Genomic DNA, 55,704 nt, shown 5'->3' on the forward strand with positions numbered 1-55,704 from the left:
CGGGGAAGGGTCACATGGGTCAAATCTCAATGGAAATTATGGGCCTGCCTGGGTCACTTCTGGGTGGAAATCAACACTCCTTGCGCTTCACGCGCAGCATCTGCGCCAGCCTGCGGCCTTCCCCGATGCTGACGAGATAGAAGCCGGTCGGCTCGCCTTTGCCGTTCGATTCCGGCTCCACCACCAGATTTTGCAGGATGCCCTTGGCGGCGATGCTCGCCGCCTTCGCCCCGATAGACGCCTCGCTGTGCGGGGTCTTGCGGGCATTGTTCGGGTGCTTCTTGAGCTTGTTGAGCGGAATGAAGACGGTCGTGCCGTGTTCAACGGTCGGGGCGGTGTCGGCGGTCGTGGTCATGGTCTTGATCCTTTGGCTTGGGTTGAAGCGCAGCGCTGCGCTGCAACCCTGCCCGTCGGCGAGACCGGGGGGTGCAAGGTGCAAGGGCGACCGGGACGGAGGGGGATCACCCGGCCTGCACAAGCGGATCGAAGCTCTTGGCGAGAGTGAGAAACACGCATCCGCGCAGAAGGCTGGGGAGACCGTCCCGGTCGAGCACCAGCGATCCCTTGCGCCGCGCCAGGGGGCAGAGCCCCCAAGCAACCGGCCCGGCCAGAGCGGAGCGGCGGCCGGGCGCATAAATTGGATCAGGCGATGGGATATCGAAAACTAAAGCATCTTGATCGTGATCGCCGCATTCATGCAAGCTCAGATAGATTCACGCTTTTGTTTCGCTATACTTAGCGACAAGAAGAGTTGGCTTGGGGATAGGCGATTGCGCCTAGATGGTGGGCAAAGAGAATGCAGGTTGTCTATCTGGGGCGTTCGAGCCGACACACCAACCCACCGCCGCAGGTCGAAGGCGACGTTATAGAGCTGTTGACGAACAACTGGGACGACTATGGCTTCAAAACGAGCTTCCCGGTCACCTGTCGACTGAACGGCGAGGTGGTCGAACTGCCAGGCCTTCGGCTGTTGGTAGCTGAGGCGCACACGTCCAGCACCGCCTTGGACAAGATCCGAGACGAGGGCTGGGACGGCGTTTTCCCTATACCAGATGCTGACTATGTGTCTGTGCCCGGCGAGATCACCTTCTATGAGCAGATAGAAGGGGCGCTTGGCATCGAGGCCGCGATCGAGGTGGCGAAGGTGCTCCGGGACGCGAGCTATCTCGTCCATGTCGCAGACGACGCCGACGCCAAGGCCCTTGTGAACAGCGAGGGCTTTCGTAACTCGCTGCAGCGCGAGCGCGCCAGCATGCAGGCCTTCATAGATGGATGGAGGGTGTTCGAGCGGCAGGCGATCGCGGTGCTCGATCTTGGTTTTCAGTTCGAGAATGTGTTCGGCAACGCCACCACACTAAAGTTGAAGTTTCAGCCCCGGACCCGGCTCCCACATGATGTCAATGTCCTGATCGGACCAAATGGCTACGGCAAATCGCAGTTGCTGCATCAGATGGTGCAGGACTGGATTTCGCCTTCGGATGAGGACGAGCGCGGTTTCGTCGAGAAGCCTAACCTCAGCCAGCTTGTCGTGGTCTCGTATAGTCCGTTCGAGCGCTTTCCGGTCGATCTCGCAGGTCGCAAACTGCAGGATAAAGCGGCCTATCGCTATTTCGGCTTACGTGGTTGCACGACCCCGAGCGATACCAGCAAGCGCAGCCGGATCACACTGTCGCACGACTATCCAAAGAGGAACGCGGCGCAGTCCCTAGTTCAGTGCCTAGCCGACGATCGGCGCTTGCGCTCGATCCGGGATTGGTCTCGCAAGGTCGCGACGATGGAGAGGGTCCTGCGGACGGCGATGGCCTTTGATTACGCAGCGGTCGAGGTCGGTCCGCGCAAGAGGAAGGAATCCTTCTATCACGAGACCGCCCTCGTCGATCCACTCGCAATCGATATTGGTGATGGCGAAGATCGACGACGATACATCCCGATCACGCCCGATCGCGTCGAGGAACTCGACGATGAACGGTTGAGCGCGGCGCTCGAAATGGCATCCGGCGTGATCTTCTTTCTCGACGGCCAACCGATTGAGTTGAGTTCAGGCCAACGACTCTTTGCCTACATCGTCATCAACATCCTGGGCGCGATCCGCCGCAATAGCGTAATCCTGGTGGATGAGCCGGAGCTGTTTCTTCATCCGACTCTCGAGATTCAGTTCGTCGACATGCTCAAGACAATCCTGTCGCGGTTTAACTCGAAGGCGTTGCTGGCGACCCATTCGGTGGTAACGGTGCGCGAGATTCCGTCCGATTGCGTTCATGTCTTCGAAAAGACCGAGGACGATGTCCTCCTGAAACACCCCCCGTTTCAGACCTTCGGCGGCGATTTCCAGCGGATTTCGTCCTATGTCTTCGGGGACAAGGCGGTATCGAAACCGTTCGAGAGCTGGATCAGAGAGCAGCTTGAGGAACTGGGCTCGGCTGAGGCGCTGATCGCGGAACTGGGCGATGAGATCAACGAGGAGCTCATCGTTCAGATCAAAGCGACGGAGCGCGGCCAGTGGTAATGCTGCTCGACGCGCCCGCCGCCTGTAGCCTGCAAATGGTCGACGACGTGGTCGCCGAGCGGCAGGGGGGTAAAAATGCAGGTTTCTTCGCTGGCATCGCGCAGGATTGGCGCGACTGTGTCCAAGCCTATATCGATGCGGAAGGATCGCCGGCTGCTGTGCCGACCTGGCCTGACATTGCGCACAAGAAGAACAGCTTCATGAACCTGTATCTTTCGCCAATGGACGGGTCGGTCCAGGGCAAGATGCTTGCAGCGATGCGCGATCATGATCTGTCGCTCTGCCCGGCCTGCGGCGAGGCGGGCGCGCCCAATACGCTCGATCACTATCTGCCAAAGGGCCAGTATCCGCATTTCTGCGTGACGCCGCACAATCTGTTTCCAATGTGCGATGCCTGCCAGACAAACAAAAAGGAAAAGACAGGCGACGCTGCCAATCCGCGATTCTTTCTACATCCCTATTTCGACGTGTTCGCGGCGAACCAAGTGCTTGAAATCACCATCGATCCGCCATTCGAGGCTCCAACTTTCAACTTGGGTGCGGTATCCCTCCTGACTGCGCCGCAGCAGGCCCTGGTTAGCCGACACGTTAAGGAGCTCGGCATTGTTCAGCGCTATGCCCGGTTTTTTCGCAACCAGCACCAGCGCCTGCTTCGGCTCGTCCAAAACCTCCGCGAGGCGGACCTCGATGTCGAGACGAACCTCATTCTCTTTCGCAACAATGCAGCGGCGCCCACTCGAAACGCTTGGGAACATGTGTTCTACAGCGCCGTCCTCTCCAACACCGACATGCTGGATTATCTCAAGGACGGCGATTTTCCAGATTACCGCTAGATTCGGTTTCGACAGATTGAGACAAAGCTGCGGTCGATTCTCCGAGCCTCTAGCCAAAATTCAGTATTTGTTTCAAATCGAATATAGCAGCTTCATTTAGTTTTTTAAGGATAATTCTGTAGATAAAAAATATATGCTCTTTCTGGCAGGAAAATTGGCGAAGATAGGCAGCGGGGTGAATTCCAAGTGACAGAAATAGCTGTTGCTAGCGAAAGACAAACAGCCATTCGCTTGCTCTCCTGCATTCAAGCTGCGGGAGATGTAAATAATGTGAGCCACTGGGGAGGTGATGTTGTTTGCGTCCTGCACTCACAGTCGCGCCTGCAGGCACTCGATTTCTGGATGCGCAATCCCGACTATCTCGCCAACGAACTCCTAACGGAGTTCGAGACGTCCGGTGAACGCGATCTGCTGACGATCGCACAGCGTATATTCGATGATCGCGAACCCGATCTTCGGCGCTTACCGAGGCGCGTTATCGCGACGCCTTTTGCCTCGGACTTTTCGGCGACACGATGCAGCGCATCTACGCCGATGGAAGGAGCGTCTAGCGGAGGCGATCCCGCAGGTCTGGGCCAGGCCGAGGAAGCGGATGAACCATCGTTGCCCCACACGGGTCATCACGCTCATCAACAAAATTAGACGAGGTGAGGATGGGGAGGAACAGCAGCCGCGCAGCGATGCCGAGCAGGGCGTTGTTCGGCTGTTCGTCATCTCGCAGGCGATAGCCGACAAGAGCGCGGCCGAGGCCACCGTCGCTGCACGAATGGCTGAAATCACCGGCGATCCGAATTGGGCGGAGGGAGCCGACGCGATCAAGACGCTGGCGTTGGAACACCTGATGTCAGCACGCCGCTTTGGCTTTGAACCGTTCTTCGAGCCTCTCTACGGGGTCGAGCGCATCCGCACGAGCTTTCTGCAAGGGACAGGTGCGGGCATTGGCCTTTTCACCCGCGAAATATTGCCGCTAGTCGCGGCCCTGCGCGCGGGAGATCGATTTGCCGTCGCAGCAGTCGTTCGGCGCACATCGCCACTTCTCGAGCGTAAAGCGCTTGAGGCTGCCGGCGAGAAACAGGTCGACATTCTCAGCAAGGTCAAGGCTGCCTGCGATGGCCTGCTGGCCTTGGTGAACAGGGGGCAGAAACCCACTGCGCGCTCGGTCTTGCGCTATGTCGCCGAAACCAACCTCTTCACGATCCCCGAGGTGCTGGTCCCGTTTTCCGCCGCCGATGCCGTCGGCTCGGACGGCGAGATTGACGCAGCCGGTGACGCTGGCGACCAGGAAGAGGAAGTCGATGTCAAAAGCGAGTTGGGCGGTTGGCGCTTGGCACTGGAGGCGCCCTTCGACCAGATCGAGCGATATGATCGCTACGTTCGTGGCGTCTCGCAGTTCGACACGCACCAGGGGGTAAAAGGGCTGGAATTTCCGAGGGTAATGGTTGTCGTTAGCGACGATGAAGCCCGTGGCTTCATGTTCGCTTATGACAAGCTCTTCGCGACGAAGGCGAAGAGCAAGACGGATCTTGAGAATGAAGCGGCCGGGAAGGAGACGACCATCGATCGGACGCGGCGACTATTTTACGTGACCTGCAGCCGCGCCGAGCAAAACCTCGCCGTCGTTTACTACACCGCTGATCCGACGCTGGCACGCGACGCGATGATACGGCAGGAGTGGTTCGAGCCAGGCGAGATAGAACTAATCGCCTAAAGGCTTCGGCTCTGCGGCGACCCTACGGCTGGTGTTCCTTCCACTGCCGATGCTGCTCGCGCAGTGCGGCCTCGATGGCGGCAAGCCTGGCGTTGTAATCCAGTCCGTTCGGGCTTTTGCCGGCGACCTCGCCGGAGGCGATAACGAGGCGCCACGCGCCGTACTCGTGAAAGGGGTTGAGTCCGATGACGTTACCGAGTGCGACGTCGCTTGGTTCCGGCGCGCACAGCAGCTTGGCGAAGGCTGCGATCGCCGCGTTCATGTCCCAATCGGAGACGAACAGCACAAGCGCGCATAGGGCAAGCAATGCCGTTGGCGCACCTTTCCATCGATAGATTTCGGGCTGCCGCTTGCCGAAATCGATGCCGCCATTCGCGGCGACGAAGGTGCACAGTGAGATTGCGGCCTCGTAGTACGACTGGAGCTTGGTGACGTCGAACACCTCGCGCCCATGATTTTTCTGGGCAAGTTCAATCGCTTGCCGCCACGTCGCGTCCTCGAACGGTAGCAATCCGCCCTTCACCAGTTCGAACAGGTCAAGATGCTCTTCGGTGAACTGTTTTTTTGCGGCGACTTTCCAATCGAAGGCTGGCATCTCCGCTTGGGATGGGTGGAACTGCCAGCGCTGATGGTGGGGATGACGCTGAAGAGCGCGCGCCCAGGAAATCGCTTCCAGCGGCAGCGATACCGTGAAGCGGGTGGCGGATTTAAGATCGAAGAACCACTGCCGCATGTCCCTGATACGACGCTGGTCAAATATGCCTTGCTCGATACCCTTACATACCAGCAGCCGGATGGCTCTTGTTTCCGCGCTTTTTCCGATCCGAAGTCGAGGAGGCTATCTTGGGTCGAACGAGTTTCGTCGTTCCCGTGGAATTCGCAGAATGGATGGTGGGCGTCGCCACCATTCGGATCGACAAACCTGAAGTGGGCTTGTCGGAGAATCGCCTTCGACGCCCGCGACCTTCCGGAGCGAACAATGTGAGCACCGAATTTTCCGCACGATGAACATTGAATGTCGGAGCGGATCGCATCGCCAGAAGCGCTGAGAAGTTCAGCTCCGTCGCGTGATGACGTCGGCTGCTGGCCTGTCATCAAGATCGCCAGTTGATCAACATCAAGCTCGCGCGCGAACCTTACTGAGAACGCAGTTGCCGGCATTTGCTCCCACTCATCTTAAGCATTTTACGTCGGGTGAACGACCGTCAGAGAAGACCCTTACCCTTGAGATCGGCGGCGAAGGTGGCGAGCGGCATGACCAATGTGAGCGGCCGACTCTGAAGCGGCTCGGCTCCATAGCTGGCGTACCATTGAGCCGCACGTTCGCCTTTGGCGTCGATAATCAGCAGCACGCCGCCGGCCTCGGACGCGATACGCAGGCAACGAAGCGCCGCAGTTGCGAGAAGCTGACCGCCCAGGCCGAGGCCCGCGACTGTGACATCGGTTGCGATCCGGGCCAGCTTAAAGCCGGAAACCTCGTGCTGAGCCAGCCCTTTCGTCATCGACGCCGGCACGTCCTCGTGCGCCACGGCAGAGGGGGCGAGCGTGTAGAAGCCGAGCACGCGGTTGGGCGTGGCGACGTCGATCGCGCAGAAGGTTTTCGAGGCATTCTGTTCGTGGCTTTGACGCGCATAGCGTCGAAGAAAATCGTTCATCGCCGGATCGCCGCAGTCGAAGGACTGGCGATCATGCGATTTCGCGATTGCTTCCTCCTTCCAGGCCGGCAGCGTCATAGAGTATCAGGCAACGCTGCTATTGCCGTCCGCAGCTTGGCATTGGGCCTGGGGGGATTTTCCAAGAGTTCGAGCACGCGCGCATGATCGCGCGCAGACAGGCGAACGATCTCGGCCGCCTCGATGACAGCCTCGGCTTCCCGCAGGGCGGTTTGAGTGACGAAATTGGTCAGGTCGGTGTTGCGGAGCGCAGCGGCACGCACGAGTTTGGCCTTGGTTTCCGGCGAAACTCGCAGGTTCATGCGCTTATTGTCATCCACGGCTGCCTGGGGCATCTCCGTCTTCCTTGTGAGTTGTACTTGTTCAGGATGTACGCGAACTCTCCCAGATTTTCAAGATCGTGTGTCATCATGGCGTACGCGCCCGCCCTCTGAAAGGGGGCGTTGCGGGGGCTCCCCGCAGAAGGGACCGGCAGAGACCTTGGCTCGGCCGCAGGGGAAAGCTTTCCCCTCATCAGACCATTTCCTTTGTACGCTTCCCGTATCCCTCGGCTAAGATGGAAAATTGAACCGCGGGTCGGTATGATGTAGCTCTTGCGAAGACATTCGCTGTCTGTTCCGCGAGTTGGAGCAGCGGCCGTCACCGGCGATAGATGGCGAATTTTTTTGAGCCGATCAGTCGAAAAAACCCAGTGATTTCAAGAGGATATCTTTTTGACGGTGGGTACAACGGTATACGATCTCTCAAAAATATTTTTCTCTTTGTTTTTCAATTAGTTATGCCGTAAAGTAAACAATCGAGTGGGAATGACCCGCCGGCGCCACAGCGCCGCGTAATCCCGCAGCGCCCCGGCATGGTCCGGCACAAGCCGGGCGGTGGTGCGGGGCGCCGGGGCTGCGCCCAGGCACAGCAGCGCCGCCCCGACCGAGGTTCCGGTGCTCGAGGCCGCGACCTCGACGCCCTCAGGGCGCAGAACGGCCAGCATGTCCAGGTAATCGGGATTGCGGGCGAAAGGCCCCTCGACAATGGCGGGGCCGCGCGCGCCGACCAGATCCAGGCAGGTTCCCGTCATCAGCGCCAGATACCAGGACAGCGCGGCCGTCCGCTGCCCCTCCGGCGCGGGCGCGCCCAGCCATTCCATGGCGCGTCCCCGGAACGGCCCTGATCCCGGCTCGATGGCGGGCAGGATCATCAGCCCCGCCGCCAGCGCGCGGTCGCGTCCGGCCCTGTCCGGCATGGCGGTGCTTCCCGCGCGGATCAGTTCGTATTCGCGCCCCCCCATGAAGCGGGCCGAGGGCACGGGCTGGCCAAGCGCGTTCACGTTCACCAGCACGTCGCGCGCGGGATCAAGGGCGACCGGATCGCCGCCCACGGCCATTGCGACCACCCATGTCCCGGTCGAGACCACCGCGAAGGGTGCCCGGCGCCCCAGCACATAGGGATAAAGCGAGGCATTGCTGTCATGGATGCCCACCGCGACAGGCGTGCCCGCCGGAATGCCGGTCGCGGCGGCGACGGGCGCGGTCAGCCCTCCCAGCGTCTCGTCGGACCTGCGGGCGGGCGCGATGCGGCCCGCTAGGCCCAGCCTGTCCACAAGGTCCGAAAACCGGCCCTGCCAGGGATCCCACAGGTCGGTATGGCAACCCAGCGAGGTCACGTCGCTGGCCGGTTCCCCCGTCAGCCGCCAGCCCCAGTATTGCGGATAGGTCAGGACATGGGCGATGCGGTTCCGCAGCCCGGGATCGGTTGCCAGCAGCCAGTGCAGTTGCGCGCCCAGGTTCAGGCCCATCGGCAGCCGGGGCGAGCCGGTCCGCGCGAAATCCGGCCGCAGCGCGTCGTATTCGGCGGCCAGCGCGTCGGGACCGGCATGTTCATAGTCCGGCATCGGCATGGCCCGCCCTTGGGCGTCCAGCAAAACCGCCGCCGCCCCATGGGTGGTGACCGAAATCGCATCGACGCCATGCGCGGCGTGGAACGCCGCCAGGTGGTGCAGGAAGAATTGCCAATGCCCCTCCAGGTCCGCGTGCGGCCAGGGCGGGCCGGGCAGCGGGCGGTTCGGGCGGGTGGCAACGGCGATTTCGGCCAGGGTGTCGCCATCGACCAGGGCCAGCTTGGCATTGGTCTTGCCGATGTCGATCACGGCGACGCGGGTCATGGCAGATGGAACATCGGCACCAGGGGAACCGCGACGGGTTCGTTGTCGTCGCGGGTCTGCATGATGTCGGCCATGTGCGCCCACCAGCGTTGCATGACGGGATGGGCGGGCAGATCGTCCATGCCGTGATCGTCGGGGCGGGTCAGGATCCCGAACAGGGCATTGGTTTCGGGATCCAGGTGGATCGAGTAGTCCCGCACCCCGGCCTGCCTCAGAAGCGCCGCCAGTTCCGGCCAGATCGCGTCATGGCGGCGGCGGTATTCGTCGGCCATGCCGGGGTTCAGCATCATGCGGAAGGCGTATCGCTGCATCATCCTCTCCGTGCCATGGACCACAGGCGCGGCACCGCGATCACCGCGATCAGCAGCGCGCCCACGACGATGGACATCACGATTCCCGGCACGTTCAGCAGCCCCAGGCCAAATGTCACCAGCCCCATCACGATGGCCGCCAGCACCACGCCCGCGATGCTGCCCGACCCGCCCAGGATGCTGACGCCCCCCAGGACGACGATGGTCACGACCTCCAGTTCAAAGCCCGAGGCGATCGACGGCCGTGTGGATCCAAGGCGCGAGGTCAGGCAGACGGCGGCGATGCCGCTCATCAGCCCGGTCAGCAGAAACAGGACAAAGCGCACCCGGTCCACGCGGATGCCCGAAAACCGCGCGGCGACGCTGTTGTTGCCGATGGCAAAAACGGTGCGGCCGAAGCTGGTGCGGTGCAGCAGCACCCCGAAGGCCAGGGCGGCCGCCGCGAAGATCACCAGTTCCACCGTGATCACCCAAAAGACATAGCCCTGCCCGAACCAGGCGAAGCCGGGGGGGTATCCGGTGAAGGCCCCGTCGCCCAGCACGATAAAGCTGATGCCGCGGAACAGGCTCATGGTGCCGATGGTCACAACGATGGAGGGCAGGCCGAAGCGCGCCACCAGCAGCCCGTTGAAGGCCCCGCAAGCCAGGCCCGTCGCAAGCCCCAGCACCACCAGCACCGGCGTTCCCGCCCCCGCCGTCATCGCCAGCCCCATCACGGTCGAGGCCAGGGCGATGATCGCGCCCACCGACAGGTCGATCTCCCCCGCGACGATCAGCATCGCCATGGCGAAGGCGATCATGGCCTTTTCGGTGAAGTTGAAGCTGGCGTCCGAAAGGTTCCAGGGATCGAGGAAATAGGGCGAGGCGAAGGCGTTCAGGACGAAGATGCCGACGGCGACCACGGCCAGCAGCGCCTCCCAGCTTTTCAGGGCGCGGGCGGCGGGGCTGGTCAGGCGATCGGGAATCTGGCGTTCCGGGCGAAGGGCTGCTGTCATTCGGCGGCCTCGGCTTGTCTGAGGATGATGCGGCCCGGTTCCCGCCGGCTTGCGGCGTTGAAGGCGATGGCCGCCAGGATCGCCGTGCCGGAAATCGCCATCTGCCAGAAGGGCGAGATGCCCGCGACCGGCAGGGCGTTCTTGATGATGCCCAAAAACAGCGCGCCCATGACCGCGCCCGCGACTGTGCCCGACCCGCCCGCGATGGCGATGCCGCCGATCACGCAGGCGGCCACCACGTCCAGTTCGAACCCCCCGGCAATGTCCACATAGGCCACAGCATAGCGCGCGACCCACAGGTATCCGGTCAGCCCCGCCAAGGCGCCCGACAGCACAAAGGCCGCGAATTGCGTGCGACCCACCGAAATTCCGGCATAAACCGCCGCATGGGGGTTGCCGCCGACCGCGTAGAAGGCCCGGCCCAGCGGCGTGCGCGTCAGCAGCAGCGCCACCCCCGCCACGCCCGCGACGGCGATCCAGGCCATGACCGGCAGGCCCCCGATCACGGCGCGGGGAAAGGCCTTGAAGCCCTCGCTCATCTGGTGGGCGTTGATCCAGGCGCCGCCGGTCATCAGAAAGATCGCGCCGCGATAGATGGTCATGGTGCCCAGCGTCACGACGATGGAGGGGATGCCGAGTTTCCAGACCAGCAGCCCGTTCACCGCGCCAAGCCCCGCGCCAAGCGCCACTACCGCCAGCAGGATCAGCGGCAGCGGCACCCCCGCCCCGTTCATCAGCGCCGCCGCCATGCCGCAAAGCGCAAGGTTCGCCGCCACCGACAGGTCGATGCATTTCGTCAGGATCACCGCCATCTGCCCAAGCGCCAGCAGGATCAGCGGCGAGGTGTCGGTGAACACGCCCGCCAGATTGGCGGGGGCGACAAAGCCCGGAAAGCGGCTGGCGACCGCCGCCAGCAGGGCGGCGATGGCAAGCGCCAGGATCGTTTCGCGCGATTTCAGGATGCTCATGCGGCCTGTCCCCGTGGCTGGCCGATCCCGGCGGCGGCGCGGACGAGATTTTCGGGAGTCATCTGGTCGCCTTCGAATTCGGCGGCGATGCGGCCTTCGCGCATGACGATCACGCGGTCGGACATGCCCAGGACCTCGGGGATCTCGCTGCTGACCATGATCACGGCCAGCCCTTCGGCGGCCAGTTCGGACATGAAGTCGTGAACGGCGGCCTTGGACCCGATGTCTATGCCCTTGGTCGGCTCGTCCAGGATGATGACGCGCGGTCTGGTCGCCAGCCACTTGGCGATGACCACCTTCTGCTGGTTGCCGCCCGACAGCAGGCCCACGTCCTGATCCAGGCTTGCCGCGCGCAGGTCCAGGCGGCGGGTGTAGTCGCGGGCCAGCCTGAACTCCTCGGCCAGGCGCAGAAAGCCGTGCCGCCCGGTCCTGCGCAGCGACGGCAGGGTGACGTTCTGGAAGATCGGCAGGCCCTTGACGGCGCCCTGCCGTCCGCGGTCCTCGGGGACATAAACGATGCCCGCATCCACGGCCTGCGCGGTGGACCGGATCGCCAGCACGCGACCGTCGATGCGGCAGGCGCCCTTTGACGGCCTGGTGATGCCGAACAGCGCCTGCATCACCTCGCTGCGGCCCGCGCCGATCAGGCCGTAGAAGCCCAGGATCTCGCCCCGGCGCAGGGTAAAGGCGATGTCGGCGAACTCGGTCGGGTGGCAGTATCCGGCCACGGTCAGGACCGGCTCGCCGATGCGCGCGGGGCGCTTGGGATAGATCTGGTCCACCGAGCGGCCGACCATCATCTGCACAAGCTGGCCCTCGGTCACGTCGGCCATGCGGCCCTGGCCCGCGAACTGCCCGTCGCGGAACACCGTCCAGCGGTCCGCGATGCGGAAGATTTCGTCGAACTTGTGGCTGATGAACAGGATCGCCTTGCCCTGGGCCTTCATCTTTTCGACAAGCTCGTAAAGCTCGGCGATCTCCTTGTGGGACAGGGCGGCGGTGGGTTCGTCCATGATCACGACGCGGGCGTCGATGGACAGCGCGCGGGCGATGGCCACCAGGTGCTTGCTGGCGATCCCCAGATCGCGCAGGCGCGTCGCGGGGTCCAGATCGGCGCCGATGCCGCGCAGGATGGCGCGGGCACGGTCGCGCATGGCGCGGCGGTCGATCAGGCCAAGCCGGGTGCGCGGGGCATGGCCGATGAAGATGTTTTCCGCCACCGTCATGTCGTCGAACAGCACGGTTTCCTGGTGGATCGCGGTCACGCCGGCATCCCCCGCCGCCTGCGCGGTCGGAAAGCGGACCGGCTGGCCGTCCAGAAGGATCTCGCCTTCGTCGGGCTGGTAAATCCCGGTCAGAACCTTCACGACCGTGGACTTGCCCGCGCCGTTTTCCCCGATCAGCGCCGTCACCTGGCCGGGATACAGGTCCAGGACCACGCCGCCCAGGGCACGGACGCCGGGAAATGTCTTGACGATGCCGCGCAGCGACAGCACCGGGGCCGCGCCGTCCTGCGGCCGGGGATCAGCCTGCATGGGTTCTTGTCCTTGCGGGAAGCGCCGCCCCCGGCGGGGGCGGCGGGCCAATCAGAAGATCGAGCTGAACTGGTCGATGTTGCTGGCGTCATAGGTGAAGGGATCGGCCATGGCCGCCGTGTTGTTGTTGTCCAGCGTCACCTCGCCCATGCGGCCGATGGGGATGGTCGCGCCGGGTTCGGCCTTGGCTTCGCCCTTGGCCAGGTGATAGGCGATCATGGTCGCGGAATAGCCCAGGTCGATCGGGTTCCAGATCGCGAATGACTTGGAGGCGCCCGATTTCACGTGGCCCGCCATTTCCGAGGGCAGTCCCAGGCCGGTCACGTTCACCTGTCCGATCTTGCCCGCATCCGTCACCGCCTGCGCCGCCGCCACGATCCCGACCGAGGTGGGCGCGATGATCGCCTTGAGGTTCGGATAGGTCTGCATCAAGCCTTGGGCCTCGCGGTAGGACTTGTCCGCGAGGTCGTCGCCGTAAACCGTGCCCACGACCTTGACGTTGGGATAGTTGCCCGCGACCTTGTTCATCTCCTCGATCCAGGTGTTCTGGTTGGTGGATGTGGTGGTGGCCGACAGCACCGCGACCTCGCCGCCCTCGGGCAGGTGGTCGGCGGCCAGCTTGATGATGGTGTTGCCGATCAGCGGCGCGGATGAAGGATCCAGGTGCATCATCCGCCCCTCGGGCGCGACGCCGGAATCCCAGGAAATCACGGTGATGCCGCGGTCCATGGCCTTTTTCAGCGTCGGCACCAGGGCGTCGGTGTCGTTGGCCGAAACGGCGATGGCGTCCACGCGCTGCGCGATCAGGCTGTTGATCACCTCGATCTGGCCTTCGGCGGTGGTGTCGGTCGGGCCGGTATAGATGATCTCGACATCGCCCAGCTCGGCGGCGGCTTCTTCGGCGCCCTTGTGGGCGGCCTCGAAGAAGCCGATGCCGAGCGCCTTGACCACAAGGGCGATGCGGGTGGTTTCCGCCTGCGCGGTGCCCGTCATCAGCGCGCTTGCGACGGCGGCGGTCGTCAGGATGCTGCGAAGAATGCTCATGTTTCCTCCCCTTATGAGCAGATGCGCCTTATTCCTCGGCGCGTTTTCGTCGGTCCGATGCGGGTTCGACCACGATCAGCCGGATCTCGGCGGCCTCCAGCATCCGGGCCGCGCGGTCGTCGATGCCGTCGTCGGTGATGACGGTGCCGATACGGGTCAGCGGGCACAGAAGCAGGCTGGAGCGTTCGCGGAACTTGGAACTGTCGGCCAGCACCACCAGCTCGTCGGCCTGGCCGATCAGCTTCTGTTCGGCCTGGATCAGCAGCGGGTCGCCCTCCATCAGTCCCAGCGGACCCAGGCCCCGGCAGCCCATGAACATGCGGCTGGCGTAGAAGTGGTTGCTGCCGTCCTGGTCGAAGGGCGACAGGATGATGTTCTGTTCGCGATAGATCGCCCCTGCGGGCACCAGCACGGTGTTCTTGGACTGCTTCAGCAGGTGTTCGGCGATGGGAAAGCTGTTGGTGAAGACCTGAAGCCGCTTGGTCGTCAGCGGGTGGACCATCTGAAAGGTGGTCGTGCCGCCGTTGATGATGATCGCGTCGCCGTCCGCGCACAGATCCACCGCCGCCTGGGCGATGGCGCGTTTCTGCGCGATGTTGATCGTCTGCGTGACCGCGAAGGGCCGGGCGTTGATGCCAGCGAAGGCGGGGGGCGCGATGGCCTCGGCCCCGCCGCGCACCCGGCGCAGCTTCTTGGCCAGGTGAAGCTGGGCGATGTCGCGGCGCACCGTGGCCTCGGACGCGCCGGTCAGGGCGCAAAGGTCCGCCACCGTCACCACCGGGCGTTCGCCCACGGCGGACAGGATGATGCGGTGGCGTTCCGTTTCCAGCATGTGTTCCCCTCTGACCGCCAGCATCCCTTCAGTTTCGCGCATTGTCAATCATGTTTGCGCATAATCATCGTTTCTGCACCTGCATAATGATTGGTTATGATTGCTGATGATTGACTTTGGCGCATTTCGCCGCCATTCCTTTGGTCAGCACGGCGCAATCCGCCGTTCCTGGGAGGGGACCCGATGACAGACAGCCTGACCGCCAACCGCCTGGAAAGCCTGTGGGACGACGCCAAGGCTGCGTCCATGACCGAGCCGCAGAAGCTGCTCTACCGTTCGAACCTGCTGGGGTCGGACAAGCGGGTGACGAATTACGGCGGCGGCAACACAAGCGCCAAGGTGATGGAAACCGATCCGCTGACCGGCGAGGCGGTCGAGGTTCTGTGGGTCAAGGGCTCGGGCGGCGACATCGGCTCGATGGGCATGGACGGGTTCGCCACGCTCTACATGGACAGGCTGCGCGCCTTGAAGGGCAAGTATCGCGGCCTGGCGCACGAGGACGAGATGGTGGCCTATCTGCCCCATTGCACCTTCGGGCTGAACCCGCGCGCGGCCAGCATCGACACGCCGCTGCACGCCTATGTGCCGCGCAAGCACGTCGATCACGTTCATTCGGACGCGATCATCGCCATTGCGGCCTCGGCCGATTCGCGCGACCTGACGCGCCGGATCTTCGGGGACGAGATCGGCTGGCTGCCCTGGAAGAAGCCCGGCTATGAACTGGGCCTGTGGCTGGAAAGGTTCGCTGTCGAGAACCCGCAGGCCAGGGGCTGCGTGCTGGAAAGCCATGGGCTGTTCACCTGGGCCGACAACGCCAAGGACTGCTATCTGACCACGCTGGCGATCATCAACAAGGCCGCCGATTGGCTTGATCGCACGACCGGCGACAAGCCCGCCTTCGGCGGCGCGGCGCGGCCCACCCTGCCGCCCGCGCAGCGCCGCGACATCGCCGCGCGGCTGATGCCCGCGATCCGGGGGCTGATCTCGGGGGACCGCCACAAGGTCGGCCATTTCGACGACCGGCCTGCGGTGCTGGAATTCGTGGGGTCCAGGATGCTGGACACGCTGGCCCCCCTGGGCACGTCCTGCCCCGACCATTTCCTGCGCACCAAGATCCGCCCGCTGGTGGTCGATTTCGACCCGGCCGATCCCGACCTGGACGCGACGGTTGCCGGGCTGGACAAGGCCGTCGCCGATTACCGCGACGGTTACGCGGCCTATTACGACCGCTGCAAGCACCCCGACAGCCCGGCCCTGCGCGATCCGAACGCGGTGGTCTATCTGGTCCCCGGCGTCGGCATGATCACCTTCGCGGGGGACAAGGCCACGGCGCGGATCTCGGCCGAGTTCTATGTCAACGCGATCAACGTGATGCGCGGGGCGTCGGCGGTCAGCACCTATCAGGGCCTGCCGGAACAGGAAGCCTTCGACATCGAATACTGGCTGCTGGAGGAAGCCAAGCTGCAACGGATGCCCAAGCCCAAGTCGCTGGCGGGCCGGGTGGCGCTTGTCACCGGGGGCGCGGGCGGGATCGGGGCGGCCACGGCGGAACGCTTCCTGCGCGAAGGCGCCTGCGTGATGCTGGCCGACATAGACGAGGCCGCGCTGAAGACCGCCCATGACGGGCTGGCGGGCCGGTTCGGGCGCGACATGGTGCGCAGCGCGCCCATGAACGTCACCGACGAACATCAGGTCGCCCGCGTCTATGCGGACATGGCGGTCGAGTTCGGCGGCATCGACATCCTGGTGTCGAACGCGGGCATCGCCTCGTCCGCGCCGGTCGAGGACACGTCGCTGGCCTTGTGGAACAAGAACATGGACATCCTGTCCACCGGCTATTTCCTGGTCAGCCGCGAGGCGTTCCGCGCCTTCCGCGCGCAGGGCATCGGCGGGGCGGTGGTCTTTGTCGCCTCCAAGAACGGCCTTGCCGCCAGCCCCAACGCGTCGGCCTATTGCACCGCCAAGGCGGCCGAGATCCATCTGGCCCGCTGCCTGGCCCTGGAAGGGGCCGAAGGCGGCATCCGCGTCAACGTGGTCAATCCCGACGCCGTGCTGCGCGGGTCGCGCATCTGGGAAGGCGAATGGCTGGACCAGCGCGCCAGCACATACGGCACCGACAAGGAGGGGCTGGAGGAGATGTACCGCAAGCGGTCCATGCTCAAGCGGTCGGTCCTGCCCGAGGACATCGCCGAGGGCGTGTATTTCTTCGCCTCCGACCTGTCGGCGAAATCGACGGGCAACATCCTCAACGTGGACGCGGGCAACGTCCAGGCCTTCACGCGGTGATGGCCATGATCGACAGGACCATCATCGAGGCGGAAAACGCCGCCCGGCAGGCCGACCTGACCGCCGACTACGATGCCTTGGGCGCGCGGCTGGCGCGCCGGGGCCTGGACATCGAGGCGCTGACCGCCCGGGCCATGTCGTTCGGCGTGGCCGTGCCAAGCTGGGGCACCGGCACGGGCGGCACGCGCTTTGCGCGCTTTCCGGGCGGGGGCGAGCCTGCAAGCATCACCGACAAGCTGGACGACTGCGGCGTGATCCACGCGCTGACGGCGGCCACGCCGCGCGTCAGCCTGCACATCCCCTGGGACAAGGCCGACCCTGCCCTGCTGCGCGAAAAGGCCGAGGAGGTCGGGCTTGGCTTCGACGCCATGAACTCGAACACCTTCCAGGACCAGCCGGACCAGGGGCGCAGCTATAAATACGGATCGCTGTCCCATACCGACGCCGCGACCCGCCGCCAGGCCGTCGAGCACAACCTGGAATGTATCGAGATCGGCCGGGCCATTGGATCGCGCGCGCTGACGGTCTGGATCGGTGACGGCTCGAACTTTCCGGGCCAGACCTCGCTGTCGCGGCAGTTCGACCGTTATCTCGATTCGATGAAGGCGATCTATGCCGGGCTGCCGGACGATTGGCGGATCTTTTCCGAACACAAGATCTACGAACCCGCCTTTTATTCCACCGTGGTGCAGGACTGGGGCACCAGCCTGATGACCGCGCAGGAGCTTGGCCCCAAGGCGCAATGCCTGGTGGATCTGGGCCACCACGCGCCCAACGTGAATATCGAGATGATCGTGGCGCGCCTGATCCGCGCGGGCAAGCTGGGCGGCTTTCACTTCAACGACAGCAAGTATGGCGACGACGACCTGGACAGCGGCACCGTCGAGCCGTTCCGCCTGTTCCTGGTCTGGAACGAGCTGGTCGAACTGGAGGACGCCCCCGGTCTCGATCTGGCGCACATGATCGACCAAAGCCACAACGTCACCGACCCCATCGAAAGCCTGATCGTGTCCGCCGTCGAAATCCAGCGCGCTTACGTCCAGGCGTCGCTGGTGGACCGCGCGGCCCTGGCCGGTTTCCAGGCGGAAAACGACGCGCTGATGGCGGCGGCCACGCTGCGCGCGGCGTTCCGCACCGATGTCGATCCGATCCTGCAAACGGCGCGGCTGCGCGCGGGCGCGGCCATCGACCCGGTCGCGGCCTACCGCGCCTCGGGCTGGCGGGCGCGGGTCGCGGCGCGGCGCCCCCAAGCGGCGGGCGGCGGCGGCGGGATCGTCTGACCCGCGGCCTTTGACCCGGCAGCCTTTATCTTCGCCCCGTTTCAGGCGACAAGTTCCGCAACCCGCCTTTCCGAGAAGATCCCCATGACCTGCGCCTGCGGCCATCACCATCATCCCCGCCACCACCATGGCGCGCAGGGCACGCCTGTCGCGCTGAAGACGCCAATGGTCGGGCTGACCGGGCGGCTGATCTGCCAGGACGCGGGCCAGACCATGACGGCGCTGTCGCTGCTGCCCGATCATATCCGGCTCAGCCGCAAGGAACCGGGCTGCCTGCGTTTCGACCTTTGGCAGGACGAGGATCCGCTGGTCTGGCACCTGTCGGAACTGTTCGTCGATGCCGAGGCCTTCGCAGCCCATGGCGCGCGGATCGGGAACAGCGCATGGGGCCGCGAGGGGGCCGCGATCGGCCGGGATTTCCAGCGCCGCGACGTGATCCCGGTCATCCGCCGCGAAACGCGCCAGGATCTGGATGCCATCGACGCCCTGCTGCGGGACGCCTTCGGCGGCGACGACGAGGCGCGGCTGGTGCGCAGGCTGCGCGAGGATGGCGACCTGTCGCTGTCGCTGGTGGCGGACGCGGCGGGCGCCGTCCTGGGCCATGTCGCCTTGTCGCCGCTGGAGGCGGCCGCCCCCGCCCATGCGCTGGCTCCGCTGGCCGTCGCGCCCAAGGCGCAGCGGCTTGGCATCGGCGCGGCGCTTGTGCATCAGGCCGTGACCTGGGCCGACACGGCCTCGGTCGTGGTGGTGGGGGCGCCGGGCTATTACGGGCCGCTGGGGTTCAGGCCCGCCGATCTGTCCTCGCCCTATGCGGGTCTGGCGATGCAGATGATCGGCGACCTGCCCAAGGGCAGCGCCATCCGCCATGCGCCGGCCTTTATGACGCTGTAGGATCCTGGCAAGCCTTGCGCCCGGGCCGCGTCGGGTTACATCTGGGCGCAAGCACGAAAGGATCCCGCATGGCTGGACAACCGACCTTCGACGCCGCTGACCCCGCATCGGGCAGCGACCTTGGCACCCTTCCCGCATGGGATCTGACCGATCTCTACCCGGCGCCGGATTCGGCCGAACTGACCGCCGACATCGCCCTGCTGGAAACCGAGGCGCGCGACTTCGCCGCCCGTTACCGGGGCCGGCTGGCCGATCTGTCCGCACCCGAGATGCTGGCCTGCATCGAGGCTTATCAGAAGATCGACATCACCGCAGGCCGCATCATGTCCTATGCGGGGCTGCGCTATTACCAGAACACGGTGGACGCCGCGCGCGCCAAGATGATGGGTGACCTGCAAGGGCGCATCACCGACATCACCACGCCGCTGGTCTTCTTCAGCTTGGAATTCAACCGCATCCCTGATGAAACCTACGAGGCGGTCTTCGCGGCCCCCGACGGACCCGCGCGCTACAAGCCCGTGTTCGACCGGATGCGCGCGATGCGCCCGCACCAGCTCTCCGACGAACTGGAACAGTTCCTCCACGACACGTCGGTCGTGGGCGCCGCCGCCTGGAACCGCCTGTTCGACGAAACCACCGCCGCGCTGGAGTTCCAGGTCGCGGGCGAGACCCTGGGCCTAGAAGCCACGCTGAACCTGCTGACCGACCACGACCGCGCGCGGCGCGAAGCGGCGGCCCGGGCCCTGGCCGCCGTGTTCGGCAAGAACGTCAAGCTGTTCGCCCGCATCCACAACACGTTGGCCAAGGAAAAGGCCATCGAGGACAAGTGGCGCAAGATGCCCACGCCGCAGACCGGCCGCCACCTGTCGAACCACGTCGAACCCGAGGTGGTCGAGGCGCTGCGCAACGCCGTCACCGCCGCCTATCCCCGCCTGTCGCACCGTTACTACGCGCTGAAGGCGAAATGGCTGGGCCTGGACAAGTTGCAGGTCTGGGACCGCAACGCGCCGCTGCCGACCGCGCCCGCGCGGACCATCGGCTGGGACGAGGCGCGGCAAACGGTGCTGGACGCCTATGCGGGCTTTTCGCCCCGGCTGGCGGAACTGGCGCGGCCGTTCTTCGACAAGGGTTGGATCGACGCCGCCGTGACGCCCGGCAAGGCGCCCGGCGCCTTCGCCCATCCGACCGTCACGACCGTGCATCCCTATGTCCTGCTGAACTACCTCGGCAAGCCGCGCGACGTGATGACGCTGGCGCATGAGCTGGGCCACGGCGTCCATCAGCGGCTGGCCGCGAGCCAGGGCGAGTTGCTGTCCTCGACCCCGCTCACGCTGGCCGAAACGGCCTCGGTCTTTGGCGAGATGCTGACCTTCCGCGCCCTTCTGGCCAAGGCCGCCGACCCTGCCGAAAAGAAGGCCCTTCTGGCCGGCAAGGTCGAGGACATGATCAACACCGTTGTCCGCCAGATCGCCTTTTACGATTTCGAATGCAAGCTGCACGCCGCCCGCGCCGAGGGCGAGCTGACCCCCGACGACATCAACGCATTGTGGATGTCGGTCCAGGCCGAAAGCCTGGGCCCGGTTTTCGAGTTCATGCCGGGATACGAGACCTTCTGGACCTATGTGCCCCATTTCGTGCATTCGCCCTTCTACGTCTATGCCTATGCCTTCGGCGACGGCCTGGTGAACGCGCTTTACGCGACCTACGAAGGCGGGCTGCCGGATTTCCAGGAAAAGTATTTCGACCTGCTGGCGGCGGGCGGATCGAAGCACCACAAGGAACTGCTGGCGCCCTTCGGACTGGATGCCTCGGACCCCGAATTCTGGGACAAGGGCTTGTCGATGATCGAAGGCTTCATCGACGAGCTTGAAGCCCTGGACGCCTAGGCGATGTCGAAGCGGATCCTCGCGGGCGCCGCCCTGCTGGTCGTGCTGGCGGCTGCGGCCTTTTTCGTCTTCGCCCCGGGCTATGTCGAGCGGGCGCTGAACCCGCTGCGGATGCCCGCCGAAGGCTGGCCGGTGTCGGCGCGGGCGCAGGCGCTGCACGACCGGCTGGTGATCGGCGACTGGCATTCCGACGCGCTGCTGTGGGACCGCGACATCCTGGACCGCGCCGGCCGGGGACACACGGACGTGCCGCGCCTGCTGGACGGCAACGTCGCGGTGCAGGTCTTCACCACCGTCACCAAAAGCCCGCGCGGCCAGAACTATGACGGAAACAGCGCCGATGCCCCCGACAACATCACGCCGCTGTTCATGGGCCAGCTGCGCCCCGTGCGGTCGTGGTTTTCGCTGCGCGAACGCGCCCTTGTGCAGGCCGAGGCCCTGGCCCGCGCGGCCGAAGACGCGCCCGACCGCCTGCGCCTGATCCGCACGCGCGGCGACCTGCAAGCCGTGCTGGACGCGCGTGCGGGCGGGCAGCGGGTGCTGGGCGCGATCCTGGGGTCCGAGGGCGCGCATCCGTTGGAAGGCGACATCGCCAACCTGGACGTGATGCATGACGCGGGCTTCCGCGTGATGGGCCTGACGCATTTCTTCGACAACGAGCTGGGCGGCAGCCTGCATGGCGAAGGCGGCACCGGCGCGGGCCTGTCGGATTTCGGGCGTCAGGCGGTGGAAGGCATGATGGAGCGCGGCATGGTGATCGACCTGGCCCATGCCTCGCCCATGATGGTGCAGGATGTGCTGGCGATCCCCGAGGCCCGCCCGATCCTGTCCCACACCGGCATCCGCGGCCATTGCGGCAGCGCGCGCAATCTGGACGACGAGTTGGTTCGCCAGATCGCGGCCAAGGGCGGCGTGATTGGCATCGGCTTCTGGTCCGACGTGGTCTGCGGCGGCACTCCCGCCCATATTGCGGAGGCCGTCGTTGCCGCCATCCGGCTGGCGGGCGAGGATCACGTTTCGCTGGGGTCGGACTACGACGGCTCGGTCGGCGTGCCCTTCGACGCGGCGCATCTGGCGGCGCTGACGCAGGCGCTGCTGGACGAAGACCTCACCGAGACCCAGATCGCCAAGGTCATGGGCGGCAACATGATCCGCTATCTGTCCGAAACTCTGCCCGAAGGTTAGGCCATGAAACGCACCGCCCTTTTGCATTCGGAACTGTCCGGACTGATCGCCGCGATGGGCCATGGCGATCTGCTGGTGATCGGCGATGCGGGCCTGCCGGTTCCGCCGGGCGTGCGCTGCATCGATCTTGCGGTGACGCGCGGCGTCCCCCGGTTTCTCGACGTGCTGGATGCCGTTCTGGCCGAACTGGTGGTGGAACGGTCCGCCTGGGCCGGCGAGGCGGGCGAGGATCTGGCCCGGGCCTTGCAGGCGCGCGGCCTGGGCACGCCCGCCATTGTCGCGCACGGCGCCTTCAAGGCCCTGAGCCGCGATGCGCGCGCCGTCGTGCGCACCGGGGAATTCACGCCTTATGCCAATGTCGCGCTGTGGTCCGGCGTGGCTTTCTGACCTGCGGAACCGCCCGGGCAAAACCGCGTTCGGTCGCAGATCATGGCAAAGGAGTTTGGACGGATGCAGAAGACGCTTGTCGGACTTGGGGCGATCCTTGCGATGCTGACGCTGGCCGGATGCCAGACCGCGCAGGGCTTTGGCGAGGACGTTTCGACGGCCGGCCAGGTGATCCAGCAGGAAAGCGCCGAAGCGATGTGAGACGGATCAAAGGCGGCCTTTCGGGGCCGCCTTTGCGCTTACCGGGTCTTTGGGTGCTGTTTGGCCGCCGCCCGTATCCGGTTGGCAATCGGCCAGGTCCAGCCGATCTCGCGCGAGCGGTTGGGCCGCAGGTATACCCAGTTCAGCAGCGCGGCGGGCACGCCCAGAACCAGGCCGAGGATCGCGCCCCACATAAAGGTGGCGGCGGCGACATGGCCCATGGCCAGCCCCGCAATCACCACCGCCCCGGCGATGGACGCGGCCCAGATGTGAATCAGGAACATTCGAAGATGCATGATCATGCTCCGAGAAGAAGGTTCCTGCGAAACAATCGCGCGGCAACCGCGGTTCCAGTTCAGGAGGATGCGATGCGACTGATGTTTCTTGCTCCGCTGCTGCTGCCCCTGCCGGCCGCGGCCTTTACCGCGCAGAACGGCATGACGGCGGTGCAGACCGGCCCGTCCGAGATCACCGTCCTCCACGAGATCCGGCGCGGCGACACCGATTACTGGTGCGCGGCGGGCGATTTCGTGCAGCGCGCGATGGGGGCGCCGGGAAACACGCGCCTTTGGCGCGCCTCGCCCAAGCCGCGCCGGGCGGGGGACGGCATCGTCTTCACGCTGGACGAGGCAAGGGCGGCCCCCGGCGCGGGGCTGTCGCAATTCGGCAGCGGCCCGCGCGACGGCTCGATCCCGGTCAGCATGGCGGTGGGCAGCTTTTGCCGGGTGATCGTGCCGTATTCCGATTAGCGGCTTGTTGGCGTCGGAGCGCGATGACGAGCGTATGCCGCGCCGTTTCCGCCCGTGTCTGTCTGGCGCTCCGATCTTTCTCACCGTCGCCCTGGCGCAGCATGGCGGGCGTCTGCTGGTCGATCAGGCCAAGGTGTTGTGCAAAGCCGTCAGGGTGACACGGGCGGAACGGCCGTTCGGGATCGGCGCGTGAGTCGTGTTGCCGGATCATCTGCATTGCATCCGGCCGCTGCCGGATGGGGATTGCGATTATTCCGCGCGGTAGGGCGCGATTAAGACGCGGTTCACGAGGGGGGGAGACGGTGGGGTGGAACCCCGCCCTACGCTTACTAAACTTGCGAAGGTGAACTCTGCTCAGTATCATGAATTTACTACAACGTTATTCTCAGAAGAAGGTGATATTTTGTCAGAACCAGTTATCGAAGTGCACTCTGTTGATAAATTCCTAAATGAGATTTTCAAGGTTCCTCCTGCCAAATGCGTCACGCGCTGCTTTCGTGGTCAAAAAAACGTAGATTGGCCTGTAAAGCCTAGTGTATTTAGAAAGACTTCAGAGAACGCTGAATCCAAGATGCTCTCTGATTTGTTCTTGGAAACACCAGGTGATTTCTATGAAGATCGCACGATGTTTGAGAAGCTAGTTAGAGCTCAGCACTATGAATTACCAACGCGTATACTGGATGTTTCCCTTAATCCTCTTGTTGCCCTGTTCTTCTCAACTGAAAATCATATCGGGGATGACAGCATGCCAAAGAACGGAGTTCTGTACATTTTTGATGTAGAAGAGGATCGAACCAAGAATGCCGATAGCGATATAATTAGCTTAATATCCAACCTGTCTAGATTGTCCGATAAAGATTTAGACGATTTAAAGAAAAACAGCAAGGATTGTAAATCGGATAAGCAAAAGGAGGAATTTAGAAAAACTCCTGCCTGTGAAAAGCTGTGCCAGTTTGTTAGGATGGAAAAACCATATTTTTTAAATAATGTAGACCCTTTAGACCTAAGAAGGTACTACTTAGCCCTTCCCTATAAGGCCAATCGAAGAATAATAGCCCAGTCTGGCGCCTTTATAGTGGCAGGATGCTTGGAGTATACAGGTCTAAATCGCTCAAGAAACTTCAGCAAAACTAAAAAAATATTAATACCGCACGACAAGAAAGAGGAAATTAGATCTCACTTAGATCAGCTAAATATAAACACGAAGAGCTTATTTCCTGAAATAGTCTCAGCAGCTCGAGATATTAGCAAGCGTTACCTATGATAAAGAGATGGGTGACTTCTCACCCATCCATCTTCAACGCCTGAATGAACGCCGTTTGCGGGATCTCCACCTTGCCGAACTGGCGCATCTTCTTCTTGCCGGCCTTCTGCTTTTCCAGCAGCTTCTTCTTGCGCGTGGCGTCCCCGCCGTAACACTTCGCCGTCACGTCCTTGCGCATCGCGCTCAACGTCTCGCGGGCGATCACGCGGGCGCCGATGGCCGCCTGGATCGGGATCTTGAACATGTGCCGGGGGATCAGCTCCTTCAGCTTTTCCACCATCACCCGGCCGCGCGCCTCGGCGCGGTCGCGGTGGACCATGATCGACAGGGCGTCCACCGGCTCGTCGTTCACCAGGATCGACATCTTGACCAGGAAGTCCTCGCGGTATTCCGACAGTTGATAATCGAACGAGGCGTAGCCCTTGGTCACGGATTTCAGCCGGTCGTAGAAGTCGAACACGACCTCGGCCAGGGGCAGGTCATAGACGACCATGGCGCGGCTGCCCGCATAGGTCAGGTCCAGCTGGATGCCGCGGCGGTCCTGGCACAGCTTCAGCACGTCGCCCAGGTATTCGTCGGGGACCATGATCGTGGCCTTGATGCGCGGCTCCTCGATATGGTCCACATGGGTCAGGTCGGGCATGTCGGCGGGGTTGTGCAGGTCGCGGACCTCTCCGTCGCGCATGTGCAGCTTGAAGACCACCGAGGGCGCGGTGGTGATCAGGTCCAGGTCGTATTCGCGTTCCAGCCGGTCGCGGATCACCTCCAGATGCAGCAGACCCAGGAAGCCGCAGCGGAAGCCGAAGCCGAGGGCGGCCGAGGTCTCCATCTCGTAGCTGAAGGACGCATCGTTCAGGGCCAGCTTCTCGATGGCGTCACGCAGGGCCTCGAAGTCGTTGGCGTCCACGGGGAACAGGCCGCAGAAGACCACCGGCTGGGCGGGCTTGAAGCCCGGCAGGGCCTCGGTCGCGCCCTTCTTCTCGTGGGTGATGGTGTCGCCCACGCGGGTGTCGCGGACCTGCTTGATGGATGCGGTGAAGACGCCGATCTCGCCCGGTCCCAGTTCCGCGATGTCCACCATCTGCGGGGTCAGAACGGCCAGCTTGTCGATGCCGTAGACCGCGCCGGTCTGCATCATCTTGACCCGGTCGTTCTTGCGGATCACGCCGTCCATGACGCGGATCATCACCACCACGCCCAGATAGGCGTCGTACCAGCTGTCCACCAGCATCGCCTTGAGCGGCGCGTCGCGGTCGCCCTTGGGGGCGGGCAGGCGCGTGACAATGGCCTCAAGCACGTCGGGAATGCCCAGGCCGGTCTTGGCGCTGATCGGGATCGCGTCCGAGGCGTCGATGCCGATCACCTCCTCGATGTTGTCCTTGACGCGCTCGGGTTCGGCGGCGGGCAGGTCGATCTTGTTCAGGACCGGCACGATCTCGTGGCCCGCGTCGATGGCCTGGTAGACGTTGGCCAGCGTCTGCGCCTCGACCCCCTGGGACGCGTCCACGACCAGCAGCGATCCCTCGACCGCGCGCATGGACCGGCTGACCTCGTAGGCGAAGTCCACGTGGCCCGGCGTGTCGATCAGGTTCAGCACATAGGTCCGCCCGTCCTTCGCCGGATAGCTGATGCGGACGGTGTTGGCCTTGATGGTGATGCCGCGCTCCCGCTCGATGTCCATGCTGTCCAGAAGCTGGGCCTTCATGTCGCGTTCGGCGACGGTGCCCGTCATCTGGATCAGCCGGTCGGCCAGGGTGGATTTGCCGTGGTCGATATGGGCCACGATGGAGAAATTGCGGATGAGGTCAAGGTCGGTCATGGGCGGGCTATACAAGGGCGCGGGCGGCGCGGGAAGGGGGATCAGGCGGGCGGAAGCGGAGTGTCCATGGGCACCGAGGCCAGGCGGCGGCGCAACCGGGCTTCTCGCCACATGGTGTAGATCCCGGCCAGCGCGATCATGGCGCCGCCGGACAGGGTCCAGGCGTCGGGGCGTTCGCCGAACACCAGCACGCCAAGGATGATGGCGAAGATCAGCCGCGAATAGCGGAAGGGCGCGATGGCCGAAATCTCGCCCAGGCGGGTGGCGATGACCATGGTGACATAGCCCAGCAGGCCGAAGGCCAGCGTCGCGACAAGGGCGCCGCCCTGGCCCGGACTGGGCATCACAAAGGACTGGCCGCCCCCGATCATCAGCACGGCCCCCGCCAGGCCCATCATCCCGAAGGCCGAGGCGGTGACAAGGCCGGTGTCGATGCGCGGCGGCAGTCGGCGCGTGGCAAGGTCGCGCACCGCCAGAAGGATGACCGCGACAACGGCCAGAAGGTTGCTGGGCTGGAAGGCGTCGGTGCCGGGCCGCACGATCATCAGCACGCCGATGAAGCCAAGCGCGATGGACAGCCAGCGCCGCCAGCCGACCGGCTCGCCCAAGAACAGCGCCGCGCCCAGCGTCATCAGCAGCGGCAGCGCCTGAAGGATGGCCGAGACGATGCTGAGATCGCCGCGCTGAAGCGCCACGATATAGCAGATCGCGCAGACCCCGTCGGCGGCGTTTCGGATCACCACGCCGGGATGAAGAAGGTCGCGCCAGGCCACGGACGCGCGCAGGGCGATCCACAGGCCATAGGCGAACATCCCCCCGAAGCCCACCAGCAGCAGCAACTGCCCTGTCGGCAAGGCGGCGGCCAGCAGCTTCAGCAGCGTGTCCTCGCCCGCGAAGGCCGCCATGGACAGGACCATCAGCAGGGCGGCGCGTCCATTGCTGCTCATGCGGGAGCCTCCAATCGCCGGATCAGCGCGGGCAGGTCGGCGATGGTCTCCAGCCGATGGGCGCGGGGATGGTCCGGCGCGGGGGCGTGTTCGACGGCCCAGGTCAGGGCGTGGGGGATGAAGACGCCGTGGCCGCCCAGCTCCACCACCGGCAGCACATCGCTTTTCATCGAATTGCCGGCCATCAGGAAACGGTCGGGCGCGACGCCTGCGCGCAGCAGCACGCGGGCATAGGCTTCGGGGGACTTGTCGGCCAGGATCTCGACGGCATCGAACCGCTCGGCCAGGCCGGATGCGGCGATCTTGCGTTCCTGGTCGATCCCGTCGCCCTTGGTGATCAGGATCAGCCGCCGCCCGTCCAGCGCCTCGAGCGCCTGCGGCACGCCGGGCAGCAGATCGACCGGATGGGCCAGCATCTCCTGGCCCAGTTCCAGAATGCGGCCGATGGCGCGGCCGTCGATGCGGCCGTCGGTCAGCTCGATGGCGGTCTGGACCATGGACAGCATGAAGCCCTTGATGCCGAAGCCGTACCGGGCCAGGTTCGCGCGCTCCACGTCCAGCAACCGGCTGGCGATGTCGGCGCCGTCGGCGTGATCGCCCAGCAGGGCCACGAACTCGCCCTCGGTCATGCGGAAGAAGGTCTCGTTTTCCCACAGGGTGTCGTCGGCATCCAGCCCGATCGCCTCGATCATCCCGTTCTCCTGCCTTGCCCTTGCCGTCATGCAGGATCATGCTGCGCGGGACTTGTCAAACCCCAGAGGCCAACCGTGACCTTCACCGTTCCCGACATGACCTGCGGCCATTGCAAGGCCGCCATCGAGGCCGCCGTCCAGGAGGCAGGCGGCCGCGCCACCGTCGATCTGGCGCAAAAGAGCGTCACGGTCGACGGTCTGGACAAGGACCGCGCGGTTCAGGCGATTCGCAACGCGGGCTACGAGGTCGCGGCCGCCTGAGAACCGCAACGTCCTGGCGCGTCAGCCAAAGCCCGCGGCACACCGCATGATTGAGCGGGCGGGCGGTTGCTGCTAGGATCGCAGCCGGACGGGCATCGCAGACCGGGTTCAACCGGCCCCCGCCATCCGACAAGGCAACCGAGGAGACAGTTCCATGCTCAACCGTTTCGTCATCGCGGCCGCCGCCATCATGATGACCGCGCCCCTGGCCGTGGCGGGCCCCATCGACAACGCCTGCGTCCGGTCCGACCGCGCGCGCGGCAACGCGCCGCTTTGCGGCTGCATCCAGCAGGTCGCGAACCAGACCCTGTCGCGGGCCGATCAGCGCCGCGCCGCCTCTTTCTTCCGCGACCCGCACGAGGCGCAAGAGGTCCGCATGTCGAAAAGCGACCGCGACAACGCCTTCTGGGCGCGCTACAAGCGGTTCGCGTCCCGGGCCGAGGCCTATTGCCGGTAAGCCCGCGCCTTGCGCATCGCCGTTCTGACCGGCGCGGGGATTTCCGCCGAAAGCGGCCTTGCGACCTTTCGCGCCGTTGACGGCCTGTGGGAAAGCCACCGGATCGAGGACGTGGCGACGCCCGAAGGGTTCGCCGCCGATCCCGCGCTGGTTCACCGCTTCTACAACATGCGCCGCGCCAATGCCGCGGCGGCGCGGCCCAACGCCGCGCACCTGGCATTGGCCGATCTGGCGCGGCGCCACGACCTGACGCTGGTCACGCAGAATGTCGACGACCTGCACGAACGCGCGGGCAGCCCCGCCGTGATCCACATGCACGGGACGCTGAACGGCGCGCTTTGCGCCGCCTGCGGGCACCGCTGGGCCGCGCCCGCCGTCATGGCGCCCGGCGATCCCTGCCCCGCCTGCGCCCGGCCCGCGACCCGTCCCGACATCGTCTGGTTCGGAGAGATGCCCTATGGCCTTGACCGGATCTGGGAGGCGCTGGAAACCGCCGACCTGTTCGCGGCCATCGGCACTTCGGGAAATGTCTATCCTGCGGCGGGTTTTGCCCAGCATGCGCGGCGGCGCGGCGCGGAATGCCTGGAACTGAACCTGGAGGCCAGCGCCAACGCGCGCGACTTCCACCGCCGCATTGTCGGCCCCGCCAGCCGTACGGTGCCCGAATGGGTGGCCTCGCTGGGCTGATTGCCCTTGCCTGAGCGCGGCCTTGTGGGCTAAGGCGGCCTTGCCTCGGTTCCGGGCCTGAAGCCCGGTTGAAAAGGGAACGCGGTGCGAATCCGCGACTGCCCCCGCAACTGTCAGCGGAGAGCCGGGCCGGACAACGCCACTGTTCCCGATTGGGGATGGGAAGGCCCGGCCAAGCGATGACCCGCAAGTCAGGAGACCTGCCGAACGCGATCACCCTGACGGCGTGCGAGGGGCGCGCCGGAAACGGAAACTTCCGTCGTGGTGGTGTCGCTGTCCGGCGGGTTCATTCCCCGGACGAACCGCATCGCGCCCGGCCCCGCCCGGGTTTCTGGAAGGATGTCCTTCGTGACGCCAAGACCCCTGGTCCCGACCCTGACCGCAGCCCTGTTTCTGACCACCGCCTTGTCCGCCTCCGGGCAGGACGCCCCCCGGGACGCCATCGTCCTGGACGACATCACCCTGACCGCCAACCGCGAACCTGTCGAGTTGAGCCGCTCGGGCAGTTCCGTCTCGGTGCTGACGGAAAACGACCTGCAAGGCCGCGCCGGCCAGCCCTTGTCGCGCAGCCTGACAAGACTGCCCGGCGTCACTCTGCGCCAGCAAGGGCCGCTGGGCACCACGGGATTTCTGGAGGTTCGCGGCGCGCCGGGCCGCTATGTTCCCGTGGTGATCGACGGGATCGAGGTTTCGGATGCGACCGCCCCGACCCCGGCCTACGACATCGGCGGCCAGATCACGGCGGGCATCGGCCGGGTCGAATTGCTGCGCGGCGCGCAATCCGCGCTTTACGGGTCGCGCGCCATCGCCGGCGTCCTGACGCTGGAATCCCTCCGCCCGACCGAGGACGGCTTGCGCCACCACTTCGGGATCGAGGCGGGCAGCTATGACACCCTGACCGCCAGCTATGGCGCGACGCTGCGCCGCGACGGCACCGATCTGGCCTTCCAGGTCAGCCATGTCCGCACCGACGGCTTTTCCGCCCTGGACGAGAACAACGGCAACTTCGAGGAAGACGGGTACGAGGCGACGCGCCTGTCCTTCTACAGCGCGCATCGGCTGGACAACGGCGTCACCATCGGCTTCAACGGCTTCTGGGAAGACAGCACCGCCGACTTCGACGATTTCAGCGACGTGGCGGGCACGCCGGGCGACGACTATTCGGAAAACGAATCCTACGGCCTGCGCGGCTTTGCCCGGTTCAGCACCGGCGCGGTGGATCACGACATCGCCCTGACCCGCTATCGCATCAGCCGCGACAGCTATTACAACGGCTTTCCCGTGTCCTATGCCGGCACCCGCACCAGGCTTTCCTGGCAGGGCGCGGCCGATCTGGCCCCGGGCGTCCGGGCCGTCTTCGGCGCCGATACCGAAAAGGAGAAAGCCGAAGGCAACGGCGACGCCCGCCTGACCGGCGTTTTCGTTGAAACGACCACCGCCTTGAGCGACGACATGGACATCACCACCTCGCTGCGCCGCGACGACCATTCCCGCTTTGGCGGCTTCACGTCGGGTCGCGTGGCCGCCGTTTACCGCGCCGACAACGATCTGCTGTTCCGCGGGGCGCTTGGCAACGGCTTCCGCGCGCCGTCGCTTTACCAGCTGTTCGACCCGTTCTACGGCACCGCGACCTTGGAACCCGAGGAAAGCCGCACCTACGAACTGGGCGTCGAAAAGCAATGGGGCGACAGCCACCTGCGCGCGACGGCCTTTTGGCTGAAGACGGACAATCTGATCGGTTTCGATGACAACGGCACGCCCTCGGATTGGAACGACGACCTTTATAACCAGGTGCCCGGCATCGCCCGCCGCCGGGGCGTGGAGATCGACGGCCGTTACGCCTTCGGCGCGGGCCATGCGCTGACAGCCAGCTATTCCTTTATCGACAATCAGACCGACGTGCCGGACTGGGCCAGGGCGCCCGAACGCGTCCTGAACCTGGGCGCCGAGACGACCTTCGCCACCGGCACCACGGCAGGCATCGACCTGCAACACGTGGCCGGGCGGGCGGCGGGCCTGGACGACTTCACCACCGTCGATCTGCTGGTCAGCCATTCCGTCCGCGGCAATGCCACCGCCTATCTGCGATTGGAGAACGTCCTTGACGAGGATTACCAGTGGGTCAGCGGCTATGGCACGGCTGGCCGGGCGGTGTATGCGGGGCTGCGTGCGTCGTTCTAGGGCCATCCTGGCGGCGGTCCTGATCGCCGCCGCATGTCCCGCGGGGGCGGCGCCGCAGCGCGTGGTGTCGATGAACCTGTGCAGCGACCAGCTGGCGATGATGCTGGCCGCGCCGGGGCAGTTGCTGTCCGTCAGCACTCTGGCCCAGGATCCGCGCCTGTCGCCGATGGCGGACCAGGCGGCGGGCTATGCCCCCAACAGCGGGCGGGCCGAGGAAATCTATCTGATGCGCCCCGACCTGGTGATCGCGGGCACCTATACCCCGCCCGCCACGGTGGAGATGCTGCGCCGCCTCGGCGTCCGGGTCGAGGTGCTGCCCCCGGCCGAGACCTTCGACGCCATCCGGGCCGAGATCGCGCGCATGGGCGAGCTGCTGGACCGTCCGGCCGAGGCGCGGGATCTTCTGGCCCGCTTCGACGCGGATCTGGACGCCGTGCGCCGCCCCGCCGGCCAGGGCCGCGCGGCGCTTTATTACGCCAACGGCTTCACCTCGGGGCGGGACACGCTGGCCGGGTCGATCCTCGAGGCGGCGGGTTACGCCAACATCGCCGCCGACCATGGCATCACCGCCACCACCGCCCTGCCGATGGAACTGCTGGTCATGGCACAGCCCGACCGGCTGATCACCGGCGCCAAATGGCCCGGCCAGTCGCGGGGCGAGGCGATCCTGGACCATCCCGCGCTGGCCGCCGTCCAGGCGGAACCTCAGGTGACCGGCCGCGACTGGATCTGCGGCACGCCCTTCGTGACCCGCGCCATCCGGTCGCTGGAATGAAGGGGCTGTTCCTGGCCCTTTCGGCCATGGCGGCGGCGCTGTTCGCGGCCTCGCTGCTGACCGGACCGGCGGGGCTGCCCCCGGCGGAATCTCTGCGCGCGCTGGCCTTGGGCGGCGAGGGGCCGCTGCCCATCGTGATGCGCGAAATCCGCCTGCCGCGCGCGATCCTGGGCGCGGCCGTGGGCGCGGGCCTGGGGCTGACCGGGGCCGCGCTGCAAGGCTATCTGCGCAACCCGCTGGCCGAACCGGGTCTGATCGGAGTGTCCGGCATGGCCGCCCTGGGCGCGGTTATCGCGATCCACACCGGACTGTCCGCGGCCGCCGCGCTGGCCCTGCCGCTGGCCGCCTTGGCCGGCGCGGCGGGGGGCGTCGCGCTTCTGACGGCGCTGGCCGGACCGCGCGGGGGTTCGGTCACGCTGATCCTGGCGGGAGTGGCGATTTCGGCGCTGGCAGGGGCAGGCACCTCGCTGGTGCTGAACCTGTCGCCGAACCCTTACGCCGCCAGCGAGATCGTGTTCTGGCTGATGGGATCGCTGGCCGACCGATCCATGCTGCATGTGTGGCTTGCCCTGCCGCCGATGGGGCTTGGCGCCATCCTTGTTCTGTCCGCCCGCCGCGCGCTGGACGCGCTGACCCTGGGCGAGGCTGCGGCGCAGGCGCTTGGCGTCGGCGGACCGCCGCTGCGCTGGCGGCTGATCGCGGGCACCGCCCTGATCGTCGGTCCCGCCACGGCGGTGGCCGGGGCCATCGGCTTCGTGGGCCTGGTCGTGCCGCATGTCCTGCGGCCGTTCGTGGGCGCGCGCCCCTCGGCCCTGCTGCCCGCCTCGGCGCTTGGCGGGGCGGCGCTGCTGCTGGCCTCGGACATCGCGGTGCGGCTGATCGTGCCCGACCGCGACCTGAAGCTGGGCGTGCTGACCGCCATCGTCGGCGCGCCGCTGTTTCTGCACCTGATCTGGAAGACCCGCAGCGGGGGGCGCGTCTGATGGTCCTGACTTTGACCGGCCTTTCCGTCACCCGCCGCCGCCGTCCGGTGCTGCACGGGGTCAACATGATCCTGAAGCCGGGCGAATTCGTCGGCCTGATCGGCCCCAACGGCGCGGGCAAATCCTCGCTGATGGAGGCCGCGCTTGGTCTGATCCCCTTTTCGGGCCGGTCTTCGCTGGCGCGGATGCCGCCCGACCGCCGCGCCCGCCACGCCGCCTATCTGCCGCAGGCGCGCGAGATCGCCTGGCCCGTCAGCGTCGCCGATCTGGTTGCCCTGGGCCGCATCCCCTGGCCCGGCGGCGGGCGCAGCGGCGTGGACCGCATCGCCATCGACGCCGCCATCGCCCGCATGGGGCTGGAGCCGTTCCGCAAGCGCACCGCCCTGCGCCTGTCCGGGGGCGAACAGAACCGCGCCCTGATCGCCCGCGCGCTTGCCCAGGACACCCCCCTGCTGATCGCGGACGAACCCGTCGCCGGGCTGGATCCGGCGCAGCAACTGGCCTGCCTGCGGCTGTTCCGGGAACTGGCCGGGGAAGGCCGGACGGTGCTGGCCTCGATCCACGACCTTGGGCTGGCGGCGCGGTTCTGCACGCGCCTTGTGCTGCTGGCGGGCGGGCATGTGCTGGCCGACGGCCCCGTTGACGGGGTGCTGCGCGACGAGTTGCTGCGCCGCGCCTTCGGCATCAGCGTCCGCCGGATCGAGACGCCGGACGGCCCGGCGATCCTGCCGGTCTAGGCCATTGCCGACAGAACCTCGTCGGTCAGCTTGACGATCTCGTCCCGCGCGGGGCCGCTCCGGGCGCGTTCCAGGGCGCCGACGCCCTGCCCCAGCGTTTCCGCGTAAAGCACCCGGTTCGCCAGCTGCGTCCCCGCGACCTCGGCCCCCAGGTCGGCCGCCTTCTGCGCGACCTCGGCGGACAGGCGGGTGTTGGGGCGCACGCGGTTCATCACCACCAGAACGCGGGCCTTCTCGCGGCGCGCCAGATCCAGCACGCCCTCGGTCGCCCACAGATCCACATGGCTGGTTGCCACCGGCACCAGCACCAGATCGGCCACCCGCAGCGCCGGGCGCAGATCGCTGTCGATCTTGGGCGGCGTGTCGACGATCACGAAATCGAACCGCTTTTTCAGCTTTTCGGATTCGTAGCTGGCCCCCCAGGCCGACGAGGTGGAAAAATCCATCGCCTCGTCCTCGCCCCGGGCCTGCATCCGCTCGACGAACCAGCGGCCCAGACTGCCCTGCGGGTCGGTATCGACCAGCGCCACCGAATGGCCGCGTTCGTGCAGGCTGACGGCCAGGTTGACGGCCAGGGTCGTCTTGCCCGACCCGCCTTTTTGCTGCGCGACCGTGATGATCCTGCCCGCCATCGTGACTCCTGCCGGTTGACGCCCGGGCAAGTTAGCGGCGGGCCGCCGCGATTGCACGGCCTTTCTGCGGATGCAGCATCATCGGTCGAAGACGGCCTGGACCTCGTACATCACCGGCTCGAAGCTTTTGCACATGCCGTTGATCGCGCGGTTGCGCTGGCGCATGTCCTCGCTGCGCAACATGGCCTGATAGTCCTTGCGGTCGCGCCATTGCGAATAGGTGGCGATGCGGGTCTGCGCGTCGTTCAGGTGGATCGCGCCCGACACGAAGCCAGGCTGGCGGCGGATCACCTGATCCCAGGCATCCGTCAGCAGATCCAGCACGTCATGGGCGCTGCCGGGCGTCACTTCAAAGGTGGTGATCACGGTCTGGCCGTCGAAATCGGGGCGGATGTCGGGCATGGCTGGCGTCTCCTGTGGCTTGCCGGGGCCAGCCTAAGGCCGAATCGCGGGCCGCGCCAAGCGCGGCCATTGCCGCCCGCACCCGGATGTGCATGGTCGGCACAAACCAAGGAGAAGCGGATGATCCCGGTATTCGACGGCCACAACGATTTCCTGCAACGCGTCGTGGCGCAAGGCCCCGCCGTCTGGACGACCGGCGACGGCACCGGCCACCTGGACCTGCCGCGCGCCCGTGCGGGGGGGCTGGTGGGCGGCTTTTTCGCGATCTGGATCCCGGCGCCGCTGAACCCGAACGACGCCGCCGCCGTGGCGCTGATGGAAAACCCGCCCTACGCGATGCCCCTGCCGCCCCGGATCCCCTTTGCCGAGGCCCTGCCCCATGCCTTCGCCCAGGCCAGCGCCCTCAAGGCGCTGGAGCGGACGGGCACGCTGAACATCGTCACCTCGGCGCGCGCCATCCGCGAAACCGTGGCCGCGGGCCGCATCGCCGCGATCATGCACATGGAAGGGGCCGAGGCGATCCCCGACATGGACGCGCTGCATCTGTGGCATGGGGCGGGCCTGCGTTCGCTGGGGCCGGTCTGGTCGCGCCCGACCGTTTATGCCGATGGCGTGCCCTTCGCCTTTCCGTCCTCGCCCGACACGGGCGCGGGCCTGACCGACGCGGGCAAGACCCTGGTCCGCGAATGCAACGGCCTGCGGATCATGCTGGACCTGTCGCACCTGAACGAGGCGGGGTTCAACGATGTCGCGGCGCTGTCCGACGCACCCCTGGTCGCCAGCCACAGCTGCGTCCATGCGATCAGCGAAAGCAGCCGCAACCTGACCGACCGGCAGTTGCGGATGATCGCCGACAGCGGCGGTCTGGTCGGCCTGAACTTCGCCTCCAGCTTCCTGCGCGAAGACGGCCGCCGCCTGCCGCTGGAAGGCCTCGACACCATGCTGCGCCATCTCGATCACCTGCTGGCGATCCTGGGCGAGGATGGCGTGGCGCTCGGATCCGACTTCGACGGCGCGCTGATGCCGCGCGACCTGCCCGACGCCGCCGCCCTGCCCGCCCTGCTGGCCGCCATGCAGCACCACGGCTATGGCCAGGATCTGATCCGCAAGATCGCCTGCGACAACTGGATCGCCCTTCTGGAACGGACCTGGGGCGAATAACGCCCTGCGTTCACCTTTGTGCAAATATCCCGGGGGTCTGGGGGCTGGCCCCCGGCCATCGCGGGACGCGGGCCGGCTATTCGGTCGCGGTGGTCTGCGCGTCCGGGGCAGGCGCGGCCTGGGCCACCGCGACCATCTGCGCCAGTTCGGGATCCGCGTTCAGATCCGCCAGGGCGTACTTGCCCGTCACGTTCTCGGGCGACAGCTTGATGTTTTTGACCACCTGCGGCCCGGGCGCGGCGGGACCATAAGTCCGGCCGTTCACTGCGAAATAGACCGCGCCCGAATTGCCCGTGCGCAGCACCGGCGGCTCCTCGAGGCTGGGCAGCGTGAAGCGTTCGCCCGCATCCATGATCTTTTCCAGCAGCACCGTGCCATCGGCCGAGGTGACCCGGACCCAGGCCGGGCGGGCGGCCAGCAGCTCCAGCGCCGGGGCGTCGGGCGCCACCGTGATCGCGGCGGCCTGTTCCGGCATCGGCGGGCCGAAGGACGCCTGCGCGGCCTCGGCCAGGGCCTGCTGGATGGCGGTCGCGGCTTCCGGCGCGGTTTGCGCGACGGATGCCTGATCGGCGGTCAGGGCCTGGGTCAGGCCGGGGTCGATGGCGGCGATCGGCCCGTCACGCGCCGTCAGAACCGGAGCCTCCAGGATCTGCGGGCGGTAAAGGCGGTCAAGCCCCTCGGGCTGCGGCAGGCTTTCGGCCAGAGCCGTGGTGCCGGACATGTCCAGCGGCGGTTCGGCCATGCCCGCGCCTTCGGCCGGATCCAGCGCCGTCACCACGCCCGGCGCGTTCTCGCCCGGTGTCAGGGTGACGCGCTGCACCTCTTGCAGGACCGACCAGCCGCCATAAGCCAGGCCGCAAACCAGCGCGGTCAGCACCAGCACCGCGCCGATGGCGCGCGGCTCGACATCGGACCAGAAACTTTCCTGCTGGGGGATGAACAGCGCCTTGGGATTGGCCAGGGCCTCGACCGGGTCGGATGGCCGCTTCGCGGGCTTCGGTCCGGCTGCCGCGGGCGCCATGCCATGGGTCGGCTGGAAGCCGGATTCCAGGCAGAACCGGCGAAAGGTCCAGTCGGGATCCATGCCCAGATAACGCGCATAGGACCGGACATAGCCCGACACGAAGGATGGCGTGTCAAAGGCGGTGATGTCGCAATTCTCGATCGCGGCGACATAAGAGGCACGGATGCGCAACTCTCGCTGCACATCCAGCAGCGACTTGCCCAGCGTTGCCCTTTCGCCCCGCAGGATGTCGCCAAGGCGCGTGTCGTCGTCGAGGAAATGGTCCACTTCCTCCACCCGCAAATCCTGTTCTGCCGGGTTCTCAGCCCGCAGCCTGCTCATTTTCTCGTCTGCCTCATAGCCCGATGCAGGAACACCGCCCCGAATCGAACGGTTCCTTGCTTTTCATTAACCCGAGCTTATCACGCAAGCGAGAGCAGTTCACCAGGCGAATTGGCTATGCGCTCATTTCCTGCCGGTTGAGTGCGCAATGTGACCACAGCCTGTCCATCGCCTTGACCAGATGATCGATCTGGCGCGGCGCATGGACGGGCGAGGGGGTAAAGCGCAGCCGTTCCGTGCCGCGGGGCACGGTCGGGAAATTGATCGGCTGGACATAGATGCCATAGTCGCGCAGCAGCATGTCCGACAGCATCTTGCAATGGACCGGATGGCCGACATGAACCGGCACGATATGGCTGCCGTGGTCGATGATGGGCATTCCCAGCGATTTCAGCCGCATCTTCAGGATCCGGGCATGCAGCTGCTGCGCGTCGCGCAGGTGCTGGCCTTCGGCGCCCTTCAGGAAGGCAATGGAGGCGGCCGCCCCCGCCGCCACCGCGGGCGGCAAGGACGTGGTGAAGATGAAGCCCGGCGCATAGGACCGGATGGCGTCCATCATCTTGGCCGTGCCCGCGATATAGCCGCCGAAGACGCCAAAGGCCTTGCCCAGCGTGCCGTTGAAGATGTCGATGCGGTGCGTCAGCCCGTCGCGCTCGGCCACGCCGCCGCCGCGCGGCCCGTACATGCCGACCGCGTGAACCTCGTCCAGATAGGTCAGGGCGTTGAATTCGTCCGCCAGGTCGCAGATCGCCTCGATCGGGCCGAAATCGCCGTCCATCGAATAGATCGATTCAAAGGCGATCAGCTTGGGCAGGGTCGGATCGTCGGCGGCCAGCAGTTGCCGCAGATGGGCCACGTCGTTGTGCCGGAAGATGCGCTTGGCGCCCTCGAACCGCTTGATCCCCTCGATCATCGAGGCGTGGTTCAGTTCGTCCGAATAGATGATCAGTCCCGGGAACAGCTTGCGCAGGGTGGACAGCGTGGCGTCGTTGGCGGTGTAGGCGCTGGAAAAGACCAGGGCCGCCTGCTTGCCGTGCAGGTCGGCCAGTTCGGCTTCCAGCCGCTTGTGATAAACCGTGGTGCCCGAAATGTTGCGCGTCCCGCCCGAGCCCGCGCCCACCGCGTCCAGCGCCTCGTGCATCGCCTCCAGCACCACCGGATGCTGGCCCATGCCCAGATAGTCGTTGCCGCACCACACGGTGATGTCCTGCTTTTCGCCGTCGGGGCGCGTCCACACAGCCTGGGGGAACTGACCCTTCACCCGCTCGATGTCGATGAAGGTGCGATAGCGGCCTTCCTCATGCAGCCGGCCGATAGCCTGGTCCAAGGCGGCATCATAGTTCATTACGGGCGTTCCCTTGCATAGCTGGCTGGGTGCAATCATTGTCAGATCGCGCGCGGTCCTGCGTTGATACATGTCAAATGCCGAAAATGACAGGTCGAAATTGTCGCACGGGGACCAAAGGACCATGCGCGAAACCTATCGAATGACTCGGAAAAGAGGGACGAAGATGGCGCGAAACGCAAGATTGGACGAGGTTCTGGCCCGGCTGGATCAAGGACTGGACGCGGCTCTGGACAGGCTGGCGGCCTTTCTGCGGATCCCCTCGATCTCGACCGATCCGGCCCATGCCGGCGACGTGCGCGCCGCCGCCGAATGGCTGCGGGACGAACTGGCGGGGATCGGCTTCGACGCGGCGGTCCGCGACACGGCCTGCCACCCGATGGTGGTCGCCCGCTCGCGGCCCGGGGGCGCCCGGCCCTTGCTGTTCTACGGCCATTACGACGTGCAGCCGGTCGATCCGCTGTCGCTGTGGGACCGCCCGCCCTTCGATCCCCGGATCGAGGACACGCCCGCCGGCCGCGTGATCCGCGCCCGCGGCGCTTCCGACGACAAGGGCCAGCTGATGACCTTTGTCGAGGCTTTCCGGGCCTGGCGCGACGTGCATGGCGCATTGCCGTCCGACCTGATCCTGCTGTTCGAGGGCGAGGAAGAGTCCGGCTCGCCGTCCTTGCGGCCCTTCCTGCACGAGAACGCCGCCGAATTGCGGGCATCCCTGGCGATGATCTGCGACACCGAACTGTTCGGCGGCACCCGCCCCGCCATCGTCACGCAGCTGCGCGGCCTGGTAGGCGAGGAGGTCGTGATCCGCGGCGCCGACCGCGACCTGCATTCGGGCCTGTTCGGCGGCCTGGCGGCCAACCCGATCATGGTTCTGGCGCAGGCGCTGGCCGCGCTGAAGACCGGCGATGGCCGGATCACCCTGCCGGGCTTCTATGACGGCGTTCAGGATCTGCCGCCCGACCTGCGCCGCGATTGGGAATCGCTGGGCTTCGACGTCGGCGCGATGCTGGGCCGCGTGGGCCTGTCCCACCCCGTCGGCGAAAAGGACCGGATGCCGGTCGAGATGGCCTGGAACCGCCCCACGGCCGAAATCAACGGCATCACCGGCGGCTATGCCGGAGACGGCTTCAAGACCGTGCTTCCGGCCGAGGCGCGCGCCAAGGTCAGCTTCCGCCTGACCGGCACCCAGGATCCGGCCCGCATCCGCGCGGCCTTCCGCGACCATGTGCGGAGCTTCCTGCCGCCCGACTGCACGGCGGAGTTCCACGAGCACGGCGGCAGCCCGGCCAGCGTCATGGACACCTCGGACCCCGCCTTCGCCGCCGCCCGGCAGGCCCTGGGCGAGGAATGGGGGCAAGAGGCCGCCTTTATCGGCAGCGGCGGCTCGATCCCCATCGCGGGCGACTTCAAGACGATCCTGGGAATGGACTCCATGCTGGTCGGATTCGCCCGCGACGACGACCGCATCCATTCCCCGAACGAGAAGTACGATCTGCAAAGCTTCGCCAAGGGAGCGCGGTCCTGGGCGCGCATCCTGGCCGCCCTGCGCTGAGAAGAAAGGGCGGGAACCCCCGCCCTTCTTCTTTGTCCGAAATACCCTGGGGTGAGGCCCGGAACGGGCCGAGGGGCAACGCCCCTCCTACGCCTGCGGCCTGCAATAGCTCTGGCTGCTGGTCCAGGCAGCGATGTCGGCGCGCTTCGAGGCATTGCGCAGCGGCGCCCAGTCGCGCGCGATCCCGCGCCAGCCGTTGCCGTCATGGGCGACCGCATTGTCGCGCGCCACCTGCCGCGACATGATCTTGACCGCGCAGGACATATTGTCGCCGCCGTTCTTGATGTTGCCGTCGCAGCCATAGTTGCGCCAGGTCGCGGGCGCGATCTGCATCAGCCCCAGCCATTTGCCGCCGCCGCCGCTGGCCTGCGGATTGTAGGTGCTTTCGTGCTTGGCCACCGCCGACAGAAGCCCCGCCCAGAAGGCCTTGCGCCCCGTCGGGTTCAGTTGCGCGTAGTTCGGGCAAAAGGCGTCGATGTCGTTCGGTACGCGCGACAGGATCGTGACCCCTTCCCGGTCCAGCGCCGACAGCGTGGCCTTGGTCCACTGCTCCGACCCTGCAGTCTGACCCCACCGCATCGGCGGCTGGTTCGCCAGTTGCATCTGCTGTGCCTCGGACGCGGCCTTGCTTTCGGATTGCGGGGTCGTCGTGGATTGGCACGCAGCCAGGAAAGCCAGGGCGGCAAGGGGCACAAGCGCAGAGCGCATCCGGTCCTCGTGGGGTTGTTTCGTCGCACAAACCCATATCCCGGTTGGATAAACTGGCAAGGTGGCAGCGGAACCGTCGGCGGCATCACGCCAAGGACACGAACCCCCATGCTCGAAAATCCGCCGAAACGGATCATGGGACACGCGCGGTTAACGATTTGCCCGCGCTTTTCTGCCAGCCGCGTGATTCGCACCGGCGGAAGATCGTGACGATTTGCGCCCGCCGCCCCCGTGACATCACCGGCGCGCTGACCTAAAAGACCTGCACCAGCAATACTCGCCCGACCCATCCGAGGTTTCCGATGCTTGACCATCTTTCCTTCACAGCCCCGCAGCCCAAGACCATCGCCGGGGCCAAGGGGGACTGGGAACTGGTGATCGGGCTCGAGGTGCATGCCCAGGTGGCGTCCAACGCCAAGCTGTTCTCGGGCGCATCGACCGGCTTCGGGGCGGAACCGAACAGCCATGTCGCCTTTGTCGATGCGGCCATGCCGGGAATGCTGCCGGTCATCAACGAATTCTGCGTGGCCCAGGCCGTGCGAACCGGGTTGGGGCTGAAGGCCGCGATCAACCTGCGCTCGGCCTTCGACCGCAAGAACTATTTCTACCCGGACCTGCCGCAGGGCTACCAGATCAGCCAGCTTTACCACCCCATCGTGGGCGAGGGCGAGGTGATCGTGGACATGGCCCCCGGCGTCGCCCGCCGCGTGCGCATCGAACGCATCCACCTGGAACAGGACGCGGGCAAGTCGATCCACGACATGGATCCCACCATGTCCTTCGTGGACCTGAACCGCACCGGCGTGGCGCTGATGGAGATCGTCAGCCGTCCCGACATCCGGTCCCCCGAGGAAGCGGCGGCCTATGTCGCCAAGCTGCGCCAGATCATGCGCTATCTGGGCACCTGCGACGGCAACATGCAGAACGGCAACCTGCGCGCCGACGTGAACGTCTCGGTCTGCGCGCCCGGCGCCTATGAACGCTACCAGGAAACCCAGGACTTCAGCCACCTGGGCACGCGGTGCGAGATCAAGAACATGAACTCGCTGCGCTTCATCCAACAGGCCATCGAACACGAGGCCCGCCGCCAGATCGCCATCATCGAGGACGGCGGCACGGTTGTCCAGGAAACCCGCCTTTACGACCCCGACAAGGGGGAAACCCGGTCCATGCGCTCCAAGGAGGAAGCGCATGACTACCGTTACTTCCCCGATCCCGACCTGCTGCCGCTGGACATCGAACAGGCCTGGGTGGACGACATCGCCCGCGCCATGCCCGAACTGCCGGACGAGAAGAAGGCGCGGTTCGTCAAGGAGCTGGGCTTGTCGGAATACGACGCGGGCGTGCTGACGGCCGAGGTCGAGAATGCCGATTTCTTCGAGGCCGTGGCGCGCGGCCGCGACGGCAAGCAGGCGGCGAACTGGGTCATCAACGAATTGTTCGGGCGGCTGAACAAGGAAGGGCTGTCGGTGGAAACCTCGCCGGTGTCCGCGGCCCAGCTTGGCGGGGTGATCGACCTGATCCAGTCGGGCGACATTTCCGGCAAGATCGCCAAGGACGTGTTCGAGATCCTGTGGACCGAAGGGGGCGATCCCGCGCAGATCGTGGAATCGCGCGGCATGAAGCAGGTCACGGATCTGGGCGCCATCGAGGCCGCCGTGGACGAGATCATCGCGGCCAATCCCGTTCAGGTCGAAAAGGCCCGCGCCAACCCCAAGCTGGCCGGCTGGTTCGTGGGCCAGGTGCTGAAGGCCACCGGCGGCAAGGCCAACCCGGCCGCGGTCAACGAGCTGGTCGCCAGGAAACTCGGGATGTGACGGGTGCGGTTCCGGCGTCCGGAACCTCGGCCGCAGCATCAGGTTATCGCGGGACGCAGCCGCGCATCAAAGGGAGCATCGCCTTGGGCCAGTTCGAATACAGCGTCATTCCCGCCCCGTCTCGCGGCGAAAAGGCCAAGGATGCCAAGACGCCGGCGGATCGCTATTCGGTCGCCCTCACCCTGGAGCTGAACCGGATGGCGCGCGACGGCTGGGAATATGTCCGCGCCGATGTCCTGCCGTCCGAGGAACGCAGCGGCCTGACCGGGCGCAACACGGTTTATCACAACCTGCTGGTCTTCCGCCGCACACTCGCCGTTCCCGCCCCGTCGCAGGCCCGCCCGCCGCAGCCGGAATATCCCGCCGCGGCCTCGCCCGCGCGCGCGCCGGAACCCGTGCCCGACCTGCCGCCTGCCGCCGCTCCGCAGCCCAGCGGCCATGCCACCGTGGTGTCGGGGGAACCCGCCATGGGAGAGGCCACGCCCCCTGCCCCGCGCCACGCCCCTTCGCAGGGGTAAGGATCAGGCCGCGCGGGCCTGCGCCTGCGGCAGGAACGGCTGGATCGTGACGCTGCCCTGGTCGAAGATGCAGAAGCTGCCCGGCGGCACCTCGGTCCAGTCGTTCTCGTCGGTTTCCAGCGGTTCCGACACCACGGCGCGCCCGTTGCGGGTTTGCGACCAGCGGTGAAACAGGCTGGGCGCCCCGTCGTCGCTGGCATGGCGGATCGCATAAAGCCTTTGCCCGTCCGAGAAGGCGCAGGCGGCCCGCACAAAGGGCGCGCTGCCCCGACGCATCGCCAGATCGGTCAGCCGCGCGACCGCGCGCTCCATGGCGCCCTTGGGATCCAGGTCAAGGCCCTCGCCCAGGGCGATCAGGAACAGCGCCTCGCTGTCGGTGGCGCCCTTGCGGTGGGCGTAAAGATCGTCGGGGATCATCCCGTCGGCATCGCGGCGGAACGCGTCATAGCCGCCGAACTGCCCGTTGTGCATGAAGCTCCAGCGGCCCGAGACGAAGGGATGGCAATTGTTGCGGCTGGTCGCCGTCCCGGTCGAGGCGCGGACATGGGCCATGAACAGTCCCGACCGCACCTGCGCGACCAGGCTGTGCAGGTTCGGGTCCGACCAGGCGGGCATCACGTCGCGATACAGCCCCGGCTCGGGCCGTTCGCCATACCAGGCGAGGCCGAAGCCGTCCGCGTTCACCGGCGTCACGCAGCGCCGCGCCCCCTGGCTTTGCCGGATCAGCGAATGATCCGGGCGGCTGACGATTTCCTCGAGGAAAATCGGTTGGCCCACATAGGCGGCCCAACGGCACATGATCCTGCCCCTTCGCGTTTCTGTGTTATGCGTCAGAAATACCACGAAAGGATGACAAACAAAGCCTATTCCGCTGGCGGAGGCGTTTCCTCGACGATCACAAGGTCGCGTTCGGACGCGCCCTTGGCATGAGCCAGCGCCGCCTGGTATTCGCTGCTGTTGTAACAGGCAACGGCGGCGTCAAAGCTGGGAAAGCGCGCGACCACGTTGCGGGGACGCTCCGCCCCCTCCATCTGCTGGAACCGCCCGCCGCGCGCCAGGAAAACCCCGCCATGCGCGGCGATGGCCGGACCGGCGGCCTGGGCGTATTTCGCATAGGCCTCGGGGTCGGTGACGGTCACATGGGCGATCCAGAGCGCGGTCATGCCGTTTCCTCCAGCAGTTTCTCGACCTGGGCGATGGCGTCGTCGGCAGCCGCAAGACTGGGCGCGCCGCCCTGCGCCCGGTCGGGCCGCCCGCCGCCGCCCTTGCCGCCAAGCGCGGCGGTGGCGGTCTGCACCAGCGTGACGGCGCTGATCCGGTCCACCAAATCGGGCGTCACCCCTGCCGCGACCGTGGCCTTGCCCTCGGCCTCGGCCAGAACCAGCACCGCGCCGCTGCCAAGCTGCGATTTCATCTCGTCGACCAGGGCGCCCAGTTCCTTGCCGCCGACGCCCTCGACCTTGCGGCCGATGAACTTGACGCCGCCGATGTCCTTGGCGGCCTGGGCCTGGCCGCCGCCCATGGCCAACTGGCGCTTGAGTTGCGCGACCTCGTTCGCCAGCGCCTTGCGTTCCTCGGCAAGCGCCTTGACTCGGTTCACGACATCGCCCGCCTGCGCCTTGAGGATGCCCGCGATTTCCGACAGCTGGCTGTCGGAATGGCGCAGATGCGCCAGGGCGGCCTGTCCGGTCAGCGCCTCGATCCGGCGCACCCCCGCGCTGGATGCGCTGTCGCCCAGCAGCGCAAAGGCCCCGATGTCGCCCGTGCGCACGACATGCGTGCCGCCGCAAAGCTCCAGCGAATAGGTGTGGCCGTCCGTTCCCTTGCCGCTGTCGGTCAGACGGCCCATCGAGACGACCCGCACCTCGTCGCCGTATTTCTCGCCGAACAGCGCCTGCGCGCCCAAGGACCGCGCGTCGTCGGGCGTCATGATGCGCGTTTCCACGGGCGCATTCTGGCGGATGAAATCGTTCACCTCGGCCTCGACCCGCGCCAGTTCCTCGGGCGAGACGGCGCTGTTGTGGCTGAAGTCGAAGCGCAGCCGGTCGGGCGCGTTCAGGCTGCCGCGCTGCGCGACATGCGCGCCCAACGCGCGGCGCAGCGCCTCGTGCAGCAGGTGCGTGGCCGAGTGGTTGGCCCGGATGGCGCTGCGGCGGGCGTGATCGACCGAAAGCGTGGCGCCCTGCCCGCGGCTGATGGTGCCCAGCGTCACCTCGGCCACGTGCAGGAAGACGCCCGCGACCTTTCTGGTGTCCGTCACGCGGGCCGCGCCGGTTTCCGTCCTGATCAGCCCGGTATCGCCCACCTGCCCCCCGGCTTCGGCGTAAAAGGGCGACTGGTTCACCACGATATGCACCGTCTGGCCTTGCTCGGCCTCGGCCACGTCCGTCCCGTCCGCCACCAGGGCGAGGATCTGGCCCTCGGCTTCCTCGGTGTCATAGCCCAGAAACTCGGTCGCGCCGTGCTTCTCGGCCAGCTCGAACCAGATGGCGGCGTCCTTGGATTCACCCGAACCCGCCCAGGCGGCGCGCGCCTTGGCCTTCTGCTCGGCCATGGCGGCGTCGAAGCCGGCGGTATCGACCGACCGGCCGCGCTCGCGCAGCGCGTCCTGCGTCAGATCCAGCGGGAAGCCATAGGTGTCATACAGCTTGAAGGCCGCCTCGCCCGGCAGGTTCGCGCCTTCGGGCAGGCGGGCCAGTTCGTCGTCCAGCAGCCGCAGCCCGCGGTCCAGCGTCTGGCGGAAGCGGGTTTCCTCGCTGCGCAGCGTTTCCTCGATCAGCGCCTGCGCGCGGGTCAGTTCGGGATAGGCAGCGCCCATCTGGCGCACCAGGGCGGGCACCAGCTTGTGCATGACCGGGTCCTGCGCGCCCAGCATGTGCGCGTGGCGCATCGCCCGGCGCATGATCCGGCGCAGCACATAGCCGCGCCCCTCGTTCGACGGCATCACCCCGTCCGCGATCAGAAAGCTGGTCGAGCGCAGGTGGTCGGCGATCACCCGGTGATGGACCTTGCCCGGCCCGTCTGGATCGGCGCTGGTCGCGTGGGCGCTTGCCTCGATCAGCGAGCGCATCAGGTCGGTGTCGTAATTGTCGTGCTTGCCCTGGAGCAGCGCGCCGATCCGCTCCAGCCCCATGCCGGTGTCGATCGACTGCATGTCCAGCGCGCGCATCGAGCCGTCCTCGAACTGCTCGTTCTGCATGAACACAAGGTTCCAGATCTCGATAAAGCGGTCGCCGTCCTCGTCCGCGCTGCCCGGAGGGCCGCCCCAGATATGATCGCCGTGGTCATAGAAGATCTCGGTGCAGGGACCGCAGGGGCCGGTCGGGCCCATCTGCCAGAAATTGTCCGAGGTCGGGATGCGGATGATCCGGTCGTCGGTCAGGCCCGCGACCTTTTTCCAGATGTTCGCGGCCTCGTCGTCGGTGTGGTAAACCGTGACCAGCAGCTTGTCCTTGGGGATGCCGAAATCCTTGGTCAGCAGTTCCCAGGCAAAGGGAATGGCGCCGTCCTTGAAATAGTCGCCGAAGCTGAAATTGCCCAGCATCTCGAAAAAGGTGTGGTGGCGCGCGGTGTAGCCCACATTGTCCAGATCGTTGTGCTTGCCGCCCGCGCGCACGCATTTCTGCGCGGTGGTCGCGCGCTTGTAGTCGCGGGTTTCCACCCCGGTGAACAGGTTCTTGAACTGCACCATGCCCGAGTTGGTGAACATCAGCGTCGGGTCGTTGCGCGGCACCAGGGGCGAGCTGTCGACCACGCGATGGCCGTTGCGCTCGAAGAAGGAAAGGAATGTCGAGCGGATGTCGTTCAGTGTGGGCATCGGGGGCCTTCGCAAGCTGATGGCGCGAACAGGCGCGCCGGTTTGGCGAATGGTCTATAACCCGAGGGCTGCCCTGTCCAGCAATCGCCATTCACGCTTGCCGCAGGACAGGCGCAGGAAACCGCGCGGGCATCCCTGCCCGCGCGCCGTTTCCGCCGATCATTCCTCGGTCAGGCTGTCGTCCTCGCCGCCCTCGACGGCGAATTCCAGGCCGTGGCTTGCGCGGATCTTGTCCTCGATCGCCATGGCCTTTTCGGGATTGTCGCGCAGGAACTGCTTGGCGTTCTCTCGGCCCTGGCCGATGCGCTCGTCGCCATAGGAATACCAGGCGCCCGATTTCTCGACCACGCCGGCCTTGACGCCAAGGTCGATCAGCTCGCCCACCTTGCTGACGCCCTCGCCGTACATGATGTCGAACTCCACCTGCCGGAAGGGCGGCGCCACCTTGTTCTTGACGACCTTCACGCGAGTGGTGTTGCCGATCACCTCGTCCCGGTCCTTGACGGCGCCGGTGCGGCGGATGTCCAGGCGGACCGAGGCATAGAATTTCAGCGCGTTGCCGCCCGTGGTGGTTTCCGGGTTGCCGAACATCACGCCGATCTTCATGCGGATCTGGTTGATGAAGATCACCATGCAGTTGGACCGGCCGATGGAGGCGGTCAGCTTGCGCATCGCCTGGCTCATGAGGCGGGCCTGGCTGCCCATCTGCATGTCGCCCATGTCGCCTTCGATTTCGGATTTCGGCGTCAGCGCCGCCACCGAATCGACCACCACCAGGCTGACCGCGCCCGACCGCACCAGCGTGTCCACGATCTCCAGGGCCTGTTCGCCGGTGTCGGGCTGGCTGATCAGCAGCTCGTCCAGGTTCACGCCCAGCTTCTTGGCATATTGCGGATCCAGGGCGTGTTCCGCGTCCACAAAGGCGCAGACGCCGCCCTTCTTCTGTTCCTCGGCCACGACATGCAGCGTCAGCGTGGTCTTGCCCGAGCTTTCCGGACCGAAGATCTCGATGATGCGGCCCTTGGGCAGGCCGCCGATGCCCAGGGCGATGTCCAGCCCCAGCGACCCGGTCGAGGTCGCCTCGATCTCGGCCACCGGGCTGTCCTTGCCCAGCTTCATGATCGAGCCCTTGCCGAATTGCCGCTCGATCTGGGCAAGGGCGCTGTCGAGCGCCTTCTGCTTGTCCGCGCTGCGCTTGTCGTTCATGTCGAAGATGCTCGCCTGTGCCATATCGTCCTTACCGTTATTTCACAGCCCGGCCGATACAGCAATCTGCCGGCTACGGGAGGTTTATGTTCACTTCTTGTTCCTGGGCATAGATGCGTTGTCGGGACGGCTTTTTCAAGCGTTATCCACAGGACGAATCATCTTTCCTTAACCATCCTTGGGCCGGAACCGTTAAGAAAGCGTTCACGCGTCCAGGCGGCGCGGCGGACCCTGCAACTGGCGGGCCACGCATTGCGCCAGTTCGTTCAGCGTGAAGGGCTTGGCAAGGAAAGTGGCGTTGGGGATCGGCTCGTGACCTTCGCCGAAAATGTCCTCGGTATAGCCCGACATGAAGATCACCCTGGTGCCGGGGCGGTCGTGCAGGGCCGCGCGGACCCAGCTTGGCCCGTCCATGCCGGGCATGACCACGTCGGTGACGAAGATGTCCACGGCCAGGGTGCCGTCCAGCAGCGACAGCGCCTCCTCGGCGCTGGAGGCCTCGTGGACGTCATAGCCCTTCAGCCGCAGGGCGCGGGCGGCAAAGGCGCGGACGGGGGCCTCGTCCTCGACCAGCAGAACGGTGGCGCGGCGTTCGGGCTGCGGGATGGCGGCCGCGGCGGGCGCCGGACGCGGGGCGGGCTGGCCACCGGCCTGGGCGGGGAAATACAGCGAGAAGCAGGTGCCCTTGCCCGGTTCGCTGTCGCAGAAGATGTAGCCGCCGGTCTGCTTGACGATGCCATAGGCGGTGGAAAGGCCCAGGCCGGTCCCCTCGCCCACGCGCTTGGTGGTGAAGAACGGCTCGAAGATCTTGTCGCGCAGGGCCGGGTCGATGCCGCAGCCCTCGTCGGTGACGCGGATCCGCAGGTAGTCGCCCCGGGGCAGCGAGACCTTGCCGCGCGCGCCGTCGCCGCCGATGGCCGCCACGTCGGTGCGGATCTCGATGTTGCCGCCCGCGGGCATGGCGTCGCGGGCGTTGACCACAAGGTTCATGATGACCTGCTCCAGCTGTCGTTTGTCGGCGCGGATGGCGCGCAGGGCGGAATCGTGGGTGATCGTCAGCGTGACCTTTTCGCCCACCAGGCGGTTCAGAAGATGGGTGAGATCCGCCAGCACGTCGCGCGGATCCAGCGTTTCCAGCTTGAGCTGCTGCCGGCGCGAGAAGGCCAGAAGCTGGCCCACCAGCGCGGCGGCGCGGTTGGCGTTCTGGCCGATCTGGTCCAGGTCGGCATAATCGGGGTCGCCCTTGTCGTGACGCAGCATCAGAAGGTCGCAATGGCCCCGGATGGCCGTCAGCAGGTTGTTGAAGTCATGCGCGACGCCCCCCGCCAGCTGGCCGATGGCCTGCATCTTCTGGCTTTGCACGAACTGCGCTTCAAGCGTCTTGAGGGCGCTGGCGTCGTTCAGCACCGCGATCACCCCCGACTGCTCGACCGGATCGAGCGCCAGCGTGACCTGGAAATGCTGTTCCTTGGCCGCGTCGTCGGGCGAACGCAGGCGCAGCACCTCGGACCGGCCGTCGGTGCGGCGGGCGGCATGGGTTTCCGCGATCCATTCCCCCGCGGGGCGGCCGGGACCGTCCAGCAGGCTGCCGATATGCACCGGGTCCGGCCCTTCGGGCAGGCTATGGCCCAGAAGCCGCCGGGCCGCGGCATTGGCCCGGCGGATATAGCCGTTCGGAGCGATGCGCAGCAGGGCGACCGGGATCGCCTCGAAATCGTCGGGGGCTTCCTCCTCGTCCTCGTCCTCGTCCGCCGGGGCCGGGGCGGCGCTGCCCTGGCGGTGATAGGACCAGATCTGGAGGGGCGCATCCTCGGCCCGGCCAAGCGTCAGCGTGTCCCCCGAGGCCAGCGCCAGATCCGCGCAGCCCGCATAGCCCGCGCGGCGCACCAGCCCCTCCATGTCCTGGAGGGCGTCGGCCCGCAGGCCGGACACCAGCCGCAGGATGTTCTGCCCGGCAATGTCGCCGAAGCCGCTGCGCGAGGCCTCGTTCTGCAACATCACCAGCCCGTCGGAATCGCAGATCCAGACCGGCTCCGGGGCGGCGGCAACCTCGTGCCGGATCTTCGCCAGGGCCCGCCGGGCGGCCAGCCGGTCCAGCACATAGCCCAGCGAGATCACGCCCCCCAGGATATACCAGGCAACCGCGACCGTTCCAATCACCAGGGCCAGCACGCCATAGCGGCTTTGGGGCGCGACAAGGGCGGTGATGGCCGCAAGCGCCACCGGACACATCAGCAAGGGCAAGGCCACCGCGGCATTGCGCGACAAGGCCGATTGCGTTTCCCCGAGAACCATGCGCCGAGCCCCTTTCCTGTTTCTCCAGGTGCTGGGTACCGCCAAAGCGCTTAAGATTGCGTTAATGGCGGCGCGCGGCCTCATCGGCGGGCCAGCAGCGACATGAAAAAGCCGTCCCCGGCGTCAAGGGGGGTCCAGAGACGGCGCGACACCTGCGAAAATCCCGGATGGTCGCGCAGGAACGCCGCCGCCTGCCCGTCGTTTTCGGGATCGAGAACCGAACAGGTCATATAGGCCATCAGCCCGCCCGGCGGCACGTGCCGCGCCGCCTTGCGCAGGATCCCTGCCTGCAACGCGACAAGATCGCGCAGCGCCGCCTCGGTCAGGCGCCATTTCGAATCGGGCGTCCGCCGCCACGTGCCCGAGCCGGAACAAGGCGCATCCACGATCACCAGGTCGAAGCGGCCCGCCGGATCGGCGTCCAGCCGCACCTGGACCCCTGCCCGCGCGGCGCGCTGCGGCAGATCGCGCATCCGGGCCGGATCGGCGTCATGGGCGACCAGCGTCAGATCCGCGGCCCGCGCCGCCAAGGCCAGCGTCTTGCCGCCCCCGCCCGCGCAATAATCCAGGACGCGCATTCCCGGCGCCACCGGAAGGGCGGCGCAGGCCAGTTGCGGCGACAAGTCCTGCAACTCGACCAACCCGTCCCGATAGGCGCGGCCCTGCGCCAGGCGGCGTTCGTTTTCCGTCACCCGCAGGGCCGTTTCAAGGCGCGGGTCGGGGGTGGCGGCGATCCCGTCATCGGCCAGGGCACGCAGGGCCTTGGCAGGCGTGGCCTTGCGCGTGTTGACGCGCAGCCAGACCGGCGCCCGCCGCCGCATCGCCGCCGCGACAGCACCCGCATCCTCGCCCAGCGAGCCGTTCCACAAGGGACCGAGCCAGTCCGGGATGTCGGACACGCCGTGGGCCGGGCCGGCGCCCTCTCCCTCGGCCAGGGGTTCGGGGGCATGGCCCTGTCCCGTGAACAGGGCGGCAGGATCGCGTCCGGCGGCGCGCAACCCGCCGATCATCAGCCCGCGCCCGGTCAGCGCCCCGCCAAGAGCGGCATGGCTGTTGCGGCAGCGCAGCGCGTCGAACACCAGGTCGCGCACCGCCGCCCGGTCGCCCGAGCCCGCGAACCGGCTGGCCCGCGACCAGCGCAGCAAGGCCTGCTCGGCGGGCTGGCCCGCAAGAACGCGGTCCAGCACCTCGATCGCGGCGGATATGCGGGCGCCCGGCGTCATCCGCGGCTAGATGTCGCGCTGCAACAGGTCGCGGGTGAACAGCTTGTCCGCGACATCGGCCAGGTCGTCGTGGCGGCGGTTGGCGATGATCAGGTCCGACCGGGCCTTGAACGCCTCCAGGTCGCGCTCGACCGGTGAATGGAAGAAATGATCGGCCTGCAAGGCAGGCTCGTAGACGATGCAGGAGATCCCCTTGGCCTTGATCCGCTTCATGATGCCCTGGATGGCGCTGTCGCGGAAATTGTCCGAGCCTTCCTTCATCACCAGCCGGTAGACCCCCACCGTGCGCGGGTTCTGCGCGATGATCTGGTCGGCGATGAAATCCTTGCGCGTGCGGTTCGATTCGACGATGGCCGCGATCAGGTTCTGCGGCACCAGGGAGTAGTTCGCCAGAAGCTGCTTGGTGTCCTTGGGCAGGCAATAGCCGCCATAGCCGAAGGACGGGTTGTTGTAATAGTCGCCCACCCGCGGATCCAGCGCCACCCCCCGGATGATCGCATGGGGATCCAGGCCGTGGGTCAGGGCATAGCTGTCCAGTTCGTTGAAATAGGCCACGCGCATGGCCAGAAAGGTGTTGGCGAACAGCTTGATCGCCTCGGCCTCGGTCGAATCGGTGAACAGGACCGGCACGTCCTTGGAAAGCGCCCCCCGCAGCAGCAGGCCGGCAAAGCGGCGGGCCGCCTCGCCCTTGTCGCCGACAACGATCCGGCTGGGATGCAGGTTGTCGTGCAGCGCCAGCCCTTCGCGCAGGAACTCGGGCGAGAAGATGATGCCGTCGAAGCCCGTCCGGGCCCGCATCCGGCTGGTGAAGCCCACCGGCACGGTGGACTTGACGACGATGGGCGTCGCGGGCGCGTGCTGGCGGACCAGGGCGATCACCGCCTCGACCGAGGAGGTGTCGAAGCCGTTGGTGCGCGGGTCATAGTTCGTGGGCGTGGCCACGATCGCGAAATCGGCGCCTTCCAGCGCCTGCCGCGGGTCGGTGGTGGCTGTCAGGTCAAGATCGCGTTCGGCCAGAAAGCGGGCGATGTCGGCGTCCTCGATCGGGCTTTGGCGGGCATTGACGGCAGCCACCCTGCCCGTGTCGATGTCCAGCGCCACCACCGTGGACTGTTGCGCCAGCAGCACCGCGTTCGAAAGCCCGACATAGCCCAGGCCGACAACGGCAATCTTCATAACATCCTCATTCGCAACGGGCGTGTGCCCGGTTTTTGCCGCAACAACGATGTCAGGGAAAGATGGTGCGGTCGAGAAGACTCGAACTTCCACTCCGGTTAAGGAACAGCGACCTCAACGCTGCGCGTCTACCAATTCCGCCACGACCGCATCCGGGCAGTGCGGCGGGTGATAGCCGAGGCGCGGCGGATTGAAAAGGGGGATTTTACGCCCCCGCTTGACGGCGCGCGCGCGGCGGTCCAGACCGCCTGCATGGTGGACTGGATCACGGCAGACGGGCTGACCGATTACGACGCGGCCGTGGCCTTCATGGAGGCGCGGGTGGCCGCGATCCATGCGGGCCGGGCGGACGAGGCCGTCTGGCTGGTCGAACATCCCCCGCTTTACACCGCGGGCACCAGCGCCAAGGGCGGCGACCTGCTGGAGGCGCGTTTCCCTGTTCATGTCACCGGGCGGGGCGGGCAATACACCTATCACGGGCCAGGGCAGCGGATCGCTTACGTCATGCTGGACCTGAACCGGCGCGGCCGCGACGTGCGGGCCTTTGTGACCGGCCTGGAGTCCTGGGTCATCGCCGCGCTGGCCGAATTCGGCGTCGCGGGCGCGGTCCGCGACGGGCGCGTGGGGGTCTGGGTGCCGCGCCCCGACAAGGCGCCCCTGCCCGACGGCAGCCCCCGCGACGACAAGATCGCGGCCATCGGCGTCAAGCTGCGCCGCTGGGTCAGCTTTCACGGCATCGCCATCAATGTCGAACCCGACCTGACCCATTACAACGGCATCGTGCCCTGCGGGATCAGCGGGCATGGCGTGACCAGTCTGGTCGATCTGGGCCTGCCGGTCGGCATGGCGGACCTGGACGTGGCGCTGCGGCGGCAGTTCGACGCGGTCTTCGGCTGACCGCTTTTCGTCGGATGCGACCTTCTGACGGCTGGCTATTCCCGTTTGCGGCTTTATGTAGGTTGGCTGGGACTTCCAATCTTTTGGAATAGCGAGGAAAGAATGAGATTTGCGATCATTGCCGCCCTGACGGGTGCAGTCCTAGCCATGCCCGCCTTGGCGCAGGATGCCGCAAACGGCGAAAAGGAATTCCGCAAGTGCAAGGCCTGCCACATGATCCAGTCGCCCGAGGGCGAGGACATCGTGAAGGGCGGGGCCACCGGACCGAACCTGTACGGCATCGTGGGCCGTCCGGCGGGCAGCCAGGAAGGCTACAAGTATTCCGAGGCGCTGATCGCGCTGAAGGATGCGGGCGAGGTCTGGACGGTCGAGGATCTGGCCGCCTATATCACCGATCCGAACAAGTTCGTGCAGGAAAAGACCGGCGACTCGGCGGCGCGCACGAAGATGACCTTCAAGCTGAACAAGAACCAGGCCGATATCGCGGCCTTTCTGGCAAGCGCCTCGCCTGCCGCCCAGTGACGGGCTGACGCTTCCCGCGACGGGCCGGTCCTTCGGGGCCGGTCCGTTTGACCTGGATCAATCCGCCCCGAAGCCTGCCATGGCAGGTTGCCCTCCGAAACCGGACCGCAGCGGCGGTTCCACAGCGACGGAGGAGCGATGTTCAAGCATGTCCTGATCCCGACCGACGGGTCGGAACTGGCAACCCAGGCGGTCGACAAGGGCATCGCGCTTGCCGCCGGGATGGGGGCGGAGGTGACGGTGGTAATCGTGACCGAACCGTTCCGCATCCTCAGCGCGGATTCGATGCAGGTCGAGAGCACGCGCGGCAGCTACGACGCGGATGCCGCCCGCCAGGCCGAACGGATCCTGCAAGCGGCGCGCGACAAGGCGGCGGCCGCGGGCGTGCCCGCGCGGACCCATCACAAATGGCACGACAGCCCCTCCGAGGCGATCATCGACACCGCCCTGGCCGAAGGCTGCGACCTGATCGCCATGGCGTCCCACGGACGGCGCGGGATGGCGGCGCTGGTGATGGGCAGCCAGGCCACCAAGATTCTGACCCATTCCAAAATCCCCGTTCTTGTGTATCGTTGACCCCGCAGCGCCGTTTGCCGCCAAAAGCTGCCGTTCCGGCGCCCTTAGGGCATTGCCGGGTCGGCATGGCTGGTCTAGAACAACCCCAGGGAAATGCCGGTCTGCCGGACCGGATCACTATATCTGAGGGAGTTCGGGTATGGCAGACGCAGCCGTTCATGGCCACGACGACCATCACGACCAACGCGGGTTCTTCACCCGCTGGTTCATGTCCACCAATCACAAGGACATCGGGATCCTGTACCTGTTCACCGCGGGGATCGTGGGTCTGATCTCGGTCAGCT

55 protein-coding genes, 1 tRNA gene and 1 riboswitch (1 of these 57 only partly in view) are annotated in these 55,704 nt (G+C 66.2%); of the genes, 28 read left to right on the forward strand and 28 right to left on the reverse strand.

What is annotated here, in order from left to right; genetic code table 11:
• Positions 1-70: 70 nt before the first annotated feature.
• The gene (locus tag ACFOM8_RS10480; protein ID WP_377761305.1) at positions 71-355 is read right to left on the reverse strand and encodes a ParB N-terminal domain-containing protein; all 285 of its coding nucleotides are present in this window, start codon (positions 353-355) and stop codon (positions 71-73) included.
• Between the two features lie 441 nt (positions 356-796).
• Here ACFOM8_RS10480 and ACFOM8_RS10485 point away from each other — a divergent pair, with 441 nt between their 5' ends.
• The 4 genes from ACFOM8_RS10485 (at position 797) to ACFOM8_RS10500 (ending at position 5,047) form a co-directional block, all read left to right on the forward strand.
• Positions 797-2,506 (forward strand): ATP-binding protein, encoded by a 1,710-nt coding sequence (locus tag ACFOM8_RS10485; RefSeq protein ID WP_377761306.1) that lies wholly within the window; start codon positions 797-799, stop codon positions 2,504-2,506.
• The gene (locus tag ACFOM8_RS10490) at positions 2,506-3,339 is read left to right on the forward strand and encodes a hypothetical protein (RefSeq protein ID WP_377761307.1); all 834 of its coding nucleotides are present in this window, start codon (positions 2,506-2,508) and stop codon (positions 3,337-3,339) included. Before ACFOM8_RS10485 ends, ACFOM8_RS10490 begins: the two co-directional genes overlap by 1 nt.
• 186 nt (positions 3,340-3,525) lie before the next feature.
• Positions 3,526-3,981: a hypothetical protein gene (locus ACFOM8_RS10495; protein WP_377761308.1), complete on the forward strand. Its 456-nt coding sequence runs from the start codon at positions 3,526-3,528 to the stop codon at positions 3,979-3,981.
• Complete coding sequence (locus tag ACFOM8_RS10500; RefSeq protein ID WP_377761309.1) at positions 3,932-5,047, forward strand: hypothetical protein; 1,116 nt, start codon at positions 3,932-3,934, stop codon at positions 5,045-5,047. Before ACFOM8_RS10495 ends, ACFOM8_RS10500 begins: the two co-directional genes overlap by 50 nt.
• A gap of 22 nt (positions 5,048-5,069) precedes the next feature.
• Here ACFOM8_RS10500 and ACFOM8_RS10505 read toward each other — a convergent pair whose 3' ends face one another.
• From ACFOM8_RS10505 to ACFOM8_RS10550, 10 genes are all read right to left on the reverse strand, one after another.
• Positions 5,070-5,780: a hypothetical protein gene (locus ACFOM8_RS10505; protein ID WP_377761310.1), complete on the reverse strand. Its 711-nt coding sequence runs from the start codon at positions 5,778-5,780 to the stop codon at positions 5,070-5,072.
• A gap of 472 nt (positions 5,781-6,252) precedes the next feature.
• Positions 6,253-6,780 (reverse strand): hypothetical protein, encoded by a 528-nt coding sequence (locus ACFOM8_RS10510; RefSeq protein WP_377761311.1) that lies wholly within the window; start codon positions 6,778-6,780, stop codon positions 6,253-6,255.
• Positions 6,777-7,055 carry a type II toxin-antitoxin system TacA family antitoxin gene (locus ACFOM8_RS10515; protein ID WP_377761312.1) on the reverse strand — a complete coding sequence of 93 codons (279 nt, stop codon included), beginning with the start codon at positions 7,053-7,055 and terminating at the stop codon, positions 6,777-6,779. The genes ACFOM8_RS10510 and ACFOM8_RS10515 overlap by 4 nt, the downstream gene beginning before the upstream one ends.
• Before the next feature lie 437 nt (positions 7,056-7,492).
• Positions 7,493-8,875 (reverse strand): FGGY-family carbohydrate kinase, encoded by a 1,383-nt coding sequence (locus tag ACFOM8_RS10520; protein ID WP_377761313.1) that lies wholly within the window; start codon positions 8,873-8,875, stop codon positions 7,493-7,495.
• Positions 8,872-9,186 carry an L-rhamnose mutarotase gene (gene rhaM, locus ACFOM8_RS10525; RefSeq protein WP_377761466.1) on the reverse strand — a complete coding sequence of 105 codons (315 nt, stop codon included), beginning with the start codon at positions 9,184-9,186 and terminating at the stop codon, positions 8,872-8,874. Before rhaM ends, ACFOM8_RS10520 begins: the two co-directional genes overlap by 4 nt.
• Positions 9,186-10,181, reverse strand: coding sequence for an ABC transporter permease (locus ACFOM8_RS10530; protein WP_377761314.1), 996 nt, complete (start codon positions 10,179-10,181; stop codon positions 9,186-9,188). Before ACFOM8_RS10530 ends, rhaM begins: the two co-directional genes overlap by 1 nt.
• Positions 10,178-11,149 carry an ABC transporter permease gene (locus ACFOM8_RS10535; RefSeq protein WP_377761315.1) on the reverse strand — a complete coding sequence of 324 codons (972 nt, stop codon included), beginning with the start codon at positions 11,147-11,149 and terminating at the stop codon, positions 10,178-10,180. The genes ACFOM8_RS10530 and ACFOM8_RS10535 overlap by 4 nt, the downstream gene beginning before the upstream one ends.
• Positions 11,146-12,684 (reverse strand): sugar ABC transporter ATP-binding protein, encoded by a 1,539-nt coding sequence (locus ACFOM8_RS10540; RefSeq protein ID WP_377761316.1) that lies wholly within the window; start codon positions 12,682-12,684, stop codon positions 11,146-11,148. The genes ACFOM8_RS10535 and ACFOM8_RS10540 overlap by 4 nt, the downstream gene beginning before the upstream one ends.
• A 51-nt stretch (positions 12,685-12,735) precedes the next feature.
• The gene (rhaS, locus tag ACFOM8_RS10545; RefSeq protein ID WP_377761317.1) at positions 12,736-13,728 is read right to left on the reverse strand and encodes a rhamnose ABC transporter substrate-binding protein; all 993 of its coding nucleotides are present in this window, start codon (positions 13,726-13,728) and stop codon (positions 12,736-12,738) included.
• Between the two features lie 28 nt (positions 13,729-13,756).
• Complete coding sequence (locus ACFOM8_RS10550; RefSeq protein ID WP_377761467.1) at positions 13,757-14,560, reverse strand: DeoR/GlpR family DNA-binding transcription regulator; 804 nt, start codon at positions 14,558-14,560, stop codon at positions 13,757-13,759.
• A 183-nt stretch (positions 14,561-14,743) separates the two neighbouring features.
• Between ACFOM8_RS10550 and ACFOM8_RS10555 the strand changes: the two genes are divergently transcribed.
• The 7 genes from ACFOM8_RS10555 to ACFOM8_RS10585 all read left to right on the forward strand — a co-directional run bounded on the left by ACFOM8_RS10555 (position 14,744) and on the right by ACFOM8_RS10585 (position 22,676).
• A complete protein-coding gene (locus tag ACFOM8_RS10555; protein WP_377761318.1) occupies positions 14,744-16,846 on the forward strand; it encodes a bifunctional rhamnulose-1-phosphate aldolase/short-chain dehydrogenase in 2,103 nt (700 codons plus the stop codon).
• 5 nt (positions 16,847-16,851) lie between these two features.
• The gene (rhaI, locus tag ACFOM8_RS10560) at positions 16,852-18,126 is read left to right on the forward strand and encodes an L-rhamnose catabolism isomerase (protein ID WP_377761319.1); all 1,275 of its coding nucleotides are present in this window, start codon (positions 16,852-16,854) and stop codon (positions 18,124-18,126) included.
• An 84-nt stretch (positions 18,127-18,210) separates the two neighbouring features.
• Positions 18,211-19,017: a GNAT family N-acetyltransferase gene (locus ACFOM8_RS10565; RefSeq protein ID WP_377761320.1), complete on the forward strand. Its 807-nt coding sequence runs from the start codon at positions 18,211-18,213 to the stop codon at positions 19,015-19,017.
• A 68-nt stretch (positions 19,018-19,085) separates the two neighbouring features.
• Entirely contained in the window at positions 19,086-20,903 is a 1,818-nt protein-coding gene (locus ACFOM8_RS10570; protein ID WP_377761321.1) for a M3 family oligoendopeptidase, read from the forward strand.
• Between the two features lie 3 nt (positions 20,904-20,906).
• Positions 20,907-22,088 (forward strand): dipeptidase, encoded by a 1,182-nt coding sequence (locus tag ACFOM8_RS10575; RefSeq protein WP_377761322.1) that lies wholly within the window; start codon positions 20,907-20,909, stop codon positions 22,086-22,088.
• A 3-nt stretch (positions 22,089-22,091) separates the two neighbouring features.
• Positions 22,092-22,475 (forward strand): D-ribose pyranase, encoded by a 384-nt coding sequence (gene rbsD / locus ACFOM8_RS10580; RefSeq protein WP_377761323.1) that lies wholly within the window; start codon positions 22,092-22,094, stop codon positions 22,473-22,475.
• Positions 22,476-22,538: 63 nt separating this feature from the next.
• Complete coding sequence (locus tag ACFOM8_RS10585; RefSeq protein ID WP_377761324.1) at positions 22,539-22,676, forward strand: entericidin EcnAB; 138 nt, start codon at positions 22,539-22,541, stop codon at positions 22,674-22,676.
• A 38-nt stretch (positions 22,677-22,714) separates the two neighbouring features.
• Here ACFOM8_RS10585 and ACFOM8_RS10590 read toward each other — a convergent pair whose 3' ends face one another.
• On the reverse strand, positions 22,715-22,960 hold the full coding sequence (locus tag ACFOM8_RS10590) for a hypothetical protein (RefSeq protein ID WP_377761325.1): 246 nt from the start codon (positions 22,958-22,960) through the stop codon (positions 22,715-22,717).
• Between the two features lie 84 nt (positions 22,961-23,044).
• Between ACFOM8_RS10590 and ACFOM8_RS10595 the strand changes: the two genes are divergently transcribed.
• Positions 23,045-23,425, forward strand: a complete 381-nt coding sequence (locus ACFOM8_RS10595; protein WP_377761326.1) for a hypothetical protein — start codon at positions 23,045-23,047, stop codon at positions 23,423-23,425.
• 343 nt (positions 23,426-23,768) lie between these two features.
• Positions 23,769-24,689, forward strand: a complete 921-nt coding sequence (locus ACFOM8_RS10600) for an FRG domain-containing protein (RefSeq protein ID WP_377761327.1) — start codon at positions 23,769-23,771, stop codon at positions 24,687-24,689.
• A 19-nt stretch (positions 24,690-24,708) separates the two neighbouring features.
• Here the strand turns inward: ACFOM8_RS10600 and lepA are convergent, their stop codons facing one another.
• Genes lepA through ACFOM8_RS10615 form a run of 3 tightly spaced genes read right to left on the reverse strand, consistent with a single transcriptional unit; the run spans position 24,709 to position 28,147 of the window.
• A complete protein-coding gene (gene lepA, locus ACFOM8_RS10605) occupies positions 24,709-26,508 on the reverse strand; it encodes a translation elongation factor 4 (RefSeq protein WP_377761328.1) in 1,800 nt (599 codons plus the stop codon).
• Between the two features lie 41 nt (positions 26,509-26,549).
• Positions 26,550-27,455, reverse strand: a complete 906-nt coding sequence (locus ACFOM8_RS10610; RefSeq protein WP_377761329.1) for a DMT family transporter — start codon at positions 27,453-27,455, stop codon at positions 26,550-26,552.
• A complete protein-coding gene (locus ACFOM8_RS10615) occupies positions 27,452-28,147 on the reverse strand; it encodes an HAD family hydrolase (protein ID WP_377761330.1) in 696 nt (231 codons plus the stop codon). Before ACFOM8_RS10615 ends, ACFOM8_RS10610 begins: the two co-directional genes overlap by 4 nt.
• Positions 28,148-28,222: 75 nt before the next feature.
• Between ACFOM8_RS10615 and ACFOM8_RS10620 the strand changes: the two genes are divergently transcribed.
• The 7 genes from ACFOM8_RS10620 to ACFOM8_RS10650 all read left to right on the forward strand — a co-directional run bounded on the left by ACFOM8_RS10620 (position 28,223) and on the right by ACFOM8_RS10650 (position 34,228).
• Positions 28,223-28,408, forward strand: a complete 186-nt coding sequence (locus ACFOM8_RS10620) for a heavy-metal-associated domain-containing protein (RefSeq protein WP_377761331.1) — start codon at positions 28,223-28,225, stop codon at positions 28,406-28,408.
• Between the two features lie 154 nt (positions 28,409-28,562).
• Entirely contained in the window at positions 28,563-28,865 is a 303-nt protein-coding gene (locus ACFOM8_RS10625) for a hypothetical protein (RefSeq protein ID WP_377761332.1), read from the forward strand.
• Positions 28,866-28,874: 9 nt separating this feature from the next.
• Positions 28,875-29,552 carry an NAD-dependent deacylase gene (locus tag ACFOM8_RS10630; RefSeq protein WP_377761333.1) on the forward strand — a complete coding sequence of 226 codons (678 nt, stop codon included), beginning with the start codon at positions 28,875-28,877 and terminating at the stop codon, positions 29,550-29,552.
• Positions 29,553-29,581: 29 nt separating this feature from the next.
• Positions 29,582-29,774, forward strand: a riboswitch (cobalamin riboswitch).
• 126 nt (positions 29,775-29,900) lie between these two features.
• Positions 29,901-31,733 (forward strand): TonB-dependent receptor plug domain-containing protein, encoded by a 1,833-nt coding sequence (locus ACFOM8_RS10635; RefSeq protein ID WP_377761334.1) that lies wholly within the window; start codon positions 29,901-29,903, stop codon positions 31,731-31,733.
• Positions 31,720-32,508 carry an ABC transporter substrate-binding protein gene (locus ACFOM8_RS10640; protein WP_377761335.1) on the forward strand — a complete coding sequence of 263 codons (789 nt, stop codon included), beginning with the start codon at positions 31,720-31,722 and terminating at the stop codon, positions 32,506-32,508. Before ACFOM8_RS10635 ends, ACFOM8_RS10640 begins: the two co-directional genes overlap by 14 nt.
• Positions 32,505-33,491, forward strand: a complete 987-nt coding sequence (locus ACFOM8_RS10645) for a FecCD family ABC transporter permease (protein WP_377761336.1) — start codon at positions 32,505-32,507, stop codon at positions 33,489-33,491. The genes ACFOM8_RS10640 and ACFOM8_RS10645 overlap by 4 nt, the downstream gene beginning before the upstream one ends.
• On the forward strand, positions 33,488-34,228 hold the full coding sequence (locus ACFOM8_RS10650) for an ABC transporter ATP-binding protein (protein ID WP_377761468.1): 741 nt from the start codon (positions 33,488-33,490) through the stop codon (positions 34,226-34,228). Before ACFOM8_RS10645 ends, ACFOM8_RS10650 begins: the two co-directional genes overlap by 4 nt.
• Here ACFOM8_RS10650 and parA read toward each other — a convergent pair.
• Positions 34,225-34,860 carry a ParA family partition ATPase gene (parA, locus tag ACFOM8_RS10655; RefSeq protein WP_377761337.1) on the reverse strand — a complete coding sequence of 212 codons (636 nt, stop codon included), beginning with the start codon at positions 34,858-34,860 and terminating at the stop codon, positions 34,225-34,227. The genes ACFOM8_RS10650 and parA overlap by 4 nt on opposite strands.
• A 78-nt stretch (positions 34,861-34,938) precedes the next feature.
• Positions 34,939-35,262: an antibiotic biosynthesis monooxygenase family protein gene (locus ACFOM8_RS10660; protein WP_377761338.1), complete on the reverse strand. Its 324-nt coding sequence runs from the start codon at positions 35,260-35,262 to the stop codon at positions 34,939-34,941.
• 120 nt (positions 35,263-35,382) lie between these two features.
• Between ACFOM8_RS10660 and ACFOM8_RS10665 the strand changes: the two genes are divergently transcribed.
• Positions 35,383-36,423: a dipeptidase gene (locus ACFOM8_RS10665; protein ID WP_377761339.1), complete on the forward strand. Its 1,041-nt coding sequence runs from the start codon at positions 35,383-35,385 to the stop codon at positions 36,421-36,423.
• Between the two features lie 76 nt (positions 36,424-36,499).
• Here ACFOM8_RS10665 and ACFOM8_RS10670 read toward each other — a convergent pair whose 3' ends face one another.
• Complete coding sequence (locus ACFOM8_RS10670) at positions 36,500-37,768, reverse strand: helix-turn-helix domain-containing protein (protein WP_377761340.1); 1,269 nt, start codon at positions 37,766-37,768, stop codon at positions 36,500-36,502.
• A 115-nt stretch (positions 37,769-37,883) separates the two neighbouring features.
• Positions 37,884-39,113 (reverse strand): 5-aminolevulinate synthase, encoded by a 1,230-nt coding sequence (gene hemA / locus ACFOM8_RS10675; protein WP_377761341.1) that lies wholly within the window; start codon positions 39,111-39,113, stop codon positions 37,884-37,886.
• Between the two features lie 166 nt (positions 39,114-39,279).
• On the opposite strand from hemA, the gene ACFOM8_RS10680 reads away from it, so the two are divergent.
• A complete protein-coding gene (locus ACFOM8_RS10680; RefSeq protein ID WP_377761342.1) occupies positions 39,280-40,665 on the forward strand; it encodes a M20/M25/M40 family metallo-hydrolase in 1,386 nt (461 codons plus the stop codon).
• Between the two features lie 87 nt (positions 40,666-40,752).
• Here ACFOM8_RS10680 and ACFOM8_RS10685 read toward each other — a convergent pair whose 3' ends face one another.
• Positions 40,753-41,373, reverse strand: coding sequence for a lytic transglycosylase domain-containing protein (locus tag ACFOM8_RS10685; RefSeq protein ID WP_377761343.1), 621 nt, complete (start codon positions 41,371-41,373; stop codon positions 40,753-40,755).
• 302 nt (positions 41,374-41,675) lie between these two features.
• Between ACFOM8_RS10685 and gatB the strand changes: the two genes are divergently transcribed.
• Together gatB and ACFOM8_RS10695 are read left to right on the forward strand one after the other, a co-directional pair.
• Complete coding sequence (gatB, locus tag ACFOM8_RS10690; protein WP_377761344.1) at positions 41,676-43,190, forward strand: Asp-tRNA(Asn)/Glu-tRNA(Gln) amidotransferase subunit GatB; 1,515 nt, start codon at positions 41,676-41,678, stop codon at positions 43,188-43,190.
• Between the two features lie 83 nt (positions 43,191-43,273).
• Entirely contained in the window at positions 43,274-43,708 is a 435-nt protein-coding gene (locus ACFOM8_RS10695) for a DUF4177 domain-containing protein (protein ID WP_377761345.1), read from the forward strand.
• A gap of 3 nt (positions 43,709-43,711) precedes the next feature.
• On the opposite strand, the gene ACFOM8_RS10700 is transcribed toward ACFOM8_RS10695, so the two are convergent.
• The 8 genes from ACFOM8_RS10700 to ACFOM8_RS10735 form a co-directional block, all read right to left on the reverse strand.
• A complete protein-coding gene (locus ACFOM8_RS10700) occupies positions 43,712-44,506 on the reverse strand; it encodes a class II glutamine amidotransferase (protein ID WP_377761346.1) in 795 nt (264 codons plus the stop codon).
• A gap of 65 nt (positions 44,507-44,571) precedes the next feature.
• A complete protein-coding gene (locus ACFOM8_RS10705) occupies positions 44,572-44,871 on the reverse strand; it encodes a DUF1330 domain-containing protein (protein WP_377761347.1) in 300 nt (99 codons plus the stop codon).
• Positions 44,868-47,525, reverse strand: coding sequence for an alanine--tRNA ligase (gene alaS, locus ACFOM8_RS10710; protein ID WP_377761348.1), 2,658 nt, complete (start codon positions 47,523-47,525; stop codon positions 44,868-44,870). Before alaS ends, ACFOM8_RS10705 begins: the two co-directional genes overlap by 4 nt.
• 159 nt (positions 47,526-47,684) lie before the next feature.
• On the reverse strand, positions 47,685-48,755 hold the full coding sequence (gene recA, locus ACFOM8_RS10715; protein WP_377761349.1) for a recombinase RecA: 1,071 nt from the start codon (positions 48,753-48,755) through the stop codon (positions 47,685-47,687).
• A gap of 180 nt (positions 48,756-48,935) precedes the next feature.
• The gene (locus ACFOM8_RS10720) at positions 48,936-51,026 is read right to left on the reverse strand and encodes an ATP-binding protein (RefSeq protein WP_377761350.1); all 2,091 of its coding nucleotides are present in this window, start codon (positions 51,024-51,026) and stop codon (positions 48,936-48,938) included.
• Between the two features lie 80 nt (positions 51,027-51,106).
• Positions 51,107-52,249 carry an RsmB/NOP family class I SAM-dependent RNA methyltransferase gene (locus tag ACFOM8_RS10725; RefSeq protein ID WP_377761351.1) on the reverse strand — a complete coding sequence of 381 codons (1,143 nt, stop codon included), beginning with the start codon at positions 52,247-52,249 and terminating at the stop codon, positions 51,107-51,109.
• 6 nt (positions 52,250-52,255) lie between these two features.
• Positions 52,256-53,425, reverse strand: coding sequence for a nucleotide sugar dehydrogenase (locus ACFOM8_RS10730; protein ID WP_377761352.1), 1,170 nt, complete (start codon positions 53,423-53,425; stop codon positions 52,256-52,258).
• Positions 53,426-53,488: 63 nt separating this feature from the next.
• A tRNA-Leu gene (locus ACFOM8_RS10735) sits at positions 53,489-53,575 on the reverse strand.
• A 9-nt stretch (positions 53,576-53,584) separates the two neighbouring features.
• On the opposite strand from ACFOM8_RS10735, the gene lipB reads away from it, so the two are divergent.
• The 4 genes from lipB to ctaD form a co-directional block, all read left to right on the forward strand.
• Positions 53,585-54,322 (forward strand): lipoyl(octanoyl) transferase LipB, encoded by a 738-nt coding sequence (gene lipB, locus ACFOM8_RS10740; protein ID WP_377761353.1) that lies wholly within the window; start codon positions 53,585-53,587, stop codon positions 54,320-54,322.
• A 102-nt stretch (positions 54,323-54,424) separates the two neighbouring features.
• On the forward strand, positions 54,425-54,844 hold the full coding sequence (locus ACFOM8_RS10745) for a c-type cytochrome (RefSeq protein WP_377761354.1): 420 nt from the start codon (positions 54,425-54,427) through the stop codon (positions 54,842-54,844).
• Positions 54,845-54,982: 138 nt separating this feature from the next.
• Complete coding sequence (locus tag ACFOM8_RS10750) at positions 54,983-55,420, forward strand: universal stress protein (protein WP_377761355.1); 438 nt, start codon at positions 54,983-54,985, stop codon at positions 55,418-55,420.
• A 139-nt stretch (positions 55,421-55,559) separates the two neighbouring features.
• Positions 55,560-55,704, forward strand: partial view of a cytochrome c oxidase subunit I gene (gene ctaD, locus ACFOM8_RS10755; protein ID WP_377761356.1) — the start only. It continues 1,532 nt past the right edge of the window; the window shows 145 of its 1,677 coding nt (coding positions 1-145); the start codon lies at positions 55,560-55,562; its stop codon lies beyond the right edge, outside the window.

The sequence above is a fragment of the Paracoccus angustae genome (assembly GCF_042648745.1).
Classification (GTDB): Bacteria; Pseudomonadota; Alphaproteobacteria; order Rhodobacterales; family Rhodobacteraceae; genus Paracoccus; species Paracoccus angustae.

Excerpts from the sequence above, each read along its gene's own strand:
- ACFOM8_RS10565 (WP_377761320.1), top strand. The coding sequence starts at position 18,211 with ATGACCTGCGCCTGCGGCCATCACCATCATCCCCGCCACCACCATGGC.
- ACFOM8_RS10720 (WP_377761350.1), bottom strand. The coding sequence starts at position 51,026 with ATGGTTCTCGGGGAAACGCAATCGGCCTTGTCGCGCAATGCCGCGGTG.
- rbsD (WP_377761323.1), top strand. The coding sequence starts at position 22,092 with ATGAAACGCACCGCCCTTTTGCATTCGGAACTGTCCGGACTGATCGCC.
- ACFOM8_RS10665 (WP_377761339.1), top strand. The coding sequence starts at position 35,383 with ATGATCCCGGTATTCGACGGCCACAACGATTTCCTGCAACGCGTCGTG.
- ACFOM8_RS10625 (WP_377761332.1), top strand. The coding sequence starts at position 28,563 with ATGCTCAACCGTTTCGTCATCGCGGCCGCCGCCATCATGATGACCGCG.
- ACFOM8_RS10500 (WP_377761309.1), top strand. The coding sequence starts at position 3,932 with ATGAACCATCGTTGCCCCACACGGGTCATCACGCTCATCAACAAAATT.
- ACFOM8_RS10680 (WP_377761342.1), top strand. The coding sequence starts at position 39,280 with ATGGCGCGAAACGCAAGATTGGACGAGGTTCTGGCCCGGCTGGATCAA.
- ACFOM8_RS10505 (WP_377761310.1), bottom strand. The coding sequence starts at position 5,780 with ATGCGGCAGTGGTTCTTCGATCTTAAATCCGCCACCCGCTTCACGGTA.
- ACFOM8_RS10590 (WP_377761325.1), bottom strand. The coding sequence starts at position 22,960 with ATGTTCCTGATTCACATCTGGGCCGCGTCCATCGCCGGGGCGGTGGTG.
- recA (WP_377761349.1), bottom strand. The coding sequence starts at position 48,755 with ATGGCACAGGCGAGCATCTTCGACATGAACGACAAGCGCAGCGCGGAC.
- ACFOM8_RS10520 (WP_377761313.1), bottom strand. The coding sequence starts at position 8,875 with ATGACCCGCGTCGCCGTGATCGACATCGGCAAGACCAATGCCAAGCTG.
- ACFOM8_RS10570 (WP_377761321.1), top strand. The coding sequence starts at position 19,086 with ATGGCTGGACAACCGACCTTCGACGCCGCTGACCCCGCATCGGGCAGC.
- ACFOM8_RS10705 (WP_377761347.1), bottom strand. The coding sequence starts at position 44,871 with ATGACCGCGCTCTGGATCGCCCATGTGACCGTCACCGACCCCGAGGCC.
- ACFOM8_RS10535 (WP_377761315.1), bottom strand. The coding sequence starts at position 11,149 with ATGAGCATCCTGAAATCGCGCGAAACGATCCTGGCGCTTGCCATCGCC.
- rhaS (WP_377761317.1), bottom strand. The coding sequence starts at position 13,728 with ATGAGCATTCTTCGCAGCATCCTGACGACCGCCGCCGTCGCAAGCGCG.
- ACFOM8_RS10610 (WP_377761329.1), bottom strand. The coding sequence starts at position 27,455 with ATGAGCAGCAATGGACGCGCCGCCCTGCTGATGGTCCTGTCCATGGCG.
- ACFOM8_RS10700 (WP_377761346.1), bottom strand. The coding sequence starts at position 44,506 with ATGTGCCGTTGGGCCGCCTATGTGGGCCAACCGATTTTCCTCGAGGAA.
- gatB (WP_377761344.1), top strand. The coding sequence starts at position 41,676 with ATGCTTGACCATCTTTCCTTCACAGCCCCGCAGCCCAAGACCATCGCC.
- ACFOM8_RS10485 (WP_377761306.1), top strand. The coding sequence starts at position 797 with ATGCAGGTTGTCTATCTGGGGCGTTCGAGCCGACACACCAACCCACCG.
- ACFOM8_RS10670 (WP_377761340.1), bottom strand. The coding sequence starts at position 37,768 with ATGAGCAGGCTGCGGGCTGAGAACCCGGCAGAACAGGATTTGCGGGTG.
- ACFOM8_RS10540 (WP_377761316.1), bottom strand. The coding sequence starts at position 12,684 with ATGCAGGCTGATCCCCGGCCGCAGGACGGCGCGGCCCCGGTGCTGTCG.
- ACFOM8_RS10480 (WP_377761305.1), bottom strand. The coding sequence starts at position 355 with ATGACCACGACCGCCGACACCGCCCCGACCGTTGAACACGGCACGACC.
- ACFOM8_RS10750 (WP_377761355.1), top strand. The coding sequence starts at position 54,983 with ATGTTCAAGCATGTCCTGATCCCGACCGACGGGTCGGAACTGGCAACC.
- ACFOM8_RS10515 (WP_377761312.1), bottom strand. The coding sequence starts at position 7,055 with ATGCCCCAGGCAGCCGTGGATGACAATAAGCGCATGAACCTGCGAGTT.
- ACFOM8_RS10555 (WP_377761318.1), top strand. The coding sequence starts at position 14,744 with ATGACAGACAGCCTGACCGCCAACCGCCTGGAAAGCCTGTGGGACGAC.
- ACFOM8_RS10615 (WP_377761330.1), bottom strand. The coding sequence starts at position 28,147 with ATGATCGAGGCGATCGGGCTGGATGCCGACGACACCCTGTGGGAAAAC.
- ACFOM8_RS10595 (WP_377761326.1), top strand. The coding sequence starts at position 23,045 with ATGCGACTGATGTTTCTTGCTCCGCTGCTGCTGCCCCTGCCGGCCGCG.
- ACFOM8_RS10510 (WP_377761311.1), bottom strand. The coding sequence starts at position 6,780 with ATGACGCTGCCGGCCTGGAAGGAGGAAGCAATCGCGAAATCGCATGAT.
- ACFOM8_RS10745 (WP_377761354.1), top strand. The coding sequence starts at position 54,425 with ATGAGATTTGCGATCATTGCCGCCCTGACGGGTGCAGTCCTAGCCATG.
- hemA (WP_377761341.1), bottom strand. The coding sequence starts at position 39,113 with ATGAACTATGATGCCGCCTTGGACCAGGCTATCGGCCGGCTGCATGAG.
- lepA (WP_377761328.1), bottom strand. The coding sequence starts at position 26,508 with ATGACCGACCTTGACCTCATCCGCAATTTCTCCATCGTGGCCCATATC.
- rhaI (WP_377761319.1), top strand. The coding sequence starts at position 16,852 with ATGATCGACAGGACCATCATCGAGGCGGAAAACGCCGCCCGGCAGGCC.
- ACFOM8_RS10530 (WP_377761314.1), bottom strand. The coding sequence starts at position 10,181 with ATGACAGCAGCCCTTCGCCCGGAACGCCAGATTCCCGATCGCCTGACC.
- ACFOM8_RS10725 (WP_377761351.1), bottom strand. The coding sequence starts at position 52,249 with ATGACGCCGGGCGCCCGCATATCCGCCGCGATCGAGGTGCTGGACCGC.
- ACFOM8_RS10575 (WP_377761322.1), top strand. The coding sequence starts at position 20,907 with ATGTCGAAGCGGATCCTCGCGGGCGCCGCCCTGCTGGTCGTGCTGGCG.
- ACFOM8_RS10490 (WP_377761307.1), top strand. The coding sequence starts at position 2,506 with ATGCTGCTCGACGCGCCCGCCGCCTGTAGCCTGCAAATGGTCGACGAC.
- ACFOM8_RS10550 (WP_377761467.1), bottom strand. The coding sequence starts at position 14,560 with ATGCTGGAAACGGAACGCCACCGCATCATCCTGTCCGCCGTGGGCGAA.
- ACFOM8_RS10585 (WP_377761324.1), top strand. The coding sequence starts at position 22,539 with ATGCAGAAGACGCTTGTCGGACTTGGGGCGATCCTTGCGATGCTGACG.
- ACFOM8_RS10645 (WP_377761336.1), top strand. The coding sequence starts at position 32,505 with ATGAAGGGGCTGTTCCTGGCCCTTTCGGCCATGGCGGCGGCGCTGTTC.
- rhaM (WP_377761466.1), bottom strand. The coding sequence starts at position 9,186 with ATGCAGCGATACGCCTTCCGCATGATGCTGAACCCCGGCATGGCCGAC.
- ACFOM8_RS10660 (WP_377761338.1), bottom strand. The coding sequence starts at position 35,262 with ATGCCCGACATCCGCCCCGATTTCGACGGCCAGACCGTGATCACCACC.
- ACFOM8_RS10730 (WP_377761352.1), bottom strand. The coding sequence starts at position 53,425 with ATGAAGATTGCCGTTGTCGGCCTGGGCTATGTCGGGCTTTCGAACGCG.
- parA (WP_377761337.1), bottom strand. The coding sequence starts at position 34,860 with ATGGCGGGCAGGATCATCACGGTCGCGCAGCAAAAAGGCGGGTCGGGC.
- ACFOM8_RS10685 (WP_377761343.1), bottom strand. The coding sequence starts at position 41,373 with ATGCGCTCTGCGCTTGTGCCCCTTGCCGCCCTGGCTTTCCTGGCTGCG.
- alaS (WP_377761348.1), bottom strand. The coding sequence starts at position 47,525 with ATGCCCACACTGAACGACATCCGCTCGACATTCCTTTCCTTCTTCGAG.